This is a genomic window from Paraburkholderia sp. BR14320 (genome assembly GCF_040948665.1).
GTDB classification, from domain to species: Bacteria; Pseudomonadota; Gammaproteobacteria; order Burkholderiales; family Burkholderiaceae; genus Paraburkholderia; species Paraburkholderia youngii.
The window spans coordinates 1-56,397 of record NZ_JBFPKG010000013.1 but is presented as its reverse complement, the minus strand read 5'-3'; the positions used below and the strand labels follow the sequence as shown (position 1 = coordinate 56,397).

Genomic DNA, 56,397 nt, shown 5'->3' with positions numbered 1-56,397 from the left:
ACAAACGTGGCGAGGGCCGGGCGGGATAAGGCTGGGCGGAGATCGAGGCAGGGCGGGCGGCCCGCGCGTCACGTGGCCGGAACGCGCGGGCGCAATGGCCTACGAATCACCATTCGGCGACGCTGCCGTCCGTGTGACGCCACACCGGATTGCGCCAGCGATGACCGACCTTCGCCATTTCGCGCACCTTCTCTTCGTTCACTTCGATGCCGAGGCCCGGGCCCTGCGGGATCGACACGAAGCCGTCTTCATATTTGAAGACTTCCGGATTCTTGATGTAATCGAGCAGGTCGTTGCCCTGGTTGTAGTGGATGCCGAGGCTCTGTTCCTGGATGAACGCGTTGTAGCTGACCGCGTCGATCTGCAGGCAGGTTGCGAGCGCAATCGGGCCGAGCGGACAATGCAGCGCGAGCGCGACGTCGTAGGCTTCGGCCATCGCGGCGATCTTGCGGCACTCCGTGATGCCGCCCGCGTGCGAGGCATCCGGCTGGATGATGTCGACGTAGCCGCCCGACAGGATGTGCTTGAAGTCCCAGCGCGAATACAGACGCTCGCCGAGCGCGATCGGGGTATTGGTCTGGTTCACGATGTCGCGCAGCGCCTCTGCATTCTCCGACAGCACCGGCTCTTCGATGAACAGCAGCTTGTACGGATCGAGTTCCTTGGCGAGCACCTTCGCCATCGGCTTGTGCACGCGACCGTGGAAGTCCACGCCGATGCCGATGTTCGGCCCGACCGCCTCGCGGACCGCCGCGACGTTGTTGATCACGCCTTGCACCTTGTCGAAGGTGTCGATGATCTGCAGCTCTTCCGAGCCGTTCATCTTGACGGCCTTGAAGCCACGCTCGACCACCGCGCGCGCGTTGTTCGCGACATCGCTCGGGCGGTCGCCGCCGATCCACGAGTACACCTTGATCTTGTCGCGCACCTGGCCGCCGAGCAGCGCATGCACCGGCACGCCGTGATGCTTGCCCTTGATGTCCCAGAGCGCCTGGTCGACGCCGGCGATCGCGCTCATCGTGATCGGACCGCCGCGATAAAAGCCCGCGCGGTACATCACCTGCCAGTGGTCCTCGATCAACAGCGGGTCCTTGCCGATCAGATAGTCGGAGAGTTCCTCGACGGCGGCGGCGACCGTATGCGCGCGGCCTTCCACCACCGGCTCGCCCCAACCGACGATGCCTTCGTCGGTCTCGATCTTGAGGAAGCACCAGCGCGGCGGGACGATGAAGGTTTCGAGCTTGGTGATTTTCATGATGTGAGTCTCCTGACGATCTGCCGGCACGCAAAGAATTTTGGGAGTTCCATGCTACAACAAAAGTGCACTAAAATACTATTAATAGTACTATTTGTCACATAGTGGTGAGATTTGGAATACTCGTCGCCGTTGCGCGACGAGACCACCACCCGCGAGGAGAAAACCATTCCGCACGATCTGCATGGGCGAGTCACCCAACTGCTCGCGACCGCGATTCTGCGCGGCGACTATGCGCCGGAGTCGATCCTGCCTCGCGAAGCCGAGTTGATGGAGACGTTCGGTGTGAGCCGCACGGTGCTGCGCGAGGCGCTGCGCACGCTGACGTCGAAAGGACTGATCGAATCGCGGCCGCGCGTGGGTACACGCGTGCGGGTCAAGTCCGCGTGGAATCTGCTCGATGCCGATCTGCTCGACTGGTATTCGCGCGTCGCCGAGCCGATGGCGTTCGCACTCAAGCTGCAGGAAATGCGCGAGATGATCGAGCCTTATGCGGCCGGCCTCGCGGCCACCGCGTGCACCGATGACACCTTGGGCGCGCTTGCGGCCGCCCATGCCGCGATGGTGGCGGCGCGTAACGTCGATGAATGGGTGCGTGCGGATCTGCAGTTCCATCTGTGCGTGCTGACCGCGTGCAGCAACGAATTGCTGATTCCGCTCGGCGCGCTGATCGAGCGCACGCTCGAGGCACAGTTGCGGCTCAATGCGAAACGCGCCGATGTGTTCAACGCGTCGCTCGCCGAGCACACGGCGGTGTACGACGCGATCCGCGCGCGCGATACCGCGGCGGCGTACGCGGCGATGTCGTCATTGCTCGGCGTGACGCGCGGGCGAATCGAAGGCTGAGGCGGACAGCGCCGAGCTCGATCTCAATCCATCGCCGCATGCGCGGCCGACGCATCCGGCGCCTTATGCGACGGCCGGATCAGCAGCAATAGCGGGATGACCAGCAGCGTCGCCACGAACATCAGCTTGAAGTCGTTCAGATACGCGACCATTGCCGCCTGCTGCGTGATCGACGCGTTCAGTGCCGCGATGTCGTAGCTCGAGCCGCCGTCGAGCATCGACTGCAGCGCCGGATTGAACGCAGTCACGTTCGCGGCGAGGTCCGCGTGCGAGATTTGCGTGTTGCGCGTCATCAGCGTCTGCACGATCGAAATGCCGATACTGCTGCCGATATTGCGCATCAGGCTATAGGTCGCGGTGCCGTCCGCGCGCAGCTCCGGCGACAGCGTCGAGAACGTCAGTGCGGACAGCGGCACGAACACGAGGCCGAGCCCGAAGCCCTGGATCACGCCGGGCCACACGATGCTCGACTCCGACAGCACGATCGTGTAATGCATCATCTGCCACAGCGCGAACGCCGAGATCAGGAAGCCGCAGAGCAATAGAAGCCGCGCGTCGACGCGCCTGAGCAGCCGGCCGGCGATGAGCATCGCGACCATCGTGCCGGCGCCGCTCGGCGCGGTGACGAGGCCGGTGGTCGCGACCGGATAGCCCATCAGGTTCTGCAGCATCGGCGGCAGCAGCGCGCGGGTCGCGTACATCACCGCGCCGATCACGAAGATGAAGAACGTGCCGGTCGCGAAGTTCGGGTCTTTCAGCAACTTGTACTTGAAAAACGAGCGCTCGCCGACCGTCGCCGTGTGGACGAGGAAGAACGCGAAGCTGATCGCCGCGACGAGCGCCTCGATCACGATCTCGGTCGATGAAAACCAGTCGAGCTGCTCGCCGCGATCGAGCATCGCCTGCAACGCTCCGATTGCGAGGCCGAGCGTGACGAAGCCGAACGCGTCGAACTTCACGTCGTGCTTGGGCTCGCGCGTGGGCAGGAAGGTCGCGACGCCGAACAGCGCGAACGCGCCGATCGGCACGTTGATGAAGAACACCCAGCGCCAGTTGTAGCTATCGGTGAGCCAGCCGCCGAGCGTCGGCCCGAGAATCGGCCCGACCATCACGCCCATGCCCCATACGGCCATCGCCTGGCCCTGCTTTTCACGCGGGTTGATGTCGAGCAGGATCGACTGCGACAGCGGCACGAGCGACGCGCCGAAAATCCCTTGCAGCAAACGCGACACGACGATCTGCGACAGCGTCTCGGAGAGACCGCACAACGCCGATGCCACCGTGAAGCCGCCGATTGCAATTAGCAGCAGCCGCTTGACGCTCAGGCGGTCCGCCAGCCAGCCAGTCAGCGGCGTGGCGATCGCGGCGGCGACGATATAGGAAGTCAGCACCCACGTGATCTCGTCCTGCGACGCGGACAGCGTGCCTTGCATATGCGGCAGCGCCACGTTGGCGATCGTGCTGTCGAGCGTCTGGATGAGCGTCGCGAGCATGATCGAGACTGTGATCATCGGCCGGTTGAGCAGCTCAGTGGCGCTCGCCGGCGTGGAGGCGGAAGACATGAAAGGTGGGGAGGGTCGATATCGTAAGCATGCTTAGTATATCGCCAATGCAGGTTTGCGCTATTGGGAGTTGTGCTGAACCTCGAACGCAGGGGGTAAGCACGCTGAAAGCCGAACTGCTTCCGTATAATCCGCGCATGAAAACCCAATTCGAAGAGCGCTTCGGCTTTCTGATCTACGACGTCGGCCGGCTGGCGGGCAAGCGATTCGACGATCACGCGAAGTCGTCGGTCGACCTGACTCGCGCGCAGTGTCGCGTGCTCGCCTATCTCGGCCATTACGGCGAGATCAATCAGGCCCGGCTCGCAGATCTGCTCGAGGTCGCGCCGATCTCGGCGGGCCGGCTGCTCGATCGGATGGAGGAGGGCGGCTGGATCGAGCGGACCGCGAATCCGCAGGATCGCCGCGAGCGCCAGGTGCGCATGACGCCGAAGGCCGAGCGCACGCTCGGCAAGGCGCGCAAGGTCGGCGACGAGGTCGCGCTCGAAGCGCTCAATGGTTTCAGCGATGAAGAAGCGGCGCAGTTGATCGCGCTGCTCCAGCGGGTGCGCGGCAACCTGAGCCGGCTGGTGGATCGCTGAAGCGTCGCGGTGTCGGCGAGGCGCTGAAGTCTTTCGCGCGAGCCCGAGCGACGTTGGGCACGCGCTTCAAATCACGTTATTTGGATTCCGACGCTGGCGCGCCGCCGCTCGGCGGTACCAGCTCATAACAGCCCGCGGCCGCCGTTTTCGCTTTTGCTTCCGGTTGCTGCGCATCGATGCATTTGAACGCGCTCTGATCGCGCTGCACGAAGATCGTGTCGGCCGGCCCGTTGTTGACCACGGCGACGATCTTGTAGCCGTCCTGCAGCAGCGTCGCGAGCATGGTCGAGCTGGCGCGCCATTGACTGTCCGACGTGCTCGGCGTTTGGGCCTGTGCGGTGAGGGCGGCGGTCGTGCCGGCGAGCGTGAGCGCAGCGGTGGTTGCGGCAAGCGCGACGGTGCGGAACGTCATTTAGGAACCTCCTCGAAGTTGCGACGGAATTGCGGAAGGAAGCCTGCCAGGTTCTGCATTGTGGACGCGCGTTGAACCTCCGGAGAGAACTTGCCAGACTTTCTCGGGGCGCTATTCTCTCAAGAGACGGAGCTGCCAACGAAACCCGCGGCGCTTCACTGCCCATACTCTGCGACGCCATTGCTCATCGTTCGTTCCATCCGGATGCTCGCGTAACGCTCGCTCGCAAGCCACGCTCGCGATGAACGAGCCAGACCCAGCGCTGGGCATTTCCCACAGTGCGACAGCAATTCTTGCGCCGCCATCGGTGACGCGCCGCGGAGGTATCCGACTCAGCGATGCCAGATAAGATGTAGCGGTCGTAGCGAACTGCGCTAGCGCTCGCATGCGTCCGTACCGTTTCTACCGCGTTATTTGATGCCATCCCTCTCGAATGCGAAACGAACCGCAAGTCAATGTCGTGCGGCAGATTCCACGCAGCGTGTGGGTTCTAGGATGTGTGAGCCTTTTCATGGACATCTCATCCGAAATCATCCACAGCCTGCTGCCGATGTTTCTCTTGGCGAGCCTTGGCGCCGGGGCCGGCGCGATTGGGCTCATCGAAGGCGTCGCGGAGGCCACGGCTCAAATCGTCAAGGTGTTTTCGGGAACGCTAAGCGACTACCTCGGCAACCGGAAGTGGCTCGCCGTCGCCGGGTATGCGCTCGGCGCGATGAGCAAGCCGCTTTTTGCTGTAGCGTCGTCGGTGGGAGTCGTGGTGACGGCGCGCGTCATCGACCGTGTCGGCAAGGGCATTCGTGGTGCGCCTCGCGATGCGCTCATCGCAGATGTCACGCCGCAACACCTGCGTGGCGCGGCCTTCGGCCTGCGCCAGTCGCTCGATACGGTCGGTGCGTTTGTCGGACCACTGCTGGCCGTTCTCATCATGCTGATATGGACAGACAATTTTCGGCTTGCGTTCTGGCTTGCCGTCATTCCCGGCGTGCTCGCGGTCGCGTTGTTGACGTTCGGTATCACGGAGCCCGAGCACGAGCCTCGTGCCAAGAGAAGCAACCCTGTGAGGTGGCAGAGTCTCAAGGACCTTGGTTTGGACTACTGGTGGGTCGTAGGGATAGGGGCTGTGTTCGCGTTGGCGCGATTCAGCGAGGCTTTCCTGGTGCTTCGTGCGATGGGTAGCGGCGTACCGATTGCGCTCGTTCCGCTGGTCATGGTGGCAATGAATGTCGTCTACGCGCTGTCCGCTTATCCGTTCGGGAAACTCGCGGACACGATGCGTCATACGCGGCTGCTGATCGGTGGTCTGATCGTGTTGATCGGCGCCGACCTCGTGCTGGCGCAGGGCACCCACTGGGGTGTCGTCGTCGTCGGGGTAGCGCTTTGGGGGCTGCACATGGGGATGACTCAAGGCCTGCTCGCCACGATGGTCGCGCACACGGCGCCGGCGCATCTGCGTGGGACTGCATTTGGTTTCTTCAATCTGCTGAGCGGCATCGTGACGCTGGTTTCGAGCGTTATCGCAGGTCAGCTGTGGGAACGTGTGGGTGCCGCCATGACGTTTTATGCGGGGGCGGCGTTCGGTGTGGTGACCGTCGTGGCGCTTCTCTTTCACCCGACACCGGCCGGATCGTGTAACGACCTGAGTTGACGTGGCAGCGTTGAAAAACAAAAAAGCCGCTGTCCTTGTGGGACAGCGGCTTTTTCTTGAAGCTGGTGGCGAATCAGGGACTCGAACCCCGGACCTGCGGATTATGATTCCGTCGCTCTAACCGACTGAGCTAATTCGCCGAAAGAAGGGAGATTATGCTGGGGCAACCGGAGGCTGTCAACCCCCGGCGCACAACTTTTTCAGGTGGCCCGGACTCGCGGTCCACTCAATCTTTTGCGTAGATATCCGAGTCCTTGGTTTCGCGCACGAACAGCATGCCGATCACGAAGGTGATCACCGCGATGATGATCGGATACCAGAGCCCCGAGTAGATGTTGCCCCGCGCGGCGACGATCGCGAACGCGGTCGCCGGCAGGAAGCCGCCGAACCAGCCATTGCCGATGTGATACGGCAGCGACATCGACGTATAACGGATGCGCGTCGGGAACATCTCGACCAGCATCGCCGCGATAGGACCGTAGACCATCGTTACGTAGATCACGAGGATCGTCAGGATCACGACGCTCATCGGCCAGTTGATCTGAGCCGGATCGGCCTTCGGCGGGTAGCCGGCGGCCTTCAGCGTCGCGGCGAGCGTCTTCTCGAAGGTCTTGGCTTGCTCCTTCGCGTCGGGGGCGCGGCCGTCGAACGTGTTGACGACCGTATCACCCACGCGGATCTGCGCGATCGTGCCGGCCGGCGCCGCGACGTTGTCGTAGTTCAGGCCGGCTCGCGACAGCGCGCCCTTCGCGATATCGCACGAGGTCACGAACTTAGCCGTGCCCACTGGGTTGAACTGGAACGAGCACTCGCCCGGATCGGCGATCACGACGATCGGCGACTTCGCGGTTGCGGCTTCGAGCGCCGGGTTCGTGTAGTGCGTGAGCGCCTTGAACAGCGGGAAGTACGTCAGCGCGGCGATCAGCAGACCGGCCATGATGATCGGCTTGCGGCCGATGCGATCCGACAGCGAGCCGAAGAACAGGAAGAACGGCGTGCCGATCAGCAGCGCGAGCGCGATCATGATGTTGGCGCTCGTACCGTCGACCTTCAGCGTCTGCGTGAGGAAGAACAGCGTGTAGAACTGGCCCGTGTACCACACGACAGCCTGGCCGGCCGTCAGGCCGAGCAGCGCGAGAATCACGACCTTCAGGTTCTTCCACTGGCCGAACGCTTCGGAGAGCGGCGCCTTCGAGGTCTTGCCCTCGGCCTTGATGCGCTCGAACACCGGCGACTCATGCAGTTGCAGGCGAATCCACACCGACACCGCGAGCAGCAGAATCGACACGACGAACGGGATGCGCCAGCCCCAGGCGCCGAACGCGTCTTCGCCCATGAAAGTACGCACGCCGAGGATCACGAGCAGCGACAGGAACAGGCCGAGCGTCGCGGTGGTCTGGATCCACGCGGTGTAGAAGCCGCGGCGGTTCGCCGGCGCGTGTTCGGCCACGTAGGTCGCGGCGCCGCCGTACTCGCCGCCGAGCGCGAGACCCTGCAGCAGGCGCATCGCGATGAAGATCACCGGCGAAGCGATGCCGATCGCCGCATAGCCGGGCAGGAAGCCGACGAGGAACGTCGACAGACCCATGATGATGATCGTGATCAGGAACGTGTACTTGCGCCCGACCATGTCACCGAGCCGTCCGAATACTACCGCGCCGAACGGCCGCACCGCGAAGCCCGCGGCGAAGCTGAGCAGCGTGAAAATGAACGCCGCGGTCGGATTGACGCCGGAAAAGAAGCTCTTGCTGATGAAGGCCGCAAGCGAACCGGCCAGATAAAAGTCGTACCACTCGAAAACCGTACCCAGCGACGATGCGAAGATCACCCGCTTCTCATCGCGCGTCATCGGCGCGTGCGAGAGTTGCCCGCCAACGGTAGCCATATGTCGTCTCCAATATTGATATACACACGGATCGCCAGCGCAGGCGTCCCCGTGCAACCGATTATTGGAGTGGAAACTTACGGCGTTCTGACTCGACGCCAAAACCTGGGGTAGTCCGGTAAACCGGCGAACAGGCGATCAATTTCGGTCAATGTGCGGCGATATTTGTGCGATCCGCGCCGAAATATCTCAAAAACACGCTGACGATCAAGCTGGCTATGGGGCCGTGTTAGGGTAAGTCCCGCCCCCGTTCGAGCACCTGCAAGCTGACGCGCACCAGGGTGCCGGCGAGCCGCGGCGACTCCTGGTAGACGTTGTCGTCGATCGCGAGCTCGCCGCCGTGCATCGCCGCGATCTCGCGCACGATCGCGAGACCGAGGCCGCTGCCGTCGCCCTCGCGGCCCAGAATCCGGTAGAAGCGCTCGACCACGCGCGAGCGCTCGCTGGCCGGAATGCCGAGCCCGGTGTCCTCGACTTCCAGATGCACGAGCCGCGCCGGGGCGTCGTGCCGCACGCGCACGGTGATGCGGCCGCCCGCCGGCGTATAGCGGATCGCGTTGTCGATCAGGTTCGACAGCATTTCGCGCAGCATCACCGGATTGCCGGCGACCTCGACCGGCTCGTCGGGCGCTTCGTAGCCGAGGTCCATCTGCTTGGCGAGCGCGGCCTGCACCCATTCGCGCACCGCGCTGCGCGCGAGTTCGCCGAGTTCGACCGGCGTGAAGATCTGCCCCGACCGACGGTTTTCCGCGCGCGCGAGCGCGAGCAGCTGCGTGACGAGCCGCGCGGCGTGCTCGGAGCTCGTCGCGATCTGTTCGAGCGAGCGATGCACCTCGGCCGACGCGTTCTGGCGCAGCGCTAGCTCGGCCTGCGTGCGCAGCCCGGCGAGCGGCGTTTTCATCTGATGCGCGGCGTCGGCGATAAAGCGCTTTTGCAGCTCCATGTTCTGTTCGAGGCGCGTGAGCAGATCGTTGAACGACGTGACGAGCGGCTCGATTTCCGGCGGCGCGCGGCGCGCTTCGAGCGGCGACAGATCGTCCGGCCGCCGCGCGCGGATATGCGCCTGCAGCGCATGCAGCGGCTCGAGCCCGCGCGATAGCCCGAACCACACGAGCAGGATCGCGAGCGGCAGGATCACGAACTGCGGCAGGATCACGCCCTTGATGATGTCGTTGGCGAGCTGGCTGCGCTTGTCGAGCGTTTCGGCGACCTGCACCAGCACGGGCTGCGCGCCCGGCGTCTGCGGAAACTCGACGGTCGTATACGCGACGCGGATGTCGTTGCCCCGCAGCACGTCGTCGCGGAATTCGACGAGGCCCGGTGGCGGGCGGTCCTCCTCGTGCGGCAGCGGCATGTCGCGCTCGCCGGCCACCAGCTCGCCGCGCGTGCCGAGCACCTGGAAGAACACGCTGTCAACGTTGTCGGCGCGCAGGAAGTCGCGCGTCGAGTCGGGCAGCGACAGCTCCGCGACGCCGTTGACCGGATGGATCTGGCGCGCGAGCACATAGGCGTCGGTTTCGAGCGCGCGGTCGAACGGCCCGTTCGCGATCGATTTCGCGACCAGATAGGTGACCGCGAGGCTCATCGGCCACAACAGCAGCAGCGGGGCGAGCATCCAGTCGAGAATCTCGCCGAACAGCGAGCGCGGACGCGCCTCGGCGGCGGCTTCGGTTTCGTCGGGCGGGGCGAACGGGTTGGCGTAGCGCGCGTCGCGCGCCTCGTCGAGGTCCGCCGCGTGCGCCGTGGCGCGATCAGCGCGTGCGGACATCGCTGGCCTCTATTTGTAGTGATGGCTCGCCGGCATCGCGGCGGACGACGGCGCGGGGGAAGGTGGTACTGCTTGTGCCGCTTGTGCCGTTTGCGCCGTTTGCGCCGTTTGCGGCTCGGAGCCGGCGGCGGGCCTGTTCGCATTCGCGGGCGGCGCCGCTTTTTCGAGGCAGTAGCCGAGCCCGCGCACGGTGATGATGCGCACGCCGCTCGGCTCGATCTTCTTGCGCAGCCGGTGCACGTAGACTTCGATCGCGTTGTTGCTGACTTCCTCGCCCCATTCGCACAGATGGTCGACGAGCTGCTCTTTCGAGACCAGCCGGCCGATCCGTTGCAGCAGCACTTCGAGCAGACCGAGCTCGCGCGCGGACAGATCGATCACCTGGTCGTTGACATAGGCGATGCGGCCCACCTGATCGAACGACAGCGAGCCATGCCGCACGACGGTCGGGCCGCCGCCGGCACCGCGCCGCGTCAGCGCGCGCACGCGCGCTTCGAGTTCATTCAGTGCGAAGGGTTTGGCCATGTAATCGTCGGCGCCGAGGTCGAGGCCTTTGACGCGTTCGTCGACACTGTCTGCGGCGGTCAGGATCAGCACGGGCAGGTTCGAATTGCGCGCGCGCAGGCGGCGCAGCACCTCCAGCCCGGACATGCGCGGCAGGCCCAGATCGAGGATCAATAGGTCGAACGTCTGCATTGACAACGCGGTATCGGCTTCTACGCCGCTTTTGACGTGATCGACCGCATAGGCCGATTGGCGGAGTGATCGAACCAGACCGTCCGCGAGTATGCTGTCGTCTTCGGCAATCAGAATTCGCATGGTGCGCCAGCCTGGCTTTGCCGGCACCGTGGGGCTTGCCCCGGCGCGCAGCGGTCTCCGAACATTATTGTGGGTAGTGGGGGTGACGCGACATTAAAAATGCGCGTTCGCATCATAATCGCGCTTGCCAAAACCACTGTTTTTTTATACAGTGTCTGCGTTTCGTGTGATGTCCTGCAGGCTCCGCTCAATTCGAGTGAAACCACGGGTGCACACCTGCCTCAGACGCCGTTCATCATAGCAAAGGACGATTCATGGAAGAAAGCAAGAAAGGCTCGGCTGGACTGACTGCTGAAAAGAGCAAGGCTCTCGCCGCCGCGCTCGCGCAGATCGAAAAGCAGTTCGGCAAAGGGTCGGTCATGCGGCTCGGCGCAGGTGAGGCAGTCGAAGACATCCAGGTGGTCTCCACCGGATCGCTCGGCCTCGACATCGCACTGGGCGTCGGCGGTTTGCCGCGCGGCCGCGTGGTCGAAATCTACGGTCCGGAATCGTCCGGTAAAACCACGCTGACGCTGCAGGTCATCGCCGAAATGCAGAAGCTCGGTGGCACTGCGGCGTTCATCGACGCGGAACACGCGCTGGACATTCAATATGCGGGCAAGCTCGGCGTGAACGTCGCCGACCTGCTGGTCTCGCAACCGGACACCGGCGAGCAGGCGCTCGAAATCGCCGACGCGCTGGTGCGCTCGGGCTCGATCGACATGATCGTGATCGACTCGGTCGCGGCGCTGGTGCCGAAGGCGGAAATCGAAGGCGAAATGGGCGACTCGCTGCCGGGTCTGCAGGCGCGTCTGATGTCGCAGGCGCTGCGCAAGCTGACCGGCACGATCAAGCGCACGAACTGCCTCGTGATCTTCATCAACCAGATCCGCATGAAGATCGGCGTGATGTTCGGCAACCCGGAAACCACCACGGGCGGTAACGCGCTGAAGTTCTACGCATCGGTGCGTCTGGACATTCGCCGCATCGGTTCGATCAAGAAGAACGACGAAGTGATCGGCAACGAAACACGCGTGAAGGTCGTCAAGAACAAGGTGTCGCCGCCGTTCCGCGAAGCCATCTTCGACATCCTGTACGGTGAGGGCATCTCGCGTCAGGGCGAAATCATCGACCTCGGCGTGCAGGCGAAGATCGTCGACAAGGCTGGCGCATGGTACAGCTACAACGGCGAGCGGATCGGTCAGGGCAAGGACAACGCGCGTGAATTCCTGCGCGAAAATCCGGACATCGCTCGCGAAATCGAAAACCGTATCCGCGAATCGCTGGGCGTCACCGCGATGGCGGACGCCGTGACCGGCGCGGACGCTGAAGTCGCGGGCGAAGAAGAGTAAGCATCACGTGATACGCAAAGGCCGGCCTCTGTCCGGTTCCGACTCCGGACGCTATCCGGACGGCCCGCGCGACACGGCGGATGGATCGCCTGATTCCGGCGATCCATTCGATCCGTTCGAATCGTTCGACGCACATGACCGCGCCGCAGGCCGCGGGCCGCAGCGTACACGGTCCGGATCCCCTGCAGCATCGTCCAGCCCGGATCTCTCCGGACACGATTCCCAATCCCCCTCCGAAGTCACCTACACCCGTTCGCGTCGCCAGGCCGGCGAAGCGAAACCGGGGCTGGCCGACCAAGACGACAGCAGAAAGTCCCAACGCCCAACCCGTCCGCTGAAAGCGCGCGCGCTCGGCTATCTGTCGCGTCGCGAATATAGCCGCGCCGAACTCGCGCGCAAGCTGAAGCCCTACGTCGAGGAAACCGATTCGCTCGACACGGTGCTTGACTCACTGGAAGCCGAAAACTGGCTATCGGACTCGCGCTTCGCGGAAAGTCTGGTTCACCGGCGCGCAACGCGGCTCGGCACGAGCCGCATTCTCGGCGAACTGAAGCAGCACGCGCTGAACCCAGCGCTGGTCGAAGAGGCGAGTGCGCAATTGCGTGAAACCGAACTCGCGCGCGCTCAGGCGGTCTGGCGCAAGAAGTTCGGCCAGCTGCCGAAAACCCCGGCCGAGCGCGCGAAGCAGGCGCGCTTCCTGGCGTCGCGCGGCTTCTCCGGCGCGACGATCGGCAAAATCCTGAAGGGTATTGACGACATCTGGGACGGCGACTAGCACGTCAGCCCCGACGGCCGGTCGATTGCCGCGCCGTAGCCCGGCGCGAGGCCGTGCGCAATCGGGGCTGTCCCAAATACCCGTTATGCTAAAATCCAGAAGTTTTCCAATCCGGCCTTTCCTTCCCGCATGTCGCTCTCCCCGCCAGTGTCCCGTCAGTTGCGCCATCGTCGCGCAATCAGAGCGGAAGCTTACGAGCGAGCCGATGGCCTGTGGGATGTGGAAGCGTGCCTGACCGACGAAAAGCCTCGAGATGTGGCGCTTCCGTCGGGAATCCGGCCCAATGGTCAGCCGATCCATGAACTCTGGCTTCGCATCACCATCGATCGCAAGCTCAATGTCGTCGACGCCGAGGCGTCGTCCGACTGGGTACCCTATCCAGGGTTATGCCAGGCCAGCAATCCCGCCTACCGTGCCCTCATCGGGCTCAATCTGTTCCACAACTTCCGTCGCGATGCTGCCCGTTTGCTGGCCGGCACGGCCGGTTGCACGCATCTCACCGAGCTGTGCGCGATGCTGCCGACCGCCGCGATCCAGGCGTTCGCCGGCGAAGTCTGGAACACCGATGAAGGCACGCCGGGCGCGAACGCGGGTTCGGGAGACGAATCGTCTAACGGCACAGGCGAGCATTCCAACGACAAACCGCCATTCCAGTTGGGACGCTGCCACGCGCTGCGTTTCGACGGCGAGGCGGTGAAACAGTTTTATCCGCGCTGGTATGGCCACGCACCGCGTCCGGCGGAACGCGCGGCCTCGTCGGACGACGCGGCGACTCGCGCACCAAGCGGCGACGCGCCGGCCTGAACGGCGGCAAAACGGAATCGAAGTTCTATCCAACTCTCAGACTGAAGGGAATCACGCATGAAGATTCACGAGTACCAGGGTAAGGAAATCCTGCGGAAATTCGGCGTCGCGGTACCGCGCGGCAAGCCGGTCTTCTCGGTGGATGATGCGGTCAAGGCCGCGGAAGAGCTCGGCGGCCCGGTGTGGGTCGTCAAGGCTCAGATCCACGCAGGTGGCCGTGGCAAGGGCGGCGGCGTCAAGGTCGCCAAGTCGCTGGAACAGGTTCGCGAGTACTCGAACCAGATCCTCGGCATGCAGCTCGTCACGCACCAGACCGGTCCGGAAGGCCAGAAGGTCAATCGCCTTCTGATCGAAGAAGGCGCTGACATCAAGAAGGAACTGTATGTCGGTCTCGTGATCGATCGCGTTTCGCAGAAGATCGTCGTGATGGCATCGAGCGAAGGCGGCATGGACGTCGAAGAAGTCGCGGAAAAGACGCCTGAGCTGATCCACAAGGTTGCAGTCGATCCGTCGACCGGCCTGAAGGACTCGGAAGCAGACGACCTCGCGAAGAAGATCGGCGTGCCCGACGCTTCGATCCCGCAAGCCCGCGCGATCCTGCAAGGCCTTTACAAGGCATTCTGGGAAACCGACGCATCGCTCGCCGAAATCAACCCGCTGATCCTGACCGGCGACGGCAAGGTCATCGCACTCGACGCGAAGTTCAACTTCGATTCGAACGCGCTGTTCCGTCATCCGGAAATCGTCGCTTACCGCGATCTGGACGAAGAAGATCCGGCTGAAATCGAAGCGTCGAAGTTCGACCTCGCGTACATCTCGCTCGACGGCAACATCGGCTGCCTCGTGAACGGCGCTGGCCTCGCAATGGCAACGATGGACACCATCAAGCTGTTCGGCGGCGAACCGGCGAACTTCCTCGACGTCGGCGGAGGAGCTACGACCGAGAAGGTCACCGAAGCGTTCAAGATCATGCTGAAGAACCCGAACCTGACCGCGATTCTGGTCAACATCTTCGGTGGCATCATGCGCTGCGACGTGATCGCGGAAGGCGTGATCGCTGCGTCGAAGGCCGTGTCGCTGAAGGTGCCGCTCGTGGTCCGCATGAAGGGCACGAACGAAGACCTGGGCAAGAAGATGCTCGCTGAATCCGGCCTGCCGATCATCTCGGCGGACAGCATGGAAGAAGCGGCTCAGAAGGTCGTCGCGGCTGCTTCGGGCAAGGCGTAAGCCACCTGTCTACGGCGCATTTACCAGCTCATTTGCCAACATGACGAGTGGCGGCGCGCGAGCGACACAGGCGTGAAGCATCGCGCCGCGTGGCGCTACCGCGCGACGCCAAACGAACAGAGGTCAATACATGTCGATTCTGATCAACAAAGACACCAAGGTCATCACGCAGGGCATCACCGGCAAGACCGGTCAGTTCCACACGCGTGCTTGCCGTGAATACGCAAACGGCCGCGAAGCGTACGTCGCGGGCGTGAACCCGAAGCGCGCCGGCGAAGATTTCGAAGGCATCCCCATCTACGCTAGCGTCGCTGAAGCCAAGGCTGAAACGGGCGCAACCGTGTCGGTGATTTACGTTCCGCCGGCAGGCGCTGCTGCGGCAATCTGGGAAGCCGTCGAAGCCGACCTGGATCTCGCAATCTGTATCACGGAAGGCATCCCCGTCCGCGACATGATCGAGATCAAGGACCGTATGCGTCGCGAAAACCGCAAGACGCTGCTGCTCGGACCGAACTGCCCGGGCACGATCACGCCGGACGAACTGAAGATCGGCATCATGCCGGGTCACATCCACCGCAAGGGTCGCATCGGCGTCGTATCGCGTTCGGGCACGCTGACGTATGAAGCAGTCGGCCAGCTGACCGCGATCGGCCTCGGCCAGTCTTCGGCAGTCGGTATCGGCGGCGATCCGATCAACGGTCTGAAGCACATCGACGTGATGAAGATGTTCAACGACGATCCCGATACGGACGCCGTCATCATGATCGGCGAAATCGGCGGTCCGGACGAGGCGAACGCCGCGCACTGGATCAAGGACAACATGAAGAAGCCGGTGGTTGGCTTCATCGCCGGCGTCACGGCGCCTCCGGGCAAGCGCATGGGCCACGCCGGCGCGCTGATCTCGGGCGGTGCGGACACCGCTGAAGCGAAGCTGGAAATCATGGACGCATGCGGTATCAAGGTCACGAAGAACCCGTCGGAAATGGCGCGTCTTCTGAAGGCGATGCTGTAAATCGAATTCGCGTGCCGTGAGCGCGCGATTTTGATACGCTTACGAAGTCCTTTCGTGAGCGAGCGGTCCCGAAAAGCGGGGGAGTGCAGACTCCCCCGCTTTTTTTTCGTCCGCACTTGCGCCGTCGTGCTGTCCGCTCGGTAGATTTTTTCTTATTCTTTTTTCCATGCTCGAATTCTTCACGACGCTCAATTGGGGCGCGGTCTTTCAGATCATCGTCATTGACGTGCTGCTCGGCGGCGATAACGCGGTCGTCATTGCGCTCGCCTGCCGCAACCTGCCGCAGTCGCAACGCATGCGCGGCATCGTGTGGGGAACCGCCGGCGCGATCCTGCTGCGCGTCGTGCTGATCGCATTCGCGGTCGCGCTGCTCGACGTGCCGTTCCTGAAGTTCGCGGGCGGGTTGCTGCTGCTGTGGATCGGCGTGCGCTTGCTCGCGCCCGCGCACGACGTTCACGACAACGTCAAGCCGGCCGACAAGCTGATCTCGGCGGTGAAGACGATCATCATCGCGGATGCGGTAATGAGCGTGGACAACGTAATCGCGATTGCGGGCGCGGCCGAAGCCGCGGAGCACGAGCACCGGTTGGCTCTGGTGATCTTTGGCCTCGTCGTGAGCATTCCGCTGATCGTGTGGGGCAGCCAGCTGATTCTGAAGCTGCTCGATCGCTTTCCGGGCATCGTGCTGTTCGGCGCGGGCCTGCTCGGCTGGATCGCGGGCGGTCTGATGGTCAACGACCCGGCCGGCGACCGTTGGCCGATCCTCGACACGCCCGTCGCGGAATACGGGATGAGCATCGCGGGCGCGCTGTTCGTCGTGATCGTCGGTTATCTGTTGAAGCGCCGTAACGCGAAACGCGCGGCGGTGTGAGCATGGCATCGACGGTGCGCCGCTGCCTAAGCCGTGATGCCGTCCGAATGCAAGCCTGGCCATCCGGCTGACTGTGACGCGCAAGCGTCGCTCGCTACGATGGAAACGCCTGTTCCCGATCCACGGGCCACGCGTTTCTCGTATCAGGAGTCTGCCGATGATCGTTACCCTGCCGTATTCCCCTTACTCTCAATCGACGCAATTTTCGCGTAGGTCGCGCCGCGCACGTTGGCGCGAGAATTGGTTCGCGCGCCTTTGCCGGCGCTGCGGCGTCGGCTTCACGTTGATCGAGCTGATGATCGTGCTGGCGATCGTCGGCGTGATCGCGGCCTATGCGATTCCCGCGTATCAGGACTATCTGGCGCGCAGCCGGGTCGGCGAGGGCTTGTCGCTCGCGGCGTCGGCGCGGCTCGCGGTGGCCGAAAACGCCGCGAGCGGCAACGCATTCAGCGGCGGTTATGCGTCGCCGCCCGCCACCCGCAACGTCGAGTCCATCCAGATCGACGACGACACCGGTCAGATCACGATCACGTACTCGACGCGCGTCGCGCAGGCCGGCGCGAACACGATGACGCTGGTGCCCTCGGTGCCGGACAACGCCGATGCGCCGAGCGCACGTGTCGCGTTGGCCAAGGACACGGTGCAGACGGGCGCGCTGACGTGGGAATGCTTTGCGAGCGGCAAGAGCGCGTCTTCGTTGCCGGCGCCGGGGTCGGGGCCGATGCCGGGTGAAGCGCCGACGCTCGCGGCGAATCTGGCGCCGCCCGAGTGCCGATCGTAAGGGGGCAGATGAACTGAACAAGCCAACGAGACGGCGGCCGGGCGCTGACCGGACGACTCGAAGGCACAACGTAAAGGGCTGATTTGCAGCCTATTTCGGCCGAACCGGCGCACAGTGCAACGAAATTTTTGTATAGTGCGCCGGTTGCTGACGCCCACCGTTGATTCGATGCCCACCCCTTTCGCGCGCTACCTGTCTCTCGTACTGCTGGCTCTTGCGTTGATCCTGCCCTACGCGGTTGCCAACCATACGTATCCGATCCCAACCTTCTACTCCGAATTCACCTCGCTCGCGCTGTATCTGCTGACCGGGGCGGCCGTCATGCTGACGGTCGCGACCGCCCGGCCGCGCGTGAGCTTCGCGTCGCCCATGGTCGCGCTCGTGCCCTTGCTGTTCGGCCTCCTGCTGGTGCTGCAAACGTTCGTGCTGCCGGTCGCTGAGCCGTCGATGAACTGGCTCGGCGCGGGCTTCCTGCTCGCTGCGTGGATGGCCGCGCACGTGGGCTATGGCTTCGCGCGTGTGAAACTCGACGAGACCGCGTTGCGCTGGGCGGCGGGGGCGTTGATCGTCGGCGGTCTGTTCTCGGTGTTCAGCCAGGTGATCCAGCTGTTTCACCTCGAAACGCGCGTGGCGCCGCTCATCGTCGCGTACAACATCACTGTCGATCGCCGGCCGTTCGGCAACATGGCGCAGGCGAACCACCTCGCGACCTATATCGCGTTCGCGATGGCGGGCGCGCTGTACCTCGTGCAGACGCGCCGCATCGCGCTGCCTATCTGGCTGCTCGTGTCGACGATTTTCTCCGTCGGCCTCGCGCTGACCGTGTCGCGCGGTCCGTGGCTGCAGATGGGGGTGATCGTCGTGGCCGGCTTCTGGATGGCGTTCGCGCAGACTCGCAACGAACCGCAATCGCGTCGTAGCAGCCGTGACTGGCTGGTGCCGATCGCGCTCGCGGTGCTGTTTTTCGTGGTCAATGCGGTGATTCGCTGGGCCAACGTGCGTTTTCACCTCGAACTCGGGCAGTCGGCGGCCGAGCGCTTCCAGGATGCCGGTCAAATCGCGCCGCGCATCGCGCTATTGAAATACGGCTGGACGATGTTCAAGCAGCATCCGCTGCTCGGCGTCGGCTGGGGCGAATTTCCGAGCTATCAGTTCGCGCTCGTCAGGCAATTGGGCGGCGTCGAAATCGCCAACAACTCGCATGACATCTTCGTCGATCTGCTCGCCAAAACCGGTCTTATCGGACTCGGGATCGTGCTCGTGGGTCTCGTCGCGTGGCTCGTGCGTGTCGTGCGTGCGCCGCAAAGCGCCACGCGCGTGTTCGGCATCGCGCTGATCGGCGTGCTGACGATGCATGCGCTCGTCGAGTATCCGCAGCAGTACATGTTCTTCCTGTTGCCTGCGATGTTCGTGTTCGGCTTGCTCGAAACGCGGCCGTTGCGCGCGGTGCCCGCGAAACTGTCGCTCGGCGCGTTCGCGGTCGTGGTATTCGGCGGACTCGCCGCGCTGTATCCGATCTATCGCGACTATGCGCGTGCCGAGGTGCTGTACTACGGTCAGCGTCCAGCCGAACAGTACGCCGCCGATCCGTCGTTCATGTTCGGCGCGTGGGGCGAATACGGTCTGGCGACACTGCAGCCGATGAATCCGCTGAACCTGCAACGCAAGCTCGCGATGCACAAACAGGCGATTGCACTGTTGCCGGGCGAAACCGTGCTGCGTCGCTACGCGGTGCTACAGGCGCTGACCGGCGATACCGCGGCGGCGCTCGATACGGTCGAACGCTTGCGTATTTTCGCGGAGGAACTGAAGGACTGGCCCGCGCAGCTCGGCTATGTGTACCAGCTCGTCGACGAGCAGAAGTCGCTCGCGGGCTTCAGGGAGCAGTTGGTGAAGCGCTACGGCAGGCCCGCAGCGGATGCGGCACCGGATGACGACAGCGACGAGGATTGATCGGGCCGCGGAGGCTTCGGCGTGCTCGCGTCAAGGCCGGCCTCCTCGCCTCTAAGTTCACAACTCGGAATACTTCGCGGCCGTGCCTTTCGCCTTGTCGACGGGGTAGCGCGCTTCGTTCAGCTTCAGTTTTTCCGCGGCCGCGTCGACGAGATCGAAGCCCGCGGTATGAGCCACCAGCAGCAGGTACATGAAGACGTCGGCGCACTCGTGCCGGAGGTTCGTCGATTGCTCGGGATCACTGAGCAGCGTGTCGATCTGCGCGTCGGACTTCCATTGAATCGTCTCCAGAAGCTCGCCGGCTTCGATGCCGGTGGAGACGATCAGGTTGCGTAGGGTATGAAACTGCCGCCAGTCGCGCGCGTCGCGAAACGCCAGTAGCTGCTTGAGCAGTTCGTCGATGGTCATGGTGCTACCCGGATAGTTGTCGACCCGCGCTTCAAGCTTGCGCGACCCAGTCCCCCGATTTCCCGCCATGCTTTTCCATCACCTTCACATCGGTGATGGTCATGCCGCGGTCCACCGCCTTGCACATGTCGTACACGGTCAGCAGCCCGACCTGCACGGCGGTGAGCGCTTCCATTTCGACGCCCGTGCGTCCAAACGTCTCGACCTGGACCGTGCAATGCACGCCGGGCATCTGCTCGTCGAGTTCGAAGTCGGCTTTCACGCGTGTCAGCGCGAGCGGGTGGCACAGCGGAATCAGATCGGCGGTGCGCTTCGAGGCCTGGATCGCCGCGATCCGCGCGACGCCGATCACGTCGCCCTTTTTGGCGTTGCCGTCGCGGATCAGCGCGAACGTGTCGGGCAGCATGCGGATCGAGCCACGCGCGATCGCGATGCGCTTCGTCTCCTGCTTGCCGCCGACGTCCACCATATGCGCGTCACCAGACGCATCGAAATGAGTGAGTTCAGGCATGGTTGACTCCTTCAGAGGGCGCCTATCATAGCAGTGCGGCGCGGCCCCGAATCGGCGCGGCGGCTGATCACACTTGCGCTGTGCGGTACCGTGCGTTTTGCCTTGTACGCGTCCTTCGACGTCCTTGCCCGCTATCTTAGTCCGGGCCACGGGCGAGTTTTTCGACTTCGTCAGACCGGCTTCGCGATGCATTCAAAACGATTCCTCGCTGCCTTGCTATCTGTCGCACTCGCAATGCCGCCCGGCGCGTTCGCGCAATCGACCGGCGGAGCGGCCCTCGCGTCGGGAACCCCATTGTCCGAGGCGCCGCTCGTTAGCGGCCCGAGCGACGCGGTCGATCCGAGCCTGCCGCCCGACATCGCGCGCGGCGTGTTCGGCACCTACGGCGGCGCGCAGAGCCGTTTTTCCAATGGCGGCGCTAGCGGCAGCAATGGCGGCAAAACCGGCAGCAACGACTGGCGCGCGCCGATCGTCGCGCAGCAGTTGCCCGATCTCGGCAGCGGCGGCGCCGGCTCGCTGACTCCGCAGGCCGAACGCAAGCTCGGCGAGCGCGTGATGCGCGATATACGCCGCGACCCCGATTATCTCGACGACTGGCTCGTGCGCGACTACCTGAATTCGGTCGCCGCCAAGCTCGCAGCGGCGGCCAGCGCGCTGTATATCGGCGGTTACCGTCCGGATTTCGAACTGTTCGGGGTGCGCGACGCGCAGATCAACGCGTTTTCGCTGCCGGGCGGTTTCATCGGCGTGAACACCGGGTTGATCGTGGCGACGCAGACCGAGTCCGAACTCGCGGCGGTGCTGGGTCACGAGATGGGACACGTGCTGCAGCGGCACATCTCGCGGATGATCTCCAACGGCGAGCGCAGCGGCTACGCGGCGCTCGTCGGCGTGCTGTTCGGCGTGCTGGCAGGCGTACTCGCGCATAGCGGCGACCTCGGCAGCGCGATCGCGCTCGGCAGCGAGGCGTATGCGGTCGACAGCCAGTTGCGCTTCTCGCGATCGGCCGAGCAGGAGGCGGACCGCGTCGGCTTTCTGCTGCTCGCCGGTGCCGGCTACGATCCCTACGCGATGCCGACGTTCTTCCACCGGCTCGACCGCGCGGCGATGAACGACAACGGCATTCCGGCCTACGCGCGCACGCATCCGCTGACCGGCGAGCGGATCGCCGACATGGAGGACCGTGCGCGCCGCGCGCCGTACCGGCAGCCGCATCAAGACTCTGAGTACGGCTTCGTGCGGGCGCGCGCGGGTCTGTTGCAGGGCCATTCGCGCAGCGACTACGCGGACGAGATTTCGCGTTTGCGCGCGGAAATCGAGGACCGCACCGCGCTGAACGTTGCGGCCAACTGGTACGGCATCGCCTACGGGCAGATGTTGCTCGAGCGCTACGACGACGCGGCCGCCTCCCTTGCGAACGCGCGCGCGACGTTCGTCTCCGGCGCGCGTGCGGAAGGCGAGCCTGAGCGCGATTCGCCGAGCCTCGACGTGCTCGCGACCGACATCGCGCGCAGTGCCGGTCATGCGGACGAAGCCGCGCGTCTCGCCGACTTCGCGCAGAAGCGCTGGCCGCAGTCGAACGCCGCGATCGATATGCATATCCGCACGCTGCTGACGCTGCACCGTTTCACCGACGCGCAGGCGCTCGCGAAGAAGGAAACCCGGACGCATCCCGATCAACCCGCGTGGTGGTTGTATCTCGCGCAGGCGAGTGCGGGCAGTGGCGATGCGTTGACGCAGCATCGCGCGATGGCGGAAAAGTTCGCGCTGGAGGGCGCGTGGCCATCGGCGATCCGGCAGTTGAAGGACGCGCGCGACTTGAAGACGATCGGCTATTACGACCTGGCGACCGTCGACGCGCGTCTGCACGAGATGGAGAACCGCTACAAGGAGGAGCGGCTCGACGAGAAGGGGTAGGGTGGACGCAGGTGCACGCCGGCGCGTGCGTCAGACCTGCGCCGCCGCCGGGCTTGCGACGAAGCCGAAGCGCGCGGCCACCTGATCGCGTCGCACGCTTTGCAGCGGCAGTGTGAGTTGAGCGCTCCAGTGGAATGCGCCGCTCAATGAACCATCGTCGGCGAGCGTCGCGTGATCCGAGAAGATCTCGAGGTCGTGATCGTGCAGCGCCGCGATGCGTGCCGGCTGCGAGCGATCGGCGAACAGAATGCCGCCGTCTTCATCGACGAACACCGCCGCCGGCTCGAACGCGCCGCCGCCCTGGTCGTGCAGTGCGAGCGTGCCATCCGCGCGCGCGGACAATCTGACCACCCACGGCGTGTAAGCCAGCTCGACATACACGCGCTGCGGCCCGTTCTGGAAATACCACTGCCCGCGCTCATCGGCCTCGTAGTTCCGGTTGATGAAGCCCAGCAGCGCCTCGTGCCGGATCGGCACACCGTGCGCGCCGCTCGCCTGGGCCGCTTCGTCGCGCATGCGCCAGTTGCCGCGCCGGTCGAGCATCAACCAGCCGGTGCAACTCGGCACGTTCGGCCATTTGGCGAGTGACTGTTTGACGATGTCATCCATGATCGACGTGTTGTTCCAGATAGCCGAACACGCGCCGCGATAGCCAGTCGATGCGGCCCGGGAACGGCCCGGTCATGAAACCCGCGTGGCCGCCGTGCTCGGGCTGATAAAGCTCGACCGCCGCCGATACCTCCTGCCGCGACGGCAGCGCTTCGGCCGGCAGGAACGGGTCATTGCGCGCGTTGAGCACCAGCGTGGGCACTTGAATGAGCGGCAGCAGCGGACGGGTGGTTGCGGTGCTCCAGTAGTCGTCGGTATTGCGAAAGCCGTGCAGCGGCGCGGTCACCACGTTGTCGAACTCGTACATCGTGCGGCTCGCGAGCATCGCGTCGCGATCGAATAGGCCCGGGAACTGCTCGAGCTTCTGGTTGGCCTTGTGTTTCAGCGTCTTCAGGAAGCTGCGCGTATAGACGAGGCCGAAGCCCTGCGACAGCGCGCGGCCGCCCGCGTGGACGTCGATCGGTGTCGAAATCGCGGCGGCGGCGGCTACCACCTGCGCCGCATCGTTTTGCCGCTCGCCGAGCCAGCGAAGCAGCACGTTGCCGCCGAGCGACACGCCGGCCGCGACCACCGGCCCCCGATGCGCGGCGCACAGGCGGCGCAGGATCCAGTCGACCTCGTTGCTGTCGGCCAGATGGTAGAAGCGCGGCAGCCGGTTCAGCGGGCCGCTGCAGCTGCGAAAGTGCGGCACCACGCCGTGCCAGCCGTATTCGCGCGCGGCGGCCATCAGCGCGACCGCGTAGTGCGACGACGAACTGCCTTCGAGGCCGTGAAACAGCACGAAAAGCGGAGCGGTATCGGTGGGCGGAGTATCGTGCGCGACCCAGTCGAGATCGATGAAATCGCCGTCCGGCGTGTCCCAGCGCTCGCGCCGAAACGACACGGCGGGGCGGCGCGCGAACAACGACGGGACGATCGTCTGCGCATGCCGGTTGGGCAGCCACAGCGGCGCGCGGTACAGCAGCTCGACGGTCGCCTCGACGGCGGCCGCCACCTTGGCGGGGGCCGTACCGGAGGAAGCGGGTTTATGTGGCGTCGAACTCATACCGGCGGAAAAGCGAAAAAACGTGAATCTGAATCGGTCGTGGTGCCGCGCGTCAGTGCAGCGGGCCCTGGCCATGCCGCATCTTGGTCGCGAACTGGCTGGCGGCCTCGTTCGGCATCGGGCTCGCGTGAATATGCGCAATGCGCCATTCGCCGCGCTCGTGGACCATCACGTAGGTGGTGAAGACCATCGCGGGCGTGGCGGTCGGATCGGCCGGACGATGCGCTTCGGCAATCGCATAGACGACGGTGCCGAGGCTGTCGTAGACGCGGATGTCGAGCGGCTCGATCGACACCGGCAGCGCTTCGAGCTGAGCCTGCAAGCCATTGCGGATGTTCTCGATACCGTGCAGATGCGAGCCGTCCGCGCAGATGCAGCTGACGAACTCCTCGTCGATCCACAAGCCCATCAAACTGTCGATATTGACCTCGGCGACGGCCTGATAGTAGGCGTTCAGGGTATCGGCGGCGGCTTCGAAGATATGGGCAAAACGTGGCATGGCTCGTCAGTCTCTAGTGCGCGGCGCGCGGTTGCGGGTCAGCGGTAGCGGGACGGTCCAGAGCGCCGGACCATCGCCCCCGGCGTCAGCTTGCCCGTGCCGCAAGGCGCGAACATGACGCGACGCGCTCGGGGGCGTGCGGTGTTGCGTGCAAGTACCAGTCGGCTCAGCGCTGCGCGAGCAGCATGCCGCGCAAATCGCCGAAAACCTGCTCGGCGCTCAGCTGCTTCAGGCAGTTCAGATGACCGAGTGGGCACTCGCGCTCAAAACAGGGGCTGCATTCGAGATGAAGCCATTGTACCTTCGCGAGCTCGGACAAGGGCGGGGTGTGGCGCGGATCGGTCGAACCGAAAACGGCCACGAGCGGGCGGCGCAGCGCGGCGGCGACGTGCATCAGGCCGGAGTCGTTGGTGACGACCGCGTTGGCCCGAGCGATCAGCGCGCAGGCCTCGCCGAGCGCGGTCTGGCCGCACAGGTTGCGCACGTTCGGCGCTTTTTCGGCGATCGCCTGCGCGAGCGGCGCGTCTTTCGGCGAACCGAGCGCGACGATCTGCGTGTACGGGAACGACTGGCCGACCATCTGCGCAAGCGCCGCGAAGTGCTCGGGCGGCCAGCGCTTGGCGGGACCGTACTCGGCGCCCGGGCAGAACACCAGCAGCGGCACGCGGGTATCGAGATTGAAGCGCGCCGATACGCGCGACGCCTCGTTCAGATCCGTGTCGAGACGGGGCATCGGCAGATCTTCGGGGACCTTGGCGCCGGGCGCGTAGGCGAGGGCGGCGTAGTGGCCGACCATCGGCGGCCGGGCGTCCTTGCGCGGATTCGCGTGACGCACGTTCAGCATGCCGTAGCGACTCTCGCCGGTGTAGCCGATGCGCAGCGGAATGCCCGCCAGCCACGGAATCAGCGCCGACTTGAACGAGTTCGGCAGCACGTAGGCCGCGTCGTAGCCGACGTCGCGCAGATCGCTCGACAGCTGCCAGCGGCGCAGCATCTGCAGCTTGCCGTGGGCGAGATCGGTCGCGTAGACGTCGCGGATTTCCGGCATGCGTTCGAGCACGGGGGCGACCCAGCTGGGCGCGACCGCGTCGATGACGATGCGCGGATGCAATTTCACGAGGCGCGCAAACAGCGGCTGCGCCATCAATGCGTCACCGATCCAGTTCGGTGCGATAACCAACGCGCGACGCATCAGAGTGAGTGTCCGGTGTCGATAACAAGCGCCGCGCGCGATGCGCGTGGCGCTCGGATGGGTAGAAGGGGAAAGCGGGAAGCCGCGCGGCGCGAGGCCCGCGGGTCGTGCGATCGAGCCTGCGGCGCGGCGAGCGCGCGATCAGAACGTCACGCCTCGCGCCGCTGAAGCCGGCTCAGAACCGCTCGATGCGTTCGATCAATGACCCTTGATCACTTCGCCGTCGCGCAGCTTGTAGCGCGTGCTGCAATACGGGCAACGCGCTTCGCCGTGCGACACGTCGATGAAGACGCGCGGATGCGCGCTCCAGCGCGGCATGGCCGGATTCGGACAATATGCCGGCAGATCTTTTGCCGTCAGTTCGACCAGCGGCATTTCCTTGATTTCGCTCATGACACTTTCTCGTTGTATGCGGGGTGCTTGCAGTGCGCCGCCGACGGGCGGCGCTGCGCATCTCAAAACGTCGCTCAGATTTTCGTGAGCCAGTGCGCGTACTTCTCGCTCTTGCCGTTCACGACGTCGAAGAAGGCGGACTGCAGCTTTTCGGTGATCGGGCCGCGCACGCCGGCGCCGATCTTGCGGTTGTCGAGTTCACGGATCGGCGTGACTTCGGCTGCCGTGCCGGTGAAGAACGCTTCGTCGCAGGTATAGACTTCGTCGCGCGTGATGCGCTTTTCGATCACCTGGATGCCCATGTCGCGCGCGAGCGTGATCACGGTGTCGCGCGTGATGCCGTCGAGGCACGACGACAGGTCGGGCGTGTACAGCTTGCCGTTGTTGACGAGGAAGAAGTTCTCGCCCGAGCCTTCCGACACGTAGCCGTCGACATCGAGCAGCAGTGCTTCGTCATAGCCGTCGGCGATCGCTTCCTGGTTCGCGAGGATCGAGTTCACGTACCAGCCCGACGCCTTTGCGCGCACCATCGACACGTTCACGTGATGGCGCGTGAACGACGACGTCTTCACGCGAATACCCTTGGTGATGCCGTCTTCGCCGAGGTACGCGCCCCACGGCCACGCGGCGATCGCGACGTGGATCGTGTTGCCCTTGGCCGACACGCCGAGCTTTTCCGAGCCGACCCAGATGATCGGGCGCAGATAACAGGATTCGAGCTTGTTCTCGCGCACCACTTCACGCTGCGCGGCGGCGAGCGTTTCATGGTCGAACGGCACGTCCATCTGGAAGATCTTCGCCGAGTTCAGCAGGCGCTTGGTGTGCTCCTGCAGGCGGAAAATCGCGGTGGCGCCGTCGGCCGTCTTGTAAGCGCGCACGCCCTCGAACACGCCCATGCCGTAGTGCAGCGTGTGGGTGAGCACGTGGATTTTGGCATCGCGCCAGTCGATGAGCTTGCCATCCATCCAGATCTTGCCGTCGCGGTCGGCCATTGACATACGGTTCTCCAGCAGGTGCGTTATGAGGTGCGGCCATGAGCGCAGGACATAGCCGGGAGCGCTATTTTAGCGTCTTTTGCACACACAACGGGCATTTGGGCGCACCCTGGACGCTATAATCCAGCGCACGCATAAATCAAATCGGGATGCGCCAGCGGGAGGTCTCGCAAGCTGGTGCCGGCCCGGCCTTCTCGACGGCGTTTCCTGCGCCCGCAATCTTCGCCCGATGCTCGCTCGACTGTCCGACACCGATCGCCGCGCTTTTCGTGAAGGCGCGCGCGCCTATGCGCCCACGCTGATGGCAATTTTTTCCTGGGGCCTCGTGACGGGCATCGCGATGAGCAAGTCCGTGCTGACGCTGCCGCAGGCGCTCACGATGTCGCTGCTGTGCTACGCCGGTTCGTCGCAGCTGGCGGTGCTGCCGCTCCTCGCGGCGAAGCTGCCGGTGTGGACCGTGCTGCTGACCGCGGCGATGGTCAACACCCGCTTCGTGATCTTCAGCGTCGGCCTCGCGCCGCACTTCTCTTATCTGCCGATGTGGCGGCGCATCGTGCTCGGCTATTTCAACGGCGACGTGATCTATCTGCTGTTCGTCAAAAAGAGCTTTCCGACCGGCTACGTGCCGGGCAAGGAGGCGTACTTCTGGGGCATGGCGGTAGCGAGCTGGCTCTCGTGGCAGGTGTCGTCGATCGTCGGCATCCTGCTCGCGAGCCTGATTCCCGACAACTGGGGGCTCGCGCTCGCCGGTACGCTTGCGCTGTTGCCCATCATGGTGTCGGCGGTCGCGACGCGCTCCACGCTGGCCGCGGTCAGCGTGGCCGCCATCGTGGCGCTGCTCGCGCTCGATCTGCCGTACCGGCTCGCGCTGCCATTCGCGGTGATCGCGGCGATCGTCGCCGGCAGCGCAACCGACCTGATGATCGAGCGCGCGGACCTGCGCCGCATCCGCGGCGTAAACGATCGCGCCGGAGACTCCCGATGACCTCAACGCAAATCTGGCTCGCCATCTTCGGCATGACCTTCGTCACCGCGCTCACGCGCGCGATGTTCCTGATCGGCGGCGAGCGCACGGTGCTGCCCGCGCGCGTGCAGAAAATGCTGCGCTACGCGCCGGCCGCCGCGCTCGCCGCCGTGGTGGTGCCCGACGTGCTGACGACACCCGAGGGGCTGTCGTTCGCGGCTTCCAACCATGAACTTTACGCGACCCTCGCCGGCCTCGGCTGGTTTTTGTGGCGCCGCACCATGCTCGGCACGATCGTGACCGGGATGGTCGTGTTCACGCTGATGCGCGTCTTCCTGTGACGGTCCGGCCCCAGGTGTGGCGATGACGCCGCGCCGCGCGGCATCGAGGGCCTCGCGGTCAAATACGCGACATTCGCCGCGTCGCGGTCAGATGGCCGTTGGGATCAGTTAAAATGCCCTTTTCCGGGTTGAGCGCGCCGCAGCAAGGCGCCTAGTGCCGCGGCCGGCCGCCGGCGCCCGATCCCGCGGAGCCGTTGGGCCGAAGCGCCGGAGTTCGCCGCGCCTCGTCCCCGCGCGCTGTCCGCCACCGCCTTCTCATCAACTCGCCTACTCAAGCCCATGAACAAGGTATTGCGTCTCTCCGACCTGATCGCCGAAGGCAAGCTGTCCGGCAAACGCGTGTTCATCCGCGCCGATCTGAACGTGCCGCAGGACGATCAAGGCAACATCACCGAAGACACCCGCATCCGCGCTTCCGTACCGGCCATCAAGGCCGCGCTCGACGCCGGCGCCGCCGTGATGGTCACCTCGCACCTGGGTCGCCCGACCGAAGGCGACTTCAAGCCGGAAGATTCGCTCGCGCCAGTGGCGAAGCGTCTCGCCGAGCTGCTCGGCCGAGACGTGCCGCTCGTCGCGAACTGGGTCGAAAACGGCGTGAACGTCGCGCCGGGCTCGGCCGTGCTGCTCGAAAACTGCCGCGTCAACAAGGGCGAAAAGAAAGATTCCGACGAGCTCGCGCAGAAAATGGCCAAGCTCTGCGACATCTACGTGAACGACGCGTTCGGCACCGCGCACCGCGCGGAAGCGACCACGCACGGCATCGCGAAGTACGCGCCGGTTGCCTGCGCGGGTCCGCTGCTCGCGGCTGAGCTCGAGGCACTCGGCAAGGCGCTCGGCGCACCGAAGCGTCCGCTGGTGGCGATCGTCGCGGGTTCGAAGGTGTCGACCAAGCTGACCATCCTGAAGTCGCTCGCTGAGAAGGTCGACCAGCTGATCGTCGGCGGTGGCATCGCCAATACGTTCATGCTCGCGGCCGGCCTGAAGATCGGCAAGTCGCTCGCCGAGGCCGATCTCGTCGCCGAAGCGAAGGCGATCATCGACGCGGCGAAGGCCCGCGGCGCCTCAGTGCCGATCCCGACCGACGTGGTCACGGCCAAGGAGTTCTCGCCGACCGCGAAGGCCGAAGTGAAGGCCGTCGCCGATGTGCAGGACGACGACATGATCCTCGACATCGGCCCGGAAACGGCCAAGGTGCTCGCCGCACAGCTCGAGAAGGCCGGCACGATCGTGTGGAACGGCCCGGTCGGCGTGTTCGAGTTCGACCAGTTCGGCAACGGCACGAAGACGCTCGCGGACGCGATCGCGCGCTCGGCGGCGTTCTCGATCGCAGGCGGCGGCGACACGCTCGCGGCGATCGCCAAGTACGGCATCCACGATCAGGTCAGCTACATTTCGACGGGCGGCGGCGCGTTCCTCGAGTTCCTCGAGGGCAAGAAGCTGCCGGCGGTCGAAGTTCTGGAATCGCGGGCTTAACGTGGCGACGCGCTCCCCCGCGGCGAAGTCGACCAAGGCGCGTGGCGCGAAAGCTCCGCGCGGTAACGCGACAACGCCGGCACGGGAGCGCGCGACACGCGCGGTCGCTGCGTCGGCGAGGGCCGAACAGGACGTGGCCGCCGAGGCGCTAGTAGCGCCGGCGGCCACCGACGCGGAGCAGCCGCCAACTTTGCAAGCCGAATCTGGCCAACACGATTCGGCCCGGCCGGAACAGCCTTCCGGCAAGCAGCACAGCGGATCTCCGGCGCGCGAGGCGCCGGTCCCGAATACCGCATCACCCGCATCACTCCACAAAGCGACACCGGCCACAACCGGCGCGCGACCCCACGTAGCATCTTTCGATGCGCGAACTCCGCAGCAGCCCCGCAGCGCTCTTTCCAGCGATCCCATCCAGACGAGGAGACTCATGCATCGCGCCACCAAGATTGTCGCTACTGTCGGTCCGGCTTCCAGCACGCCGGAAATCCTGCTGCAAATGATTCAGGCAGGATTGGACGTGGTGCGGCTCAATTTCTCACACGGCACCGCCGACGACCATCGTCAGCGCGCCGAATACGTTCGCGAGGCGGCCCGTCAGGCCGGCCGCGAAGTCGCCATCATGGCGGACCTGCAAGGCCCGAAGATTCGCGTCGGCAAATTCGAGAACGGCCGGACGACGCTCGTCACCGGCAATCCTTTCATCCTCGATGCGGAATGCGAGCTCGGCAACGACGAGCGCGTCGGCCTCGACTACAAGGATCTGCCGCGCGACCTGAAACCGGGCGACGTGCTGCTGCTCAACGACGGCCTGATCGTGCTCAACGTGCAGCGCGTGATCGGCCAGGAGATCCACACGATCGTGAAGATCGGCGGTGAGCTGTCGAACAACAAGGGCATCAACCGCCAGGGCGGCGGTCTGTCGGCGCCCGCGCTGACCGCGAAGGACATGGAGGACATCCGCACGGCGATGTCGCTCGGTGTCGATTTCATCGCGGTGTCGTTCCCGAAGAACGCGACCGACATGGAAATGGCCCGCCAGCTCGCGAACATCGCCGGGGCGCCGTACGGCATCAAGCCGAAGATGATCGCGAAGATCGAGCGCGCGGAAGCGATTCCGGCGTTGCAAGGCATTCTCGACGCGTCGGACGGCATCATGGTCGCGCGTGGCGACCTGGCCGTGGAAGTGGGCAATGCCGCCGTGCCGGCGCTGCAAAAGCGCATGATCCGCATGGCGCGCGAGTCGAACAAGTTCGTAATCACCGCGACGCAGATGATGGAGTCGATGATCCATGCGCCGGTACCGACCCGCGCTGAAGTGTCGGACGTCGCCAATGCGGTGCTCGACGGCACCGACGCGGTGATGCTGTCGGCGGAATCGGCGGCGGGCAAGTATCCGGTGCAGACCATCGAGACCATGGCCGCGATCTGCGTCGAAGCGGAAAAGTCCGAGCAGTCGGAGCTCGACAAGGACTTCCTCGACCGCACGTTCACGCGGATCGACCAGTCGATCGCGATGGGTGCGCTGTTCACCGCCTATCACCTTGGCGCCAAGGCGATCGTCGCGCTGACCGAGTCGGGCTCGACCGCTCTGTGGATGTCGCGCCACTGGACCCACGTGCCGATCTTCGCGCTGACGCCGCGCGTCGGCAGCGAACGGGCGATGGCGCTTTACCGCAACGTGACGTCGCTGCATCTGGACACCAACACCGACCGCGACACGGCGCTGCAGCAGGCGCTCGAAACGGTGGTCGGCAAGGGCTACGCGTCGCACGGCGACATGGTCGTGCTGACGGTCGGCGAGCCGATGGGTCAAGCGGGCGGCACCAATACGTTGAAGATCGTGCGGGTCGGTGAGCCGTACTGATCAGGCAGGACTGCTCGATCGGCACGGGCTCGATTGAGCGAAGCAGGCCGGCGAGACCCGCACGGCCCATGTGCGACGGCGCACCAAAGCGCCGGTGTCGCTGCGGGAACGCCGCCTGCTTCGCGATAAAATCGCCGCAAAAAATGCCGACGGCAAAAGAATTCGTTTCAATCCAAGGAGTTTAAGCATGCCTCTCGTATCAATGCGTCAACTGCTGGACCATGCCGCGGAAAACGGCTATGGCCTTCCGGCATTCAACGTGAACAACCTGGAGCAGGTGCAGGCGATCATGGCCGCGGCCGACAAGGTCAACGCCCCGGTCATCATGCAGGCGTCGGCTGGTGCGCGTAAGTACGCGGGCGAGCCGTTCCTGCGCCATCTGATCGAAGCGGCGGTGGAGTCGTATCCGCACATTCCGGTCGTGATGCACCAGGATCACGGTCAATCGCCGGCAGTGTGTATGGCGGCGATCCGCAGCGGCTTCACCAGCGTAATGATGGACGGTTCGCTCGAAGCCGACGGCAAGACGGTCGCATCGTACGAGTACAACGTCGAAGTGTCGCGCAAAGTCGTCGAAGCGGCGCACTCGATCGGCGTCACCGTCGAGGCGGAACTGGGCGTGCTCGGTTCGCTCGAAACGATGAAGGGCGACAAGGAAGACGGCCACGGCGCCGAAGGCACGATGACGCGCGAGCAGCTGCTGACCGATCCGGAGCAGGCCGCCGACTTCGTCAAGCTGACCCAGTGCGACGCGCTGGCCATCGCGATCGGCACCTCGCACGGCGCCTACAAGTTCAGCAAGAAGCCGACGGGCGATATTCTTTCGATCCAGCGCATCAAGGAAATCCATCAGCGCATTCCGAACACGCACCTCGTGATGCACGGTTCGTCGTCGGTGCCGCAGGAATTGCTCGCGGAAATCCGCGAATTCGGCGGCGACATGAAGGAGACCTACGGCGTGCCGGTCGAGGAAATCCAGGAAGGTATTCGTCACGGCGTGCGCAAGGTCAACATCGACACCGACCTGCGTCTGGCGATCACGGGCGCGATCCGCCGCTACATGGCGACCAACCCGAGCAAGTTCGATCCGCGCGATTACCTGAAGCCGGCGCGCGAAGCGGCGATGAAGATCTGTATCGACCGTTACATGCAATTCGGCTGCGAAGGCCAGGCTGGCAAGATCAAGCCGGTTTCGCTTGATAAAATTGCGGAGAAGTACAAGTCGGGCGAGCTCTCGCAAGTCGTCCGCTAAGCTGTAGTTTTGGCTCCGCACCTGGCCGTTTGGCCAGGTTGTCGTCCGATCGCCGTTCCCGCATCATCGGGGGAACGGCGTTTCCCTTTTGTTCCGGTCACATTTTTTGCCCCACTTTTAGCGAATCACGACGATGTCTACCCTCTACGAATCCACGCTCCGCTCGCTGCCGCTGCTCGGCCGCGGCAAAGTCCGCGACAACTATGCGGTGGGCAACGACCAGTTGCTGATCGTCACGACCGACCGTCTGTCGGCGTTCGACGTGATCATGGGCGAGCCGATTCCGAACAAGGGCCGCGTGCTCAACGCGATGGCGAACTTCTGGTTCGAGAAGCTCCAGCACGTGGTGCCGAACCACCTGACGGGCGTCGCGCCCGAGTCGGTGGTCGCGCCGGACGAAGTCGAGCAGGTCAAGGGTCGCGCGGTGGTCGTCAAGCGTCTCGAGCCGATTCTCGTCGAAGCGGTGGTGCGCGGCTATCTGGCCGGCAGCGGCTGGAAGGATTACCAGGCCACCGGTTCGGTCTGCGGCGTGCAACTGCCGGCAGGCCTGCAGAACGCGCAGAAGCTGCCCGAGCCGATCTTCACGCCGGCCGCCAAGGCCGAGATGGGCCACCACGACGAAAACATCACCTACGACGAGATGGAGCGCCGCATCGGCACCGAGCTGTCGGCCACGATCCGCGACATCTCGATCCGGCTGTACAAGGAAGCCGCTGATTACGCGGCAACGCGCGGCATCATCATCGCGGACACGAAGTTCGAATTCGGTCTCGACAACCACGGCAAGCTGTATCTGATGGACGAGGCGCTCACGGCCGATTCGTCGCGCTTCTGGCCGGCCGATCAGTACCAGGTCGGCACCAACCCGCCGTCGTTCGACAAGCAGTTCGTGCGCGACTGGCTCGAAACCCAGCCGTGGAAGAAAGAGCCGCCGGCGCCGAAGCTGCCGGACGACGTGGTCGCGAAGACGGGCGAGAAGTACCAGGAAGCGCTCGAGCGCCTGACCGGGCACAAGCTCGACTGATCTGATTGCGCGCGCCGTGTCAGGCGCGCATCGCCCGGAAACAAGGAAGCCGTAAAGATGAGTGAAGCACAAACCGCCCATAAGCATGATGCGCCGGTCGTCGGCGTATTGATGGGCTCCAGTTCCGACTGGGAAGTGATGAAAAACGCCGTCGCGATTCTGCAGGAATTCGGCGTGCCGTACGAAGCGAAGGTCGTGTCCGCGCACCGCATGCCAGACGAAATGTTCGCCTATGCTGAAAGCGCGCGCGAGCGCGGCATTCGCGCAATCATCGCGGGCGCGGGCGGCGCCGCACACCTGCCGGGCATGCTGGCCGCGAAGACCACGGTGCCGGTGCTCGGCGTGCCGGTCGCGAGCAAGTATCTGAAGGGCGTCGATTCGCTGCATTCGATCGTGCAGATGCCCAAGGGCGTGCCGGTCGCGACCTTTGCGATCGGCGAGGCGGGCGCCGCGAACGCGGCGCTGTTCGCGGTGTCGCTGCTGTCCGGCACCAGCACCGAATACGCGGACAAGCTCGCTGCATTCCGCGTGCGCCAGAACGAAGCGGCTCACGCGATGGTATTGCCGGCGCTGTAAGCGCGCCGGTTGTTTGATAAGACGTCCCCTGTCCGACCCCCGGCCGGGTGCCCGCCGCTCTGTATGCGAGCGCGACGCGTATCCGGCCGCGACCGACCACCAAGATGAACCCAGACAACACACCGGTTTCACCGATTCTGCCCGGCGCATGGCTTGGCATGGTCGGTGGCGGCCAGCTCGGCCGCATGTTCTGTTTTGCCGCCCAGGCGATGGGCTATCGCGTCGCCGTGCTCGATCCGGACGAAACCAGCCCGGCCGGCGCGGTCGCCGACCGCCACCTGCGCGCGGCCTACGACGACGAAGCGGCGCTGACCGAACTCGCGCGGCTGTGCGCGGCGGTGTCGACCGAATTCGAGAACGTGCCGGCCGCGAGCCTCGACTTTCTCGGCAAGACTACCTTCGTGAGCCCGGCCGGGCGTTGCGTCGCCGTCGCGCAAGACCGGATCGCCGAGAAGCGCTTTATCGCGTCGTCGGGCGTGACGGTTGCGCCGCACGTCGTGATCGAGTCGTCGGATGCGCTTGCGGCGCTGGGCGATGCCGAGCTCGAAGCGGTGCTGCCCGGCATCCTGAAAACGGCGCGCATGGGTTACGACGGCAAGGGCCAGGTTCGCGTGCGCAACGCCGAGGAAGTGCGCGAGGCGCATGCATCGCTCGGCGGCGTCCCGTGCGTGCTGGAGAAGCGCCTGCCGCTGAAGTTCGAAGTGTCGGCGCTGATCGCGCGCACGGCGAGCGGGGCGTCGGTTGTCTATCCGCTTGCGCAGAACACCCATCGCGACGGCGTGCTGTCGCACACCATCGTTCCCGCGCCGGACGCATCGCCCGCGCTCGTGCAGCAGGCTCAACAGGCCGCGCTGCAGATCGCCGGGAAGCTCGGCTATGTCGGCGTGCTGTGCGTCGAGTTCTTCGTTCTCGAAGACGGCTCGCTGGTCGCCAACGAAATGGCGCCGCGTCCGCACAACTCCGGCCACTACACGGTCGACGCGTGCGCGACGAGCCAGTTCGAGCAGCAGGTGCGCGCGATGACCAGCATGCCGCTCGGCGACACGCGCCAGCATTCGCCGGCGGTGATGCTGAACATCCTCGGCGACGTGTGGTTCCCGGACGGTGCGAAGCGCGCGGCGGTCACGCCCCCGTGGCAGGAAGTCGCGGCGATGCCGGCCGCGCGCCTGCATCTGTACGGCAAGGAAGAGGCGCGTTGCGGCCGCAAGATGGGTCACGTGAACTTCACCGCGTCGACGCTCGAAGAAGCCCGCACGGCGGCGCGCGATTGCGCGCGGCTGCTGCATATCGCTACCAGCTGAAGCGCGCGCCATGCCGGATCAACAGAAACCCGCCGAGGACGCTACCAACGCGTTGCCGGTCAGCGCCGCGCAGATCGAGCAGGCGGCGGCCTTGCTCGACGCGGGTGGGCTGGTCGCGTTTCCGACGGAGACCGTGTACGGCCTCGGCGGCGATGCCGAGAACCCGGACGCGGTCGCGCGCATTTACGCGGCGAAGGGGCGGCCGGCCAATCATCCGGTGATCGTGCATCTCGCGCCGCACGGCGATCCGAACTACTGGGTCGAACATTTGCCATCCGATGCACAGCGCCTGATCGACGCATTCTGGCCGGGACCGCTGACGCTGATCCTCAAGCGCGCCGCGCGCATACCCGCGGCGGTCAGCGGCGGACAGGACTCGGTGGGCTTGCGCTGCCCGTCGCATCCGGTTGCGCAGGCGTTGCTCGAAGCGTTCAGCGCGTTGCGCAGCGGGCATGGCGGCGTCGCCGCGCCGTCGGCCAACCGCTTCGGACATGTGAGCCCAACCACCGCGCAGCATGTGCGCGACGAGTTCGGCAGCGCGATTCATGTGCTCGATGGCGGCGCGTCGGATGTCGGCATCGAGTCGACGATTCTCGATCTGTCGCGCGGCTTTCCGGCGCTGCTGAGGCCAGGTCGCGTGACGCCGCAGGATATCGCCGACGTGCTCGGCGAGGCGCCGCGTCTGCCCGACGGGTCGGACGCGACCGCGCCACGCGCGTCGGGCACGTTGAAAGCGCATTACGCGCCGCGCACGCCGCTCGCGCTGCTACCGTTTAGCGAGCTCGAGCCGCTGCTCGCGGTGCGCGAGCAGGGCGAGCGCATCGCGCTGGTCGCGCGCGCGTCGCGTGCGGGACAGTGGGCCGATGCCGACGGCGTGCATTTCGTCGCCGCGCCGGAAGATCCGCACGTCTATGCACGCGAACTCTACGGCTTGCTGCGCGCGCTCGATCGCGCGAACGTCACGCGAATTCTGATCGAGAAGCTGCCGGACACGATCGAATGGATCGCGGTCAACGATCGGCTCGGGCGCGCGGCGGCGGCATTCGAAGCGCAGAACTGATGCGATCGGCTCGCTGCGGTGCATAGCGCGGCTACCCGAAAAAGGCAAAGGCCCGGCTCGTTCAACGAGCCGGGCCTTTTGCTATCCAGGCAAGCTTGACGCTGTGTTACTTGCCAAGCCCGCTAGCAGCGATTTGCTTCTCGACCTGCTGCGCGATCAGCGCGCCCGTATGGGTGCTCGGATGCACGAGGTCGGCGAAAACGTAGCTCTGGTCCGCGCCGGCCACCGTGTAGGTCTGCGGCGAGCAGAACAGCGACGACGCGAGTAAGTTGCCGAAATCCGCGGGCGTCTGACCGGATGCGAGCACGCTCGGGTTCTTCGTCGCGTAGGCGGTCGCGGCCGCGTTCATCGACGCCAAGTTACACGCGGTGCCCGTATTCGACACGGTGAAGCCGAGCGCCTGATAGTTGGCCAACGTCTGGTCCAGCAACGTGTACGAGTCCAGGTAGATGACCTGCGAGGTCGACGCGAGGCCTTGCTTCAGCACGCTGTTGTAGGCCTGGACGAGCCCGTCGATGACTGCCTGGCCTTGTGGGCCCGCGGCGAGGCCTTGCGGCGTTTTCGCGATATCAGGCACGTTCGACACCACCACATGTTGAGCGCCCGCGGCGACGATCTTTTGCACTGTGCCGACGAACGTGGTCGCCGCGGTCACGATCGCCGCTCCTTGGGCCCGCGCGACCGACTGGATCGCGGCAGTTGCTGCCGCCTGCGCGTCGGCCGGGTTGGCGCCGTTTGCGATCGCCGCCGCCGCCGTTGCCGCCGCTTGCGCGCTGGCAGCCGAGATCGTTTGCACCGCGATGAAGATGTCGTTCGCGCCGCCGTTGATCAGCACGAGCTGGTTCCCATTGAAGCTGTTGTTGTGCGCAGACAGATACTGGCTGACCTGTGTCGTGACCGGCACCGTAGTCGCGGCCATGCTGTTCGGCGCGAAGCCGATGCCCGGTTGCAAATCGACACGCGATCCGCCTTGCGCATAACCGAGACCGCCCGCCGCGGTGAGCGGGTTGCCGAAGCCGCCGACGTAGGCGGGGGTGAGCGTGCCGCCGTAGTACTCGGCGACCTTCTGCGTCCAGATTTCGCCCGGATTGGTCGTGAAGCGGCCGCCGCCCGTGCCGACGTTCGCCTGAACCGCGGCCTGGTAGGTGCCGACATCCGACAGGCTGTCGCCGAACGACACGACCTGCAGCGAGACGCCCCCCGGCGGCGTGTTGCTGCTCGAACTATTGTTGTCGCCGCCACCGCCGCATGCCGCCAGCGCGGCGAACGCGGCGCTCGCCACGGCGATCTGCGTGACGCGCAACCATTGCTGTTTCTTCGAAGCGGTTTGATTCATGTTGACTACATCTCCTCTTATATGTGGCCCTTGATGCCATGCGTTGCAGGCGGCGTCCACCGCGTTGGCGGCGTGACGACAGCTTACAGAATCTTCTACGGCCTGCGCGATGTCCGCAGCGCGGCCGCATGGTTGGTGTTCAAGCCGGGTAGTTCGGCGGAAGCTTTGCTCATGATGTCGTTCGTACCCGCATGCGTATGCAGGTTCGATCCCGCGTGGAGGCCGCTGGCGCCGCCAGGCAACACCGCGCGCTGCTGCGCATGATAAGCGGCGGCCCAGGCGGGCGGCGCGAACAGCGCGCTCCACTTGTTGCGCCAGCCGCGCACGCTCGCGAAGTCCGCGGCCATCGACGCCCATTCGTGAAACGTCGCCTTCAGCGGGTTGTACGTGTAAAGCGGCTCGACGATGCCGTACTGCGGCGCCTCGTGCGGATCTTCGTCGACGTAGCTGCCGAACAGGCGATCCCAGATCACCAGTACACCTGCGTAATTGCGATCGATGTAGCGATCGTTGCGCGCATGATGCACACGATGGATCGACGGCGTGTTGAACACGTACTCGAGCCAGCCGAGCTTGCCGATCACCTGCGTATGCACGAAGAACTGGAAGCCAAGATTGATCAGCACGATCGCGACGATCTGCTTAGGGGCAAAGCCGAGGAACGCGAGCGGAATCCAGAACACCCACATGCCGGAGATCGGATACATCAGGCTCTGGCGGAATGCGGTCGAAAAATTCATCCGCTCCGACGAGTGGTGCACGACGTGCGCGGCCCACAGCCAGCGCACCCGATGACTGCAGCGATGAAACACGTAATAGAGCAGGTCCTGCGCGACGAACAGCACGACGAACGACAGCCACGTCGCCGGCCATGTATGAATGCGGTAGTGCTCGTAGAAGAACGCGTAGACAGGGATGATCGCGAGCCATGCGAGCTTGTCGGCCGCCTGCTGCAGCAGCGCGAGGGCGGCGTTGCACAGCGTGTCGCGCCAGCTGTAGAGCCTCTCGGCCGGGCGCGTGCGGCTCGCGTGCCACGCCTCCCAGCCGATGCAGGCAAGAAAGACGGGCGCCATGGCGAGCAGCAGCAATTCGGCATCGAATTGCATCGTGTCTCCCTTCCTGGTCCCTGACCGCCGCGCGGTACGCGGCGGGTGGTGTCGTTATCGTTGGTGAAGGTCGCGCGGTCCGACGACCGGCGCCCTGCGCGGTAAGCGCGTGATGTCGCGCACCGCATGTTGCCCGACAGCGTACACGGTTAGAAGCTTGCCGCGCGCGGCATCGCTAGAAGGAATACTCAGTGGCCGCCGCGCTTGCGCGGGTTTTTCCTGGGCTTCTCGCGCACTTCCTCGATGGGCGCGGAGACCTTCGTGAAGCCCTGCGACGGGCCTTCGTACACCCATTCGAGCAGCGCGTCGTGCGCGGCGCGCGCCGCTTCCGAATGCGGATCGTTGATCAGGCTGACGACGATGTAGCTGTTGCCGTCGGCCGATGCGACATAGCCCGCGATCGCGCGCACGTCGCGCAGCGTGCCGGTCTTGATATGGGCGTTGCCGCCCGCGCCCTGGCTGGTCAGGCGGTTGCGCATCGTGCCGTCGACACCGGCGATCGGCAGCGAATCGACGAACACCTGCGCGACCGGGCTCGCGTTCGCGCGCTGCAGCACATCGGCGAGCGCGAGCGCGGTGATGTGTTCGTCGCGCGACAGGCCCGAGCCGTTGTCGAGCGATAGGTATTCGGTGTTCAGGCTGTCGCGCGTCAGGAAAGCTTCGACCGCGCGCGCGGCTTTCGCGGGTGTGGCGGGCGCCCTTTCCTCGGCGGCGCCGATCGTCAGGAACAGGTTGCGCGCCATCGTGTTGTTGCTGAACTTGTTGATGTCGCGAACGATGTCCGACAGCATCGGCCCCTCATGCGTCGCGACGAGCTTCGCGCCGACGGGCACCGCGCCTTCGCGGATCGTGCCCGTGAAGGTGCCGCCAGTTTGCTGCCACAGCGCGAGGAAGCCGCGCGCGAAGAACGTCGAGTGATCCAGCACCGCGACGTTGATCGTGCGCGAGTCGCAACGCACCGGCAGGTCGCCGATGAACGACGCAACGAGTGTGCCGTCAGGCTGTGGCGTGACGGTCGGCGTCGGCAGTTCGCCGCGGCATGGGCCGTTCGTCGCGCGCAACTGGTTGTCGATGCGCAACTGAGCGAGCGCGGGCAGCACGTCGATCGCCACTGTGCCGTCCGGCGATGGCGTCAGCGTGAACGACAGCGATTTGAACGCGTACAGAAGCGGATCGGGGCCGACGTTGTACGGCGCGTTCACGTCGTCGTCGAACGCGGGCAGGTCACGGGTCGACGGATCGAAGTAGCGCTTGTCGAGCACCAGCGCGCCGTCGATGCCGTTGATGCCCGCCTTGTGAATCTTCTGCACGAGGTCGATCAGCTCTTCGGGCACGAGCTTCGGGTCGCCGGTGCCCTGGATGTACAGATTGCCGTGCAGCACGCCGCTCGCGTCGAGCGGGCCGTCCGCGTATGCGCTGGTGCGCCAGCGGTAGCCGGGGCCGAGGATCGACAGGCCTGCATAGGTGGTGACGAGCTTCATCGTCGAGGCGGGCATCATCGGCTTGCCGGCGTTCAGCGCGAGGATCGGCGTGCGATCGCCGACCTTTTCGACGACCACGCTGATCGACGACAACGGCACGTGCGCGCGGTGCAGACCGGCCATCACTGGTTGCGGCAGTACCGTCGTGACGTTGACGCTCGGATGGGTGGCCTTGATGCGTGCCTGCGCGGCCAGCGGCAGCAGCGCGCCCGCGCCGAGCGCGGCGGCGCAGAGCCAGACGGCCGCGCGCGTCGCGAAGCGGTTAGGCATGAAGACTGCGCGATGGAGCATACGGCGCGAGCGCAGCGCCATAGGGCGTGCGACGGAAGACAGAAAAGCGTGCGTCATGAACGGGTGAACGGGAGAACGGACGAGCGGGATTTCAAGGTGTGCTGCGCGCGGTGTGCGCGGGAGAATGAAACGGCAAGCTGGGCGGTTCGATGGCGCGGTAGCGCGCCGTCGCGCTGCCCAACGGCCGTCGCGCGACGCAAAGCGCCCATTGTAGTGACATGCTGCGACGCTGCGGTGAAAAAAGCGCCACACACCGCGCAGGCCGGAAGCGGGCGCTAGAATGCGGCATCATCCAATGATTTGGAACGGACAACTATGCGCATCCTGCTAGTCGAAGATGACCGGATGATCGCCGAAGGCGTGCGCAAGGCGCTGCGCGGCGAAGGCTTTGCCGTCGATTGGGTCGAGGACGGCGAAGCGGCGCTGCACGCGGCGGCCGCCCAGCCTTACGACCTCGCGTTGCTCGACCTCGGTCTGCCCAAGCGCGACGGTCTCGAAGTGCTGCGCGCACTGCGCGCGCGCGGCAATGCGCTGCCGGTGCTGATCGTTACCGCGCGCGACGCGGTGGCCGATCGTGTCAAAGGCCTCGACGCCGGCGCTGACGATTACCTTGTCAAACCTTTCGATCTCGACGAACTCGGCGCGCGCATGCGAGCGCTGATCCGGCGCCAGTCCGGCCGCAGCGATTCGACGATTCGCCACGGCAACTTGACCCTCGATCCCGCGTCGCACCAGGTGACGCTCGATGGCGCGCCGGTCGCGCTGTCCGCGCGCGAATTCGCGTTGCTCGAAGCGCTGCTCGCGCGGCCCGGCGCGGTGCTTTCAAAGAGCCAGCTCGAGGAAAAGATGTACGGCTGGGGCGAGGAGATCGGCAGCAACACCGTCGAGGTCTATATCCACGCGCTGCGCAAGAAGCTCGGCGCCGATCTGATCCGCAACGTGCGCGGGCTGGGCTACATGATCGCGAAGGACGCCTGAGCCGATGCGCTCGATTCGCCGACAACTGTTGTTCTGGCTGCTGGCGCTCATGCTGCTCGGCGTCGGCATCGCGGGTTGGCTGATCTACCGGCAGGCGCTCGCCGAAGCGAACGAACTGTTCGACTACCAGCTCGAGCAGATCGCCGCGGCGCTGCCGGCGGAACCTTTCTCGCAGGTGCTCGGCCGCGATACCGGCGACGAGGGCATCGTGCTGCAGATCTGGAACCGCAACGGCATGCTGATGTATTACTCGCGGCCGCGCGCGCCGCTCGCGCCGCGCGCCGAACTGGGTTTTTCGACCGAGCGCACCGACCGCGGCGAATGGCGCGTCTATGGCGCGATCGTCGGCGATAACGTCGTGCAGCTCGCGCAGCCGCTGTCGGTGCGCAACCGGCTCGCCGCCGATGTCGCGCTGCGCACGCTGTGGCCGCTGATCGTGCTGCTGCCTCTGCTCGGGCTCGCGGTGTGGGTGATCGTCGGCCGTGGGCTACAGCCGCTGCGGCGCGTGACGAGCGCGCTCGACTTGCGTCATCCCGAAGCGCTTGATCCATTGCCCGATCAGCGTCTGCCGCTCGAAGTGCGGCCGCTCGTGCGGGCGCTGAACGGGCTGCTGCAACGGCTCGCGACCGCGCTCGATATCCAGAAGGCGTTCGTCGCCGATGCCGCGCACGAATTGCGCACGCCGCTTGCCGCGGTACAGATTCAGGCGCAACTGGTTGCGCGAGCCAAGGACGACACGGCCCGCGGCGAAGCGCTCGCGGATTTGCAGGCGGGCGTCACGCGCGCGACGCGGCTCGCCGAGCAACTGCTCGCGCTCGCGCGCGCCGAGCCGGACGGCGCCGCCGTCGCCGGGGCGCTCGATCTGCGCGAGCTGCTTCAGGAGTGCGTCGCGACCTACGCGCCGCTCGCGGTGAATCGCGGCGTCGACCTCGGCATCGAGGCGAGCGAGCCTGCCAGCGTGACCGGCGACGCCGAAGCGCTGCGCGTGATGTTCAACAACCTCCTCGACAACGCGACCAAGTACACGCCGCGCGGCGGCAGTGTCGACGTCAGCCTGCGCGTCGAGGACGGCCGTCCGGTGGTGCGGATCGCCGATAGCGGCCCCGGCATCGATCCGGCCGATCGCGAGCGCGTATTCGACCGCTTCTATCGCGCGGGAGCGGGCGCGAATCGCGCGCGCACCGACGTGGCGGGCAGTGGCCTCGGTCTCGCGATCGTGCGCCGGATCGCCACGCAACATCATGCTCAAGTCTCGCTCGATGATTCGCCGGCCGGTGGTTTACAGGTCATCGTCCGCTTTTGAGCATGGTGGTTTACTGTTCGGCCAAAACCGGCGTTCATGCCGTTGCGACGGGCTGTTGCGGGCGGTCCGATAAGGTTCCCGCGATCTGGCGCTGCTTAAGATTCTTTTAAGTGACGCCCCTTACGCTCCTCGACATCCAAAGTCACTTTCTCCAGTCAGGAGCTCATGATGAACGCGAAAACCTTGTCCCGCGGCGCCGTTGCGGTAGCTGTGGCCGCTGCTCTTTCAGCCGGCTATGTGGCGGGCCATCGCGATGTGCCGGCACCGCAGATCATCTCGCCGGCGGAAGCCGCCGCGATGATGCCGGCCGAGGCTGCCGCCAAAACTGGTATCCCCGATTTCTCCGGTCTCGTCGAGACCTACGGTCCGGCCGTCGTCAACATCAGCGCGAAGCACGTGGTCAAGCAAGCGGCGATGCGCGGTAATGGCGGCAACCGCCATGGCAACCAGTTGCCGATCGATCCGAACGATCCTTTCTATCAGTTCTACAAGCGGTTCTTCGGCGGAGCGCCTGGCATGCAAGGCGGCGATGGCGGCGACGGCGGCGACTTGCCCGACCAGCCGAGCTCGAGCCTCGGCTCGGGTTTCATCATCAGCAATGACGGCTACATTCTGACGAACGCGCACGTGGTCGATGGCGCGAACGTCGTCACCGTGAAGCTCACCGACAAGCGCGAGTTCAAGGCGAAGGTGGTTGGCGCCGACAAACAGTCCGACGTCGCCGTGCTGAAGATCAACGCGAGCGATCTGCCGACCGTGAAGATCGGCGATCCGCGCCAGAGCAAGGTTGGTCAGTGGGTCGTCGCGATCGGCTCGCCGTATGGCTTCGACAACACCGTGACCTCGGGCATCATCAGCGCGAAGTCGCGCACGCTGCCCAACGAAAACTACACGCCGTTCATCCAGACCGATGTGCCGGTGAACCCGGGCAACTCGGGTGGTCCGCTCTTTAATCTGCAAGGCGAAGTCATCGGCATCAACTCCATGATCTACTCGCAGACGGGCGGCTTCCAGGGTCTGTCGTTCGCGATCCCCATCAGCGAGGCGATCAAGGTCAAGGACGATCTCGTCAAGACCGGTCACGTGAGCCGCGGGCGCCTCGGCGTCGCAGTGCAGGGCTTGAACCAGACGCTCGCCGAGTCGTTCGGCATGCAGAAGCCGCAAGGCGCGCTGGTCAGTTCGGTCGACGCCAACGGTCCGGCGGCCAAAGCTGGCTTGCAGCCGGGCGACGTGATCCTGTCGGTGAATGGCGACGAAGTCAACGATTCGACGGATCTGCCGTCGAAGATCGCAGGCCTCGCGCCGGGCAGTTCGGCGACGCTGAAAGTGTGGCGCGATAAGGCCAGCAAGGACCTGAAGGTGACGATTGGCTCGTTCTCGGACGCGAAGGTCGCGTCGGCGAGCAAGACCGATCAGCAGACTCAGTTGCAAGGCCGTCTCGGGGTCGCGGTGCGGCCGCTGACGCCGGAAGAGAAGAGCAGCGCGTCGGTGTCGCACGGTCTGCTCGTCCAGCAGGCGGGCGGTGCGGCGGCGAGCGCCGGCATCCAGGCGGGCGACGTGATTCTCGCGGTCAACGGCCGTCCGGTCACGAACATCGATCAGTTGAAGCAGATGATCTCGGGCGCAGGCAACAGCATTGCGCTGCTGATCCAGCGGGACAACGCGCAGATTTTCGTGCCTGTTGACCTCGGCTGATCCAGTTACCCGGGCGTTTCGAAGGGATCGCCCACCCCAATTTGAGCTGTAGTAGCGATTGCCGGTCCTTTGCATTTGCTGCAAGGACCGGCTTTTTTTCGCCTATCCACCGCGCTGCCGCGAGCGGCATGGACAGACCGAGGGGCGTCAGGCGGCTTGATGCCACGATGGTGATGCATGTTGGTTGACGCTGCCGGGCGGTTGGCACGTAGGTTGCTTAACCCGCTCAGGGTCCGAGCAAGGACTCGAACAAGGAGAGCGAACTGATGGAAATGCAACGCAAGCAGCAAAAGATCGTAGCCGCCGCGCTGTGCGTGGCGCTCACGCTCGGACTGGCGGGCGGCGCATACGCGCAGCAGGCGGGAGTAACGGGTGGCTCGACGACCGACAACACCAGCGCGGGCAACACCAACGGCGGCGGTCTGCCACAAGTCCAGCAGCAGGGCGACGTATCGTACGTATCGGGCGGTGTCGGCCTCGACGAATCGCGGGCGCTGCGACAAGCGCAAACCCAGTGGCCACTGACCTTGCGTTTCACCGGACCCAACGCCGATTTTCTGGCCGATGTGCACGTGCGCATCGTGGATGCACATAACAGCGAAGTGCTGAACACGACGTCGCGCGGACCATTCATGCTGGTGCGCCTGAGCCCCGGCAGCTATACGGTGCACGCGAACTACAACGACCGCGAACAGACGCGCTCGGTCAGTGTGCCCGCGCACGGCAACGTCAAATCGGCGTTCACCTGGAACGTGAAGTAGCGGCTCGATCCGTCCGCCGCGGCGCAGGAAGCGCGCGCAATCGGCCGGAGTTTGGCCGATAATGAAGCCACGGGCGTGTCCCGTGGCTTTGCCGTTCATGCGGCAACAGCCGGTAGTGCAGCGCCCACCCCACCATGGAGCCTGGACATGAGTGATGCGTCGACATCTGCGGAGCGGCCCGACGGCCATACCATCGTGATTCGCGACAACGGCCATCGCGTGCGCGTGATTCACGGCGGCGTGACGATGGCCGACACCCAGGCTGCGCTGACGCTATCGGAGACCGGCCTCGCCGACGTGTTCTATTTCCCGCGCGAGCACGTGAATATGGCCCGGCTCGAACGCTCGACGCACACGTCGCATTGCCCGTTCAAGGGCGACGCATCGTACTTCCATCTGCGCACCGAAGATGGCGTGATCGAGAACGCGGTGTGGTGTTACGAAGCGCCGTTCGAGCAGGTCAGTCGCATCAAGGGCTATCTCGCTTTTTACGCATCGCGCGTCGACCGCATCGATCAGACGTCCTGATCCCGCAGTCGCGCGTTCATCGGGGGAGGTTGTCATGGAACTGAACGACGCGTTACGGATTCCACTGCCGCCATCCGAGGTCTGGGACGCGTTGCAGGACCTCGCGCTGTTGCGTGCCAGCCTCGACAACTGCGAATCGTTCGTGCGTCTCGCCCACGGCGAATACGCGCTGACGATGACCGTTCCGCTCGGCCCGTTGCGCGCGCATTATCAGGCGCGCGCGCACGTTGCCGGCCAGGATTCCGGCCCGGCGGACGCGCAGCGCCGCACCATCAACTTCAAGGCACGAGCCGAGGGCATCGGCGCGTTACGCGGTCAGATCGAAGTGCGTTTGCGCGCGGACGACGGGCGCGAGCGCGGCACGCGCATCGATTACACGTTGTGGGCAACGTCGTCGGGTCCGCTCGCCGAGTTGCCCACGCGCCAGCTCGAGAACGCCTTGCGGCAGATCGCCGACGACTTTTTCGCCGAGTTCGACGCGGTCGTGCGCGCCAAGCACGGCAAGGGGCCGAACCGCGCGAGCGGCGCGGCGCCGCGTCGCCAGTACGTTTTTTTGCGGCCGATCACGCTCGGCGGCATCGCACGGCGCACCCGCATCGAGCACGGCCAGGCGCTGTCCGGACGCGCGGCAAGCGCGTCGCACAGCTGGTCGCATGGCGTGCCGCATCAAGAGCCTGGTCAGCATGTCGTGCCCTACTGGGCGTGGGCCGGGATGATCTTTCTGGTCGCGCTGTTGTTGTATGTCGCGCGCTGGCTCAGCGAGCATTGACGCGGCGCGTCGCGCGCAGCGCCGGATGCAACGCGCGAGCAACACGCCGCGCGACTACGAAATTACGGTGGCCCACTACGAAATAGCGGTGCTCCCGCCACCTTCATCTAATCCCCGCGAAACTCCCGCCGCCAAGCGCTAGGCGACGTTCGAAACGCGTCCGCGAAATGCTGCCGCAGCGATGCGGCCGAACCGAATCCGGCGCTCGCCGCGATCGCTTCGACCGACTCGTCGGTGCTTTCCAGCAGTTGTTGCGCCCGCGCGAGCCGCTGCGCGAGCAGCCACGCGCCGACGGTGGTGCCGGTCGTGAGCCGGAAGCGTCGCGTGAAGGTGCGGCGGCTCATCAACGCGCGCGCGGCCAGTGTGTCGAGCGTATGCGGCGCGGCCAGGTTGCCGCTCACCCAGTCGAGCAGACCAGACAGACGATCGCCGCGCGGATTCGGCGGCATCGGCTGCTGCACGTATTGCGCCTGACCACCCTGGCGATGCGGCGACACGACCAGCCGGCGCGCGACGTGGTTCGCCACCCGCGTGCCGCAAATCTTGCGCAGCACGTGCAGGCAGCAGTCGAGGCCGGCGGCGGTGCCGGCCGAGGTCAGCACGTTGCCGTCGTCGACGTACAGCACGTCGGGGTCCAGCCGCACGCGCGGATACCGGCGCGCGAAGTCGTCGGCCCAGGCCCAGTGCGTCGAAGCGGGCCGTCCATCGAGGATGCCCGCCGCGGCCAGCACGAAAGCGCCGAGGCACAGGCCGACGAGCAGTGCGCCGCGCTCGTGCGCGGCCCTCAGTGCATCGAGAAGCGCGGCGGGCGGCGTTTCGTCGGGGTCGCGCCAGCTCGGCACGATGATCGTCTGCGCGTCGGCAAGCGCTTCGAGTCCGTGCGTAACCGCGATCGAGAAGCCCGCGGTCGTCGCGAGCGCGCCGGTCTCCGCGGCGCAGACGCGGAAGTCGAAGGCGGGGACACCGCCGCCGCGGCGGTCCTCGCCGAACACCACGCATGGCACCGACAGATGGAACGGGCTGATGCGGTCGAACGCGACGACGGCGACGACGTGGCGCGGCACCTGAGCGGAGATATCGTCGGAAGTTGCGAAGGTGGTCATGCCGCACGCCTCATTCATGAAATGCCAGAAGTATGGCCCGATTCTAGCGAAGCTTGTCATCCGGGCCGCTGTCGGCGCGCAGACAGCGGCGCAACAATCCCGTCATTGCCGTCGCGCCGCAGCCATCGCGCTGGGCGCGCGCCATTGACCGTTTTTCTGACAAGGAGCCTTGCCATGAGCACACCCGCGCCGCGCCGTGCGCTGATCGTCATCGACGTGCAGAACGAATACGTGAGCGGCGACCTGCCGATCGAATTTCCGGACGTGCGCACGTCGCTCGCCAACATCGGTCGCGCGATCGATGCCGCGCGCGCCGCCGGCGTGCCGGTCGTCGTCGTGCAGAACGTCGCGCCCGCCACTTCGCCGCTGTTCGCGCGCGGCAGCGCCGGTGCGGAACTGCACGCGGTCGTGAGCTCGCGCGCTCACGATCATTTCGTCGAGAAGTCACTGCCGAGCGCATTCGCCGGCACCGATCTGGCCGACTGGCTCGCCGCCCGGCAGATCGATACGCTGACCGTAACCGGCTACATGACCCACAACTGCGATGCGTCGACGATCAACCACGCGGTGCATGCCGGCCTCGCCGTCGAGTTCCTGCACGACGCGACCGGCTCGGTGCCGTACGAAAACAGTGCGGGCTTCGCGAGCGCGGAAGAGATTCATCGCGTGTTCAGCGTGGTGCTGCAGTCGCGGTTCGCAGCGGTCGCGAGCACCGATCAGTGGATCGCGGCGCTCAAGAGCGGCGCGCCGCTCGAGCGCGGCAACATCTATGCGTCGAATCAGGCGGCGCGAGCGCGCCGGGCGGTTGCCTGAACCCGGCGCGCAGGCGGGTGGTCCGGTCCACAAATAGAAAACGGGCGGTTCACCGAACCGCCCGCTGCGCCAATCCTCAACGCTAGCGCGCTTCCTACGCCGCCTTTCTGCGCAACGCCGGACTGACGCGCAAGCCGTCGAACATCACTTGCACCATCTGCTGCGCGTGCGCGCCGAAGTCGGTTGCGTCGGGCAAAAACAGCATGTCGCGCAACGAGCCGCCGACGAACGCGTGCACCATCGCCGCGGCAAGCTTCGTGTCGAGGTCGGCGGGCATCTGGCCTTTCGAGATCGCGTTGCGCAGACCGCCCTCGAGCTTCGCGAGCCCCTCGCGCATGTTGGTCTGATAGCGTTCCATCACCGGCCCCATGTCTTCGACCAGCTCGCACTTCAGAAACAGGATGTCGAACACGCGGCGGCGGCGGGGATCGTTGGCGGTGTCGCGCAGGCAAACCACGCAGATTTCCATGATGCGCCCCAGCGGATCGATTTCGTTGGGATCGAGCGATGCCGCCTTCAGTTCGTCGAGCGGCAGCAGCACGCGGTCGAACATTTCGGTGAAGAGCTCGCTCTTGTGTGCGAAGTGCCAATAAATGGCGCCGCGCGTCACGCCCGCGGCCTGGGCGATATCGGCCAGCGACGTGCGCGATACGCCCTTCTGGAAGAAGATCCGTTCGGCCGCGTCGAGAATGCGGTTGCGCGTCTCCAGCGCCTCTTCTTTGGTTCTTCTGACCATATTGGTATGACCTGCGCTGATCCTGGGGTTTATGCGGGCGTTTTTAAGTCGGCCTGATGACAATTTGACTATTTCTGCACCGAATGACTATTTCTGCACCGAATTGCGACGCGAATTTGCGAGCCCCGATCCCTGGAAGATATAAACGCACTTTTACATGCATTCGTGAATGTATATATAATAGCACCCCACGATCGGATAGCCCAAGCCGTGACGACCGGTTAATATCCGTCACTGTTGTCTTCCAAAACGCTATCGCAGCCGCCAAACGGCGGTGCTGTGCGGCATTCCCCGGTATGGCGCATTCATAGCAGGGTGCCCTGCAGGCGCAGGTTTGCATCCGTGGGCTTCCGGTTGAGCGTCGAGAGACGCTTGTGTGCGCTGTCGTCCCCGGGGTAGGGATGCGCGCACTTTTTCATTCTCAGTCTTTGACAGAGGTCGCTCCATGCGCGTCGAACGGGTTCCATTCCGCTTAATCAGTGCCGCGACGGCTGCCATCTTGCTGGCGGCGTGCGGACCAAAACAATCTGCCCCGCCGCCCCAGACGCCCGAAGTCGGCGTCGTCACCCTCCAGCCGACGACCGTTCCGGTCGTCACCGAACTCCCCGGCCGTACCAGTGCCTTCCTCGTCGCGCAAGTGCGCGCGCGGGTCGACGGCATCGTGCTGCGCCGCGAGTTCACCGAGGGTAGCGAGGTCAAGGCCGGCCAGCGTCTGTACAAGATCGATCCGGCGCCCTTCATCGCGTCGTTGAACAACGCGAAGGCATCGCTCGCGAAGGCGCAGGCGAACCTCGTGACGACCACCGCACAGGCCAGTCGCTACAAGGTGCTGGTCGCGGCGAACGCGGTCAGCAAGCAGGACTACGACAACGCGGTCGCCGCCGAAGGCCAGGCCGCCGCCGACGTCGCCGCCGGCAAGGCCGCGGTCGATACCGCGCAGATCAACCTCGGCTATACCGACGTGACCTCGCCCGTGACCGGCCAGATCGGCGTGTCGCAGGTCACGCCGGGCGCCTTCGTGCAGCAGAGCGCGGCCACGCTGATGGCCACGGTCCAGCAGCTCGATCCGATGTACGTCGACCTCACGCAATCGAGCCTCGATGGTCTGAAGCTGCGCCGCGACATGCAGGAAGGGCGTCTGAAGACGACCGGCCCGGGCGCCGCGCAGGTCACGCTGGTGCTGGAGGACGGCCGCATCTATTCCGAGAAGGGCAAGCTGCAGTTCACCGACGTGACCGTCGATCCGGGCACTGGCTCGGTCACGGTGCGCGCGATCTTCAAGAACCCGAACCACGTGCTGCTGCCGGGCATGTTCGTGCGCGCGAAGATCGAAGAGGGCGTGAACCAGAACGCGCTGATCGTGCCGCAAGTCGGCGTCACGCACGACCAGAAGGGTCAGCCCACCGCGCTCGTCGTCGACACCGACAACAAGGTCGAGCTCCGTCAGCTCGTCACCACGGGCACCTTCGGCTCGTACTGGGTGGTGTCGAACGGGCTGAAGCCGGGTGACCGCGTGATCGTCCAGGGCACGGAAAAGGCGCGGCCCGGCCAGCAGGTCAAGCCCGTGCCGGCGCAGCTGCCCGGCAACCCGGCGTCCGACGCGGCCGCGGGCGGCGCCCAGACAGCTCAACCCGCGGCTCAGCCTGCCTCCGCCGCTTCGGGCGCGTAATAACAGGGAGCCCGCCTCATGGCAAAGTTCTTTATTGATCGCCCGATTTTTGCATGGGTGATCGCCATCATCCTGATGCTCGCGGGTCTCGCGTCGGTGTTCACACTGCCGATCGCGCAATACCCGACCATCGCGCCGCCGGCCATCCAGATCAGCGCAACCTATCCGGGTGCTTCGGCGAAGACGGTGGAAAACACCGTGACGCAGGTGATCGAGCAGCAGATGAGTGGTCTGGACCACCTGCTGTATCTCGCGTCGACCTCTGACGACTCGGGCACGGCCACCATCACGCTGACGTTCGCGGCCGGCACCAACCCTGACATCGCGCAGGTGCAGGTGCAGAACAAGCTGCAGCTCGCCACGCCGCTGCTTCCGCAGGCGGTGCAGCAACTCGGCTCCCGAGTCACGAAGTCGAGCAGCAGCTTCCTGATGGTGATGGCGTTCGTGTCGACCGACGGCAGCATGAGCAAGTACGACCTCGCGAACTACGTCGCGTCGAACATTCAGGATCCGATCAGCCGTATCGACGGCGTGGGCACGGTGACGCTGTTTGGCTCACAGTACGCGATGCGGATCTGGCTCGACGCGAACAAGCTGAACAACTTCGGCCTGACGCCGCTCGACGTCGAAAGTGCGCTGCAGGCGCAGAACGTGCAAGTCGCGGGCGGCTCGCTCGGCGGCACGCCGTCGGTGCCCGGCCAGGTGCTGCAGGCCACGATTACGCAGGCCACGCTGCTCAATACGCCCGAGCAGTTCGGCAGCATTCTGCTGAAGGTGAACCAGGACGGCTCGCAGGTGCGTCTGCGCGACGTGTCGCACATCGAGCTCGGCGGCGAAAACTACAACTTCGACACCAAGTACAACGGTCAGCCGACGGCAGGCTTCGGTATCCAGCTCGCCACGGGCGCCAACGCGCTCGCCACCGCGAAGGCGGTGCGCACGAAGATCGCCGAACTGTCAAAGTACTTCCCGCACGGTCTGGTGGTGCAGTATCCCTATGACACGACGCCGTTCGTGCGTCTGTCGATCGAGGAAGTGGTCAAGACGCTGCTCGAAGGGATCGTGCTGGTGTTCCTCGTGATGTACCTGTTCCTGCAGAACCTGCGTGCCACGCTGATTCCGACGATCGCGGTGCCGGTGGTGCTGCTCGGTACGTTCGCGATCATGAGCGTGGTCGGGTTCTCGATCAACGTGCTGTCGATGTTCGGTCTCGTGCTCGCGATCGGCCTGCTGGTGGATGATGCGATCGTGGTGGTGGAAAACGTCGAGCGGGTGATGCAGGAGGAGGGTTTATCCCCTCGCGAAGCAACCCGCAAGGCGATGGGTCAGATCACCGGCGCGCTCGTCGGCGTGGCGCTCGTGCTGTCGGCGGTGTTCGTGCCGGTGGCGTTCTCGGGAGGCTCGGTCGGGGCGATTTACCGGCAGTTCTCGCTGACGATCGTCGCGGCGATGGTGCTGTCCGTGCTCGTCGCGTTGATTCTGACGCCGGCGCTGTGCGCGACGATCCTGAAGCCGATTCCGAAGGGGCATCACGAAAAAGCCACCGGCTTCTTCGGCTGGTTCAACCGTACCTTCAACAAGAGCCGCGACAAATATCACTCGGGCGTGCACCACGTGATCAAGCGCTCGGGCCGCTGGCTAATCATCTACATGGTGGTGATCTTCGCGGTGGGGCTGCTGTTCGTGCGTCTGCCGAAGTCGTTCCTGCCCGACGAAGATCAGGGCACGATGTTCGTGCTGGTGCAAACGCCGTCGGGTTCCACGCAGGAAACCACCGCGCGCGCGCTGAAGGACGTGTCGGACTACCTGCTGAACGACGAGAAGGCGATCGTCGAATCGACCTTCACGGTGAACGGCTTCAGCTTCGCGGGCCGTGGCCAGAACGCGGGTCTCGTGTTCGTGCGGATGAAGGATTACGCGCAGCGCCAGCACGCGGACCAGAAGGTGCAGGCACTGGTCGGGCGTTTGTTCATGCACTTCAGCAGCTACAAGAACGCGGTCGTGTACCCGGTCAATCCGCCGTCGATTCCTGAACTCGGCACCGCGGCGGGCTTCGACTTCCAGTTGCAGGACCGCGGGGGCATCGGTCACGCGAAGCTGATGGAAGCGCGCAACATGCTGCTCGGTCTGGCGGCGAAAGATCCGACGCTCGCGCAGGTGCGTCCGAACGGCCTGAACGATACGCCGCAGTTCAAGGTGAGCATCGACCACGAGAAGGCTTCGGCGCTCGGCGTGTCGCTTTCCTCAATCGACCAGACGTTCTCGATCGCCTGGGCCTCGGCGTACGTGCAGAACTTCCTCGACACCGACGGCCGGATCAAGAAGGTGTACCTGCAGGGCGACGCGCCGTTCCGGATGAAACCGGAAGACGTGAATGCCTGGTTCGTGCGCAACGGCGCGGGCGCGATGGTGCCGTTCTCGGCCTTCACGAACACCGAGTGGACCTTCGGTTCGCCGAAGCTCGAGCGCTACAACGGTATCTCGTCGGTGGAAATCCAGGGTGCGGCCGCGCCGGGCAAGTCCACCGGTCAGGCGATGGTGGCGATGGAACAGATCGTCACCAAGCTGCCGGCGGGTATCGGCTACGAGTGGACGGGTCTGTCGCTGCAGGAGCGTCAGTCGGGCTCGCAGGCGCCTATCCTGTACGGCATCTCGATTCTCGTCGTGTTCCTGTGTCTCGCGGCGCTGTATGAAAGCTGGTCGATTCCGTTCTCGGTGATCATGGTGGTGCCGCTCGGCGTGATCGGCGCACTGCTGGCTGCGACGCTGCGCGGGCTCGAGAACGACGTGTTCTTCCAGGTGGGTCTGCTGACCACCGTGGGTCTGTCGGCGAAGAACGCGATTCTGATCGTGGAATTCGCGCGCGAACTGCAGCAGAGCGAAGGCATGGGGCCGATCGAGGCCGCGCTCGAAGCGGCGCGTCTGCGGTTGCGACCAATTCTGATGACCTCGCTCGCGTTCATTCTCGGCGTGCTGCCGCTCGCGATCAGTAACGGCGCGGGCTCGGCCAGCCAGCACGCGATCGGTACCGGCGTGATCGGCGGCATGTTGACGGCGACCTTCCTCGCGATCTTCATGATCCCGATGTTCTTCGTCGTGATTCGCGCGAAGTTCGGCGGTGAGAAGGAAGACCCGGATGAGGCGCTGCGCCACTACGAACAGCACCATCCGCACGATCCGCAAGGCGGTGCGACGGGTGGCACGACCGACGGGTCGAATGGCAATGGCTCGGGCAAGGATGGGCATTGAGATGCAAAAACACTCTTTGATTGCAGTGGCGGTCGCGCTGCTCGCCACCGGTTGCACGCTGGCGCCGCACTACCAGCGGCCCGGGGCGCCCGTAACGGCGACCTTCCCGACCGGCGGCGTGTACGACCAGCAGCCGGGCGCGCAGGGCGCGCGCAGCGCGAACGGCCAGGCCGCCGCCGACATCGGCTGGCGCAACTTCTTCGTCGATCCGCGTCTGCAGCAGCTGATCGAAATCGCGCTGAAGAACAACCGCGATCTGCGGGTGTCGGTGCTGAACATGCAGGCGTCGGCGGCGCAGTACCGCATCGTGCGTGCGGGTCTGTTCCCGACGCTCGACGCCGCGGCCTCGCAAAGCCGGTCGCGCACGCCGAAGGACCTGACGTTCACCGGCGTGACGATCTCCAACACGTATTCGGTGGGCTTGAACGCGTCGTGGGAGATTGACTTCTTCGGGCGCGTGCAGAGTCTGAAGGATCAGGCGTTGGCCAAGTATCTCGGCACCGCGCAGGCGCGCAAGGCCGCGGAAATTTCGCTGGTCTCGCAGGTGGCGAACCAGTACATGACGGTGCTCGAACTGGACGATCTGCTGAAGGTCACGCAGAACACGCTGGTTACGGCGCAGGAGTCATATCGGATCACCAAACTGCAGTTCGACAACGGCACGGGTTCGGAACTCGATCTGCGCCAGTCGCAAACGGTCGTCGAGACCGCGAGCGCGAACCTGCAGTCGCAGATGCGGTTGCGGGCCCAGGCCGATAACGCGCTGGTGCTGCTGATCGGCGAGCCGTTGCCGGCGGATCTGTCGCAAGGCCTGCCGCTGAGCGACCAGAATCTGCTCACGGATATTCCGGCGGGCCTGCCGTCCGATCTGCTGACACGTCGTCCGGACATCATGGAAGCCGAGGAGAATTTGCTCGCGGCCAACGCGAACATCGGCGCGGCGCGCGCCGCGTTCTTCCCGCGGGTCACGCTGACCGGCAGCGCCGGCACGTTGAGTCCCACGCTCGGCGGGCTGTTCAAGCCGGGTTCGGCGGCATGGAGCTTCGCGCCGTCGATCACGCTGCCGATCTTCGAGGGCGGTCAGAACATGGCCAACCTCGATCTCGCCAACATCGAGAAGAACGTGCAGATCGCCACGTATGAAAAGGCGATCCAGACGGCCTTCCGTGAAGTGGCGGACGGACTGGCCGCGCGCGGCACCTACGACGAGCAGATCGCGGCGCTCGAGCGGGATGTCGCGGCCGAGCAGCGCCGGCTGGATCTGTCGACCCTGCGTTACAAGAACGGTGTCGACAGCTATCTGTCGGTGCTGACCGCGCAGACCGCGCTGTACGTGGCTCAGCAGGCGCTGGTGACCGCGCGCATGGAGCGTCTGCAGAACCTGGTCACGCTGTATCAGGCACTCGGCGGCGGCTGGATCGAGCACAACGGCGACCAGCCGCGTCCCGCCGACGCGCCGGTCGACTACGGTGCAGCGAGCGCGCCGGTCGCGGCATCGGCGGCGACCGCGGGGTGAGCCCGGCAGGTTGATGAAACGCTGAAGCAAAACAGAAACGCCACGGCATGCCGTGGCGTTTCTGTTTCTGCGCGGCGCTCGGTGCCGCGGGAAGCATCAGCGATGCATCAAC

General features: G+C 65.1%; 50 protein-coding genes and 1 tRNA gene. 31 read left to right on the top strand and 20 right to left on the bottom strand.

Translation table 11 applies throughout. The features are described from left to right. Window positions 1-106: 106 nt before the first annotated feature. Complete coding sequence (dgoD, locus tag AB3X89_RS14970) at window positions 107-1,255, bottom strand: galactonate dehydratase (protein WP_176121784.1); 1,149 nt, start codon at window positions 1,253-1,255, stop codon at window positions 107-109. 132 nt (window positions 1,256-1,387) lie between these two features. Here dgoD and AB3X89_RS14965 point away from each other — a divergent pair, with 132 nt between their 5' ends. Next, a complete protein-coding gene (locus AB3X89_RS14965) occupies window positions 1,388-2,101 on the top strand; it encodes a FadR/GntR family transcriptional regulator (RefSeq protein ID WP_368584071.1) in 714 nt (237 codons plus the stop codon). Between the two features lie 23 nt (window positions 2,102-2,124). On the opposite strand, the gene AB3X89_RS14960 is transcribed toward AB3X89_RS14965, so the two are convergent. Beyond that, window positions 2,125-3,663 carry a DHA2 family efflux MFS transporter permease subunit gene (locus AB3X89_RS14960; RefSeq protein ID WP_368583990.1) on the bottom strand — a complete coding sequence of 513 codons (1,539 nt, stop codon included), beginning with the start codon at window positions 3,661-3,663 and terminating at the stop codon, window positions 2,125-2,127. 137 nt (window positions 3,664-3,800) lie between these two features. Between AB3X89_RS14960 and AB3X89_RS14955 the strand changes: the two genes are divergently transcribed. After that, on the top strand, window positions 3,801-4,244 hold the full coding sequence (locus AB3X89_RS14955; protein WP_026229127.1) for a MarR family winged helix-turn-helix transcriptional regulator: 444 nt from the start codon (window positions 3,801-3,803) through the stop codon (window positions 4,242-4,244). 76 nt (window positions 4,245-4,320) lie between these two features. Here the strand turns inward: AB3X89_RS14955 and AB3X89_RS14950 are convergent, their stop codons facing one another. Continuing rightward, the gene (locus tag AB3X89_RS14950; RefSeq protein ID WP_176121782.1) at window positions 4,321-4,656 is read right to left on the bottom strand and encodes a hypothetical protein; all 336 of its coding nucleotides are present in this window, start codon (window positions 4,654-4,656) and stop codon (window positions 4,321-4,323) included. 433 nt (window positions 4,657-5,089) lie between these two features. Here AB3X89_RS14950 and AB3X89_RS14945 point away from each other — a divergent pair, with 433 nt between their 5' ends. Beyond that, window positions 5,090-6,301, top strand: a complete 1,212-nt coding sequence (locus AB3X89_RS14945) for an MFS transporter (RefSeq protein ID WP_368583989.1) — start codon at window positions 5,090-5,092, stop codon at window positions 6,299-6,301. Between the two features lie 63 nt (window positions 6,302-6,364). Here the strand turns inward: AB3X89_RS14945 and AB3X89_RS14940 are convergent. The 4 genes from AB3X89_RS14940 to AB3X89_RS14925 all read right to left on the bottom strand — a co-directional run bounded on the left by AB3X89_RS14940 (window position 6,365) and on the right by AB3X89_RS14925 (window position 10,773). Continuing rightward, window positions 6,365-6,441 (bottom strand) — tRNA-Met (locus AB3X89_RS14940). An 86-nt stretch (window positions 6,442-6,527) separates the two neighbouring features. Beyond that, window positions 6,528-8,186 carry an MFS transporter gene (locus AB3X89_RS14935; RefSeq protein ID WP_368583988.1) on the bottom strand — a complete coding sequence of 553 codons (1,659 nt, stop codon included), beginning with the start codon at window positions 8,184-8,186 and terminating at the stop codon, window positions 6,528-6,530. A 229-nt stretch (window positions 8,187-8,415) separates the two neighbouring features. Then, window positions 8,416-9,954, bottom strand: a complete 1,539-nt coding sequence (locus tag AB3X89_RS14930; RefSeq protein WP_368583987.1) for a sensor histidine kinase N-terminal domain-containing protein — start codon at window positions 9,952-9,954, stop codon at window positions 8,416-8,418. Window positions 9,955-9,963: 9 nt separating this feature from the next. After that, window positions 9,964-10,773: a response regulator gene (locus AB3X89_RS14925; protein WP_368583986.1), complete on the bottom strand. Its 810-nt coding sequence runs from the start codon at window positions 10,771-10,773 to the stop codon at window positions 9,964-9,966. Between the two features lie 254 nt (window positions 10,774-11,027). Here AB3X89_RS14925 and recA point away from each other — a divergent pair, with 254 nt between their 5' ends. The 8 genes from recA to AB3X89_RS14885 all read left to right on the top strand — a co-directional run bounded on the left by recA (window position 11,028) and on the right by AB3X89_RS14885 (window position 19,527). Further along, window positions 11,028-12,104 (top strand): recombinase RecA, encoded by a 1,077-nt coding sequence (recA, locus tag AB3X89_RS14920; RefSeq protein WP_368583985.1) that lies wholly within the window; start codon window positions 11,028-11,030, stop codon window positions 12,102-12,104. Window positions 12,105-12,111: 7 nt separating this feature from the next. Beyond that, window positions 12,112-12,879, top strand: a complete 768-nt coding sequence (gene recX / locus AB3X89_RS14915; protein WP_368583984.1) for a recombination regulator RecX — start codon at window positions 12,112-12,114, stop codon at window positions 12,877-12,879. 129 nt (window positions 12,880-13,008) lie between these two features. Continuing rightward, entirely contained in the window at window positions 13,009-13,683 is a 675-nt protein-coding gene (locus AB3X89_RS14910; protein WP_368583983.1) for a DUF2889 domain-containing protein, read from the top strand. Between the two features lie 57 nt (window positions 13,684-13,740). Further along, a complete protein-coding gene (gene sucC / locus AB3X89_RS14905; protein ID WP_013090442.1) occupies window positions 13,741-14,910 on the top strand; it encodes an ADP-forming succinate--CoA ligase subunit beta in 1,170 nt (389 codons plus the stop codon). Between the two features lie 130 nt (window positions 14,911-15,040). Continuing rightward, window positions 15,041-15,922: a succinate--CoA ligase subunit alpha gene (gene sucD, locus AB3X89_RS14900; RefSeq protein WP_013090441.1), complete on the top strand. Its 882-nt coding sequence runs from the start codon at window positions 15,041-15,043 to the stop codon at window positions 15,920-15,922. Window positions 15,923-16,088: 166 nt separating this feature from the next. Then, window positions 16,089-16,793, top strand: coding sequence for a TerC family protein (locus AB3X89_RS14895; protein ID WP_018437749.1), 705 nt, complete (start codon window positions 16,089-16,091; stop codon window positions 16,791-16,793). A gap of 157 nt (window positions 16,794-16,950) precedes the next feature. Next, window positions 16,951-17,574, top strand: coding sequence for a pilin (locus AB3X89_RS14890; RefSeq protein ID WP_368583982.1), 624 nt, complete (start codon window positions 16,951-16,953; stop codon window positions 17,572-17,574). 168 nt (window positions 17,575-17,742) lie between these two features. Next, window positions 17,743-19,527: a PglL family O-oligosaccharyltransferase gene (locus AB3X89_RS14885; RefSeq protein WP_368583981.1), complete on the top strand. Its 1,785-nt coding sequence runs from the start codon at window positions 17,743-17,745 to the stop codon at window positions 19,525-19,527. A gap of 57 nt (window positions 19,528-19,584) precedes the next feature. On the opposite strand, the gene AB3X89_RS14880 is transcribed toward AB3X89_RS14885, so the two are convergent. Next, window positions 19,585-19,935, bottom strand: coding sequence for a nucleotide pyrophosphohydrolase (locus tag AB3X89_RS14880; RefSeq protein ID WP_368583980.1), 351 nt, complete (start codon window positions 19,933-19,935; stop codon window positions 19,585-19,587). 31 nt (window positions 19,936-19,966) lie between these two features. Beyond that, entirely contained in the window at window positions 19,967-20,446 is a 480-nt protein-coding gene (gene moaC, locus AB3X89_RS14875; RefSeq protein WP_368583979.1) for a cyclic pyranopterin monophosphate synthase MoaC, read from the bottom strand. Window positions 20,447-20,632: 186 nt separating this feature from the next. On the opposite strand from moaC, the gene AB3X89_RS14870 reads away from it, so the two are divergent. After that, a complete protein-coding gene (locus AB3X89_RS14870; protein ID WP_368583978.1) occupies window positions 20,633-22,363 on the top strand; it encodes a M48 family metalloprotease in 1,731 nt (576 codons plus the stop codon). 30 nt (window positions 22,364-22,393) lie between these two features. Here AB3X89_RS14870 and AB3X89_RS14865 read toward each other — a convergent pair whose 3' ends face one another. The 6 genes from AB3X89_RS14865 to AB3X89_RS14840 all read right to left on the bottom strand — a co-directional run bounded on the left by AB3X89_RS14865 (window position 22,394) and on the right by AB3X89_RS14840 (window position 27,099). Continuing rightward, window positions 22,394-22,972 (bottom strand): DUF2946 family protein, encoded by a 579-nt coding sequence (locus tag AB3X89_RS14865; RefSeq protein WP_368583977.1) that lies wholly within the window; start codon window positions 22,970-22,972, stop codon window positions 22,394-22,396. Beyond that, entirely contained in the window at window positions 22,965-24,017 is a 1,053-nt protein-coding gene (locus tag AB3X89_RS14860) for a YheT family hydrolase (RefSeq protein WP_368583976.1), read from the bottom strand. The genes AB3X89_RS14865 and AB3X89_RS14860 overlap by 8 nt, the downstream gene beginning before the upstream one ends. A gap of 52 nt (window positions 24,018-24,069) precedes the next feature. Beyond that, entirely contained in the window at window positions 24,070-24,516 is a 447-nt protein-coding gene (locus AB3X89_RS14855) for a nuclear transport factor 2 family protein (RefSeq protein ID WP_368583975.1), read from the bottom strand. 166 nt (window positions 24,517-24,682) lie between these two features. Beyond that, window positions 24,683-25,708, bottom strand: a complete 1,026-nt coding sequence (gene waaF / locus AB3X89_RS14850) for a lipopolysaccharide heptosyltransferase II (RefSeq protein WP_176105137.1) — start codon at window positions 25,706-25,708, stop codon at window positions 24,683-24,685. A gap of 198 nt (window positions 25,709-25,906) precedes the next feature. Then, window positions 25,907-26,101: a zinc-finger domain-containing protein gene (locus tag AB3X89_RS14845; RefSeq protein WP_013090430.1), complete on the bottom strand. Its 195-nt coding sequence runs from the start codon at window positions 26,099-26,101 to the stop codon at window positions 25,907-25,909. 74 nt (window positions 26,102-26,175) lie between these two features. Then, entirely contained in the window at window positions 26,176-27,099 is a 924-nt protein-coding gene (locus AB3X89_RS14840; protein WP_368583974.1) for a branched-chain amino acid transaminase, read from the bottom strand. A 226-nt stretch (window positions 27,100-27,325) separates the two neighbouring features. Here AB3X89_RS14840 and AB3X89_RS14835 point away from each other — a divergent pair, with 226 nt between their 5' ends. From AB3X89_RS14835 to AB3X89_RS14795, 9 genes are all read left to right on the top strand, one after another. Next, window positions 27,326-28,081: an AzlC family ABC transporter permease gene (locus AB3X89_RS14835; RefSeq protein WP_368583973.1), complete on the top strand. Its 756-nt coding sequence runs from the start codon at window positions 27,326-27,328 to the stop codon at window positions 28,079-28,081. Further along, window positions 28,078-28,401, top strand: a complete 324-nt coding sequence (locus AB3X89_RS14830) for an AzlD domain-containing protein (protein WP_368583972.1) — start codon at window positions 28,078-28,080, stop codon at window positions 28,399-28,401. The genes AB3X89_RS14835 and AB3X89_RS14830 overlap by 4 nt, the downstream gene beginning before the upstream one ends. A gap of 279 nt (window positions 28,402-28,680) precedes the next feature. Beyond that, window positions 28,681-29,874 carry a phosphoglycerate kinase gene (locus AB3X89_RS14825; protein ID WP_368583971.1) on the top strand — a complete coding sequence of 398 codons (1,194 nt, stop codon included), beginning with the start codon at window positions 28,681-28,683 and terminating at the stop codon, window positions 29,872-29,874. Between the two features lie 427 nt (window positions 29,875-30,301). Further along, window positions 30,302-31,738 (top strand): pyruvate kinase, encoded by a 1,437-nt coding sequence (gene pyk, locus AB3X89_RS14820; protein ID WP_013090425.1) that lies wholly within the window; start codon window positions 30,302-30,304, stop codon window positions 31,736-31,738. 187 nt (window positions 31,739-31,925) lie between these two features. Continuing rightward, entirely contained in the window at window positions 31,926-32,990 is a 1,065-nt protein-coding gene (gene fba / locus AB3X89_RS14815; RefSeq protein WP_368583970.1) for a class II fructose-bisphosphate aldolase, read from the top strand. Window positions 32,991-33,123: 133 nt separating this feature from the next. Then, window positions 33,124-34,014, top strand: a complete 891-nt coding sequence (locus tag AB3X89_RS14810; protein WP_013090424.1) for a phosphoribosylaminoimidazolesuccinocarboxamide synthase — start codon at window positions 33,124-33,126, stop codon at window positions 34,012-34,014. Between the two features lie 57 nt (window positions 34,015-34,071). Then, window positions 34,072-34,590, top strand: coding sequence for a 5-(carboxyamino)imidazole ribonucleotide mutase (gene purE, locus AB3X89_RS14805; protein ID WP_368583969.1), 519 nt, complete (start codon window positions 34,072-34,074; stop codon window positions 34,588-34,590). A 104-nt stretch (window positions 34,591-34,694) separates the two neighbouring features. Continuing rightward, on the top strand, window positions 34,695-35,891 hold the full coding sequence (locus AB3X89_RS14800) for a 5-(carboxyamino)imidazole ribonucleotide synthase (protein WP_368583968.1): 1,197 nt from the start codon (window positions 34,695-34,697) through the stop codon (window positions 35,889-35,891). A 10-nt stretch (window positions 35,892-35,901) separates the two neighbouring features. After that, window positions 35,902-36,951 (top strand): L-threonylcarbamoyladenylate synthase, encoded by a 1,050-nt coding sequence (locus AB3X89_RS14795; RefSeq protein WP_368583967.1) that lies wholly within the window; start codon window positions 35,902-35,904, stop codon window positions 36,949-36,951. Between the two features lie 106 nt (window positions 36,952-37,057). Here AB3X89_RS14795 and AB3X89_RS14790 read toward each other — a convergent pair whose 3' ends face one another. From AB3X89_RS14790 to dacB, 3 genes are all read right to left on the bottom strand, one after another. Beyond that, entirely contained in the window at window positions 37,058-38,287 is a 1,230-nt protein-coding gene (locus tag AB3X89_RS14790) for an SGNH/GDSL hydrolase family protein (protein ID WP_368583966.1), read from the bottom strand. A 95-nt stretch (window positions 38,288-38,382) separates the two neighbouring features. Further along, window positions 38,383-39,393 (bottom strand): sterol desaturase family protein, encoded by a 1,011-nt coding sequence (locus tag AB3X89_RS14785; protein WP_368583965.1) that lies wholly within the window; start codon window positions 39,391-39,393, stop codon window positions 38,383-38,385. Window positions 39,394-39,581: 188 nt separating this feature from the next. Next, the gene (gene dacB / locus AB3X89_RS14780) at window positions 39,582-41,222 is read right to left on the bottom strand and encodes a D-alanyl-D-alanine carboxypeptidase/D-alanyl-D-alanine-endopeptidase (protein WP_368583964.1); all 1,641 of its coding nucleotides are present in this window, start codon (window positions 41,220-41,222) and stop codon (window positions 39,582-39,584) included. A gap of 258 nt (window positions 41,223-41,480) precedes the next feature. On the opposite strand from dacB, the gene AB3X89_RS14775 reads away from it, so the two are divergent. From AB3X89_RS14775 to AB3X89_RS14750, 6 genes are all read left to right on the top strand, one after another. Beyond that, the gene (locus AB3X89_RS14775) at window positions 41,481-42,143 is read left to right on the top strand and encodes a response regulator (RefSeq protein WP_013090417.1); all 663 of its coding nucleotides are present in this window, start codon (window positions 41,481-41,483) and stop codon (window positions 42,141-42,143) included. Between the two features lie 4 nt (window positions 42,144-42,147). Further along, window positions 42,148-43,446, top strand: coding sequence for an ATP-binding protein (locus tag AB3X89_RS14770; protein ID WP_368583963.1), 1,299 nt, complete (start codon window positions 42,148-42,150; stop codon window positions 43,444-43,446). 168 nt (window positions 43,447-43,614) lie between these two features. Next, a complete protein-coding gene (locus tag AB3X89_RS14765; RefSeq protein WP_368583962.1) occupies window positions 43,615-45,141 on the top strand; it encodes a DegQ family serine endoprotease in 1,527 nt (508 codons plus the stop codon). A gap of 266 nt (window positions 45,142-45,407) precedes the next feature. After that, entirely contained in the window at window positions 45,408-45,902 is a 495-nt protein-coding gene (locus AB3X89_RS14760; RefSeq protein ID WP_368583961.1) for a carboxypeptidase regulatory-like domain-containing protein, read from the top strand. 147 nt (window positions 45,903-46,049) lie between these two features. Continuing rightward, window positions 46,050-46,430 (top strand): DUF427 domain-containing protein, encoded by a 381-nt coding sequence (locus tag AB3X89_RS14755; protein WP_013090413.1) that lies wholly within the window; start codon window positions 46,050-46,052, stop codon window positions 46,428-46,430. A gap of 34 nt (window positions 46,431-46,464) precedes the next feature. After that, window positions 46,465-47,199, top strand: a complete 735-nt coding sequence (locus AB3X89_RS14750) for a CoxG family protein (protein WP_368583960.1) — start codon at window positions 46,465-46,467, stop codon at window positions 47,197-47,199. A 107-nt stretch (window positions 47,200-47,306) separates the two neighbouring features. On the opposite strand, the gene AB3X89_RS14745 is transcribed toward AB3X89_RS14750, so the two are convergent. After that, window positions 47,307-48,302 carry a helix-turn-helix domain-containing protein gene (locus tag AB3X89_RS14745; RefSeq protein ID WP_368583959.1) on the bottom strand — a complete coding sequence of 332 codons (996 nt, stop codon included), beginning with the start codon at window positions 48,300-48,302 and terminating at the stop codon, window positions 47,307-47,309. 174 nt (window positions 48,303-48,476) lie between these two features. Between AB3X89_RS14745 and AB3X89_RS14740 the strand changes: the two genes are divergently transcribed. Beyond that, window positions 48,477-49,115: a cysteine hydrolase family protein gene (locus AB3X89_RS14740; protein WP_368583958.1), complete on the top strand. Its 639-nt coding sequence runs from the start codon at window positions 48,477-48,479 to the stop codon at window positions 49,113-49,115. 94 nt (window positions 49,116-49,209) lie between these two features. On the opposite strand, the gene AB3X89_RS14735 is transcribed toward AB3X89_RS14740, so the two are convergent. Further along, window positions 49,210-49,851: a TetR family transcriptional regulator gene (locus AB3X89_RS14735; protein WP_368583957.1), complete on the bottom strand. Its 642-nt coding sequence runs from the start codon at window positions 49,849-49,851 to the stop codon at window positions 49,210-49,212. A 445-nt stretch (window positions 49,852-50,296) separates the two neighbouring features. On the opposite strand from AB3X89_RS14735, the gene AB3X89_RS14730 reads away from it, so the two are divergent. The 3 genes from AB3X89_RS14730 to AB3X89_RS14720 are packed head-to-tail and all read left to right on the top strand — an operon-like array spanning window position 50,297 to window position 56,285. Further along, complete coding sequence (locus AB3X89_RS14730; protein ID WP_368583956.1) at window positions 50,297-51,520, top strand: efflux RND transporter periplasmic adaptor subunit; 1,224 nt, start codon at window positions 50,297-50,299, stop codon at window positions 51,518-51,520. An 18-nt stretch (window positions 51,521-51,538) separates the two neighbouring features. Next, on the top strand, window positions 51,539-54,769 hold the full coding sequence (locus AB3X89_RS14725; protein WP_368583955.1) for an efflux RND transporter permease subunit: 3,231 nt from the start codon (window positions 51,539-51,541) through the stop codon (window positions 54,767-54,769). Window position 54,770: 1 nt separating this feature from the next. Beyond that, on the top strand, window positions 54,771-56,285 hold the full coding sequence (locus AB3X89_RS14720; protein WP_368583954.1) for an efflux transporter outer membrane subunit: 1,515 nt from the start codon (window positions 54,771-54,773) through the stop codon (window positions 56,283-56,285). Window positions 56,286-56,397: the final 112 nt, after the last annotated feature.

Coding starts and splice junctions, on each gene's coding strand:
- dgoD (WP_176121784.1), bottom strand. CDS start 1,255: ATGAAAATCACCAAGCTCGAAACCTTCATCGTCCCGCCGCGCTGGTGC.
- AB3X89_RS14960 (WP_368583990.1), bottom strand. CDS start 3,663: ATGTCTTCCGCCTCCACGCCGGCGAGCGCCACTGAGCTGCTCAACCGG.
- AB3X89_RS14955 (WP_026229127.1), top strand. CDS start 3,801: ATGAAAACCCAATTCGAAGAGCGCTTCGGCTTTCTGATCTACGACGTC.
- AB3X89_RS14950 (WP_176121782.1), bottom strand. CDS start 4,656: ATGACGTTCCGCACCGTCGCGCTTGCCGCAACCACCGCTGCGCTCACG.
- AB3X89_RS14945 (WP_368583989.1), top strand. CDS start 5,090: ATGCGAAACGAACCGCAAGTCAATGTCGTGCGGCAGATTCCACGCAGC.
- AB3X89_RS14935 (WP_368583988.1), bottom strand. CDS start 8,186: ATGGCTACCGTTGGCGGGCAACTCTCGCACGCGCCGATGACGCGCGAT.
- AB3X89_RS14930 (WP_368583987.1), bottom strand. CDS start 9,954: ATGTCCGCACGCGCTGATCGCGCCACGGCGCACGCGGCGGACCTCGAC.
- AB3X89_RS14925 (WP_368583986.1), bottom strand. CDS start 10,773: ATGCGAATTCTGATTGCCGAAGACGACAGCATACTCGCGGACGGTCTG.
- recA (WP_368583985.1), top strand. CDS start 11,028: ATGGAAGAAAGCAAGAAAGGCTCGGCTGGACTGACTGCTGAAAAGAGC.
- AB3X89_RS14910 (WP_368583983.1), top strand. CDS start 13,009: ATGTCGCTCTCCCCGCCAGTGTCCCGTCAGTTGCGCCATCGTCGCGCA.
- sucC (WP_013090442.1), top strand. CDS start 13,741: ATGAAGATTCACGAGTACCAGGGTAAGGAAATCCTGCGGAAATTCGGC.
- sucD (WP_013090441.1), top strand. CDS start 15,041: ATGTCGATTCTGATCAACAAAGACACCAAGGTCATCACGCAGGGCATC.
- AB3X89_RS14895 (WP_018437749.1), top strand. CDS start 16,089: ATGCTCGAATTCTTCACGACGCTCAATTGGGGCGCGGTCTTTCAGATC.
- AB3X89_RS14890 (WP_368583982.1), top strand. CDS start 16,951: ATGATCGTTACCCTGCCGTATTCCCCTTACTCTCAATCGACGCAATTT.
- AB3X89_RS14885 (WP_368583981.1), top strand. CDS start 17,743: ATGCCCACCCCTTTCGCGCGCTACCTGTCTCTCGTACTGCTGGCTCTT.
- AB3X89_RS14880 (WP_368583980.1), bottom strand. CDS start 19,935: ATGACCATCGACGAACTGCTCAAGCAGCTACTGGCGTTTCGCGACGCG.
- moaC (WP_368583979.1), bottom strand. CDS start 20,446: ATGCCTGAACTCACTCATTTCGATGCGTCTGGTGACGCGCATATGGTG.
- AB3X89_RS14870 (WP_368583978.1), top strand. CDS start 20,633: ATGCATTCAAAACGATTCCTCGCTGCCTTGCTATCTGTCGCACTCGCA.
- AB3X89_RS14865 (WP_368583977.1), bottom strand. CDS start 22,972: ATGGATGACATCGTCAAACAGTCACTCGCCAAATGGCCGAACGTGCCG.
- AB3X89_RS14860 (WP_368583976.1), bottom strand. CDS start 24,017: ATGAGTTCGACGCCACATAAACCCGCTTCCTCCGGTACGGCCCCCGCC.
- AB3X89_RS14855 (WP_368583975.1), bottom strand. CDS start 24,516: ATGCCACGTTTTGCCCATATCTTCGAAGCCGCCGCCGATACCCTGAAC.
- waaF (WP_176105137.1), bottom strand. CDS start 25,708: ATGCGTCGCGCGTTGGTTATCGCACCGAACTGGATCGGTGACGCATTG.
- AB3X89_RS14845 (WP_013090430.1), bottom strand. CDS start 26,101: ATGAGCGAAATCAAGGAAATGCCGCTGGTCGAACTGACGGCAAAAGAT.
- AB3X89_RS14840 (WP_368583974.1), bottom strand. CDS start 27,099: ATGTCAATGGCCGACCGCGACGGCAAGATCTGGATGGATGGCAAGCTC.
- AB3X89_RS14835 (WP_368583973.1), top strand. CDS start 27,326: ATGCTCGCTCGACTGTCCGACACCGATCGCCGCGCTTTTCGTGAAGGC.
- AB3X89_RS14830 (WP_368583972.1), top strand. CDS start 28,078: ATGACCTCAACGCAAATCTGGCTCGCCATCTTCGGCATGACCTTCGTC.
- AB3X89_RS14825 (WP_368583971.1), top strand. CDS start 28,681: ATGAACAAGGTATTGCGTCTCTCCGACCTGATCGCCGAAGGCAAGCTG.
- pyk (WP_013090425.1), top strand. CDS start 30,302: ATGCATCGCGCCACCAAGATTGTCGCTACTGTCGGTCCGGCTTCCAGC.
- fba (WP_368583970.1), top strand. CDS start 31,926: ATGCCTCTCGTATCAATGCGTCAACTGCTGGACCATGCCGCGGAAAAC.
- AB3X89_RS14810 (WP_013090424.1), top strand. CDS start 33,124: ATGTCTACCCTCTACGAATCCACGCTCCGCTCGCTGCCGCTGCTCGGC.
- purE (WP_368583969.1), top strand. CDS start 34,072: ATGAGTGAAGCACAAACCGCCCATAAGCATGATGCGCCGGTCGTCGGC.
- AB3X89_RS14800 (WP_368583968.1), top strand. CDS start 34,695: ATGAACCCAGACAACACACCGGTTTCACCGATTCTGCCCGGCGCATGG.
- AB3X89_RS14795 (WP_368583967.1), top strand. CDS start 35,902: ATGCCGGATCAACAGAAACCCGCCGAGGACGCTACCAACGCGTTGCCG.
- AB3X89_RS14790 (WP_368583966.1), bottom strand. CDS start 38,287: ATGAATCAAACCGCTTCGAAGAAACAGCAATGGTTGCGCGTCACGCAG.
- AB3X89_RS14785 (WP_368583965.1), bottom strand. CDS start 39,393: ATGCAATTCGATGCCGAATTGCTGCTGCTCGCCATGGCGCCCGTCTTT.
- dacB (WP_368583964.1), bottom strand. CDS start 41,222: ATGACGCACGCTTTTCTGTCTTCCGTCGCACGCCCTATGGCGCTGCGC.
- AB3X89_RS14775 (WP_013090417.1), top strand. CDS start 41,481: ATGCGCATCCTGCTAGTCGAAGATGACCGGATGATCGCCGAAGGCGTG.
- AB3X89_RS14770 (WP_368583963.1), top strand. CDS start 42,148: ATGCGCTCGATTCGCCGACAACTGTTGTTCTGGCTGCTGGCGCTCATG.
- AB3X89_RS14765 (WP_368583962.1), top strand. CDS start 43,615: ATGAACGCGAAAACCTTGTCCCGCGGCGCCGTTGCGGTAGCTGTGGCC.
- AB3X89_RS14760 (WP_368583961.1), top strand. CDS start 45,408: ATGGAAATGCAACGCAAGCAGCAAAAGATCGTAGCCGCCGCGCTGTGC.
- AB3X89_RS14755 (WP_013090413.1), top strand. CDS start 46,050: ATGAGTGATGCGTCGACATCTGCGGAGCGGCCCGACGGCCATACCATC.
- AB3X89_RS14750 (WP_368583960.1), top strand. CDS start 46,465: ATGGAACTGAACGACGCGTTACGGATTCCACTGCCGCCATCCGAGGTC.
- AB3X89_RS14745 (WP_368583959.1), bottom strand. CDS start 48,302: ATGACCACCTTCGCAACTTCCGACGATATCTCCGCTCAGGTGCCGCGC.
- AB3X89_RS14740 (WP_368583958.1), top strand. CDS start 48,477: ATGAGCACACCCGCGCCGCGCCGTGCGCTGATCGTCATCGACGTGCAG.
- AB3X89_RS14735 (WP_368583957.1), bottom strand. CDS start 49,851: ATGGTCAGAAGAACCAAAGAAGAGGCGCTGGAGACGCGCAACCGCATT.
- AB3X89_RS14730 (WP_368583956.1), top strand. CDS start 50,297: ATGCGCGTCGAACGGGTTCCATTCCGCTTAATCAGTGCCGCGACGGCT.
- AB3X89_RS14725 (WP_368583955.1), top strand. CDS start 51,539: ATGGCAAAGTTCTTTATTGATCGCCCGATTTTTGCATGGGTGATCGCC.
- AB3X89_RS14720 (WP_368583954.1), top strand. CDS start 54,771: ATGCAAAAACACTCTTTGATTGCAGTGGCGGTCGCGCTGCTCGCCACC.